This is a genomic window from Acidiplasma sp., assembly GCF_038728925.1.
In the GTDB taxonomy this organism is placed as follows: Archaea; Thermoplasmatota; Thermoplasmata; order Thermoplasmatales; family Thermoplasmataceae; genus Acidiplasma; species Acidiplasma aeolicum.
Map to the genome: position 1 here is coordinate 57,672 of NZ_JAVYSZ010000002.1, position 57,522 is coordinate 115,193.

The following is a 57,522-nucleotide window of genomic DNA, read 5'->3' on the forward strand; positions in this document are numbered from 1 at the left end:
CTCAGGGGCCACCATAACAATATTAACACGCTGGAACAGTGAGGCCGCAATACAGGCAATAGAAAAATATAGGGTTACACATTTTGTTTCAGTGGCGCCAATGATAGTTGACCTTTTAAACCAAAAAGATCTAAATAAAAGGGATTTTTCATCGATTAGATTTATCGGTGGAGGCGGAGCCGCAATGCCAAAGGTGCTTGCTGAGAAAATGGAGGAATTATTTAACATACCATTTGTTGAAGGCTACGGCATGACCGAGGCCATGGGGCAGACGCATATAAACCCGCCGGAGCACAGAAAACTTCAATGCATAGGTATTCCACAGTTCGGGTACGACGCAAAAATAATATCGCCAGAAACAGGGAAAGTGGTTGAAAATGAAATAGGTGAGATTGTTGTTAACGGTCCCAGCATATTTAAGGGATATCTTAACAAACCTGAGGATACGGAAAATGCATTTATTTCAATAAATGGAAAAAAATTCTTGAGAACAGGAGATATTGGATACATGGACGATGAGGGATCATTTTTTGTTGTTGACCGTTTAAAAAGAATGATTAATCGTGCAGGATTCAAGGTTTGGCCGGCAGAAATTGACAACCTAATGCTCCGCCATCCTGACATACTTGAGGTATGCACAGTAGGAACACCAGATCCAAGGGTTGGAGAAGAGGTAAAGGCATTCGTGGTTTTAAAAGAATCTGGAAAAAATAAAAACATAAGTGAGGAGGAAATTGTGGCATGGGCAAGGGAAAATATAGGCGGCTATAAATATCCACATATGGTAGAGTTTACTGACAGCCTTCCAAAAACAGCATCTGGAAAGGTGGACTGGAAAAAACTGCAGGATAAAGAGAGAAATAATTTATGATTATATTAATTTTAAAGTAAAAATGATTAATTTTATATTTAACTTCATTGTTTATTTATGGCCTTTTCAGTTAAATATTTAATTTGATATAGAATTGAAAAATTATTTATCCAGATATTTTTATTTCTTACACATCAATTTCAATAAATATGAGGATCTTATGAAAATATATCCAATCATAAGCATTATAATATCTTTAAAAAAATTAAAAAAATATTAATTTTATGCCTTTAATAATATAGATATTTTTGAACTTAATTCAAATTTATATACAATAAAGAGAATTTCATTTCCTTTAGTTTTTATATTCACCCTCTGTCAATATTTTATCACTCCCTTCGAATCGTGTGTATAGTTTTCCAAGAAGATAGCCAAATACTAAAAGACTTATTATGCCAAGGCCTACGGATGTTATATAATATGATAATCCAAATGTTCCTATATCCAAAGCATCAATTATAACATCAAATATTATCCATATTACAAGGCCAAAAATTTCCCCCTTTATTATCATACTTTTACCCGGTAATCTTCCATTTACATAGGCAAAAATTATACCAAGGATTATTCCTATTATAAGCCCACCGATTATAGCCAAAACTATTGAACTCTGAATCTCTGTGGAATATAACTGTGATGCTGAAATATGAACTCCCAATGATGCCTCTGAAGATGCCTCCTTGGATAAAAATTTCATAATATTATTTTTATAAATAATCAATGTAATATAGCTAAAAATGCCCGCTATTACTCCATACACAAGACCAGATAATGTTCCCGCCTTACCTCCTGTACCTACTTTCCCCATAAAAATTAAATACAAGGTTGTATTTAAATTTTGTTATATATAATAAATACAACAATGAATTTTTAATTATTATAACCAAAAATGAATAAAAGTATTAATTCTAAATCCTGTAATTGCAATAAAATATGTATACTTGTATTAATCCCGTATTAAAGAGTTAAGTTTTAAAATGCCTATTAAAAATATTGCAATGGAAATAACCATTGTAAATGCCCAGAATAACTCAGTTGAAATTATATACTGCTTTATATGTGTTAGTATGTATATATCTGTATATACAAGACTGCCATCTATGGCTGTGTGAAGAAAAGATGAAATTGTATATGTTGTTATTCCATGCCCGGATAATTTTCCCCATTTCATAAATGTTGCCGTTCCAGGATGAAACAATAATGATAAAATAATATTTAATATTATTAATATAAGCAAAAATCCGGATAAATTATTAAAATCCTCGATGAAAATTACAGCTATGTCAACTGCTGAAAAACCAATGCCTATAAAAAATGCCATTTTTTCAGGTTTTATGCTTATGGCAAAATATGTAAATCCCTCCTGAATGAATCCTGCAGCCATGCCGAGATATATGGAATAAATAATGGCATTGTTTATTTCTATCGTTTTTATATTTTTTATTAAATATGAGATATTATAATGGTGATCAACAAGAATGATAATTTCAGGAATCTGGTCAATGATCAGCTGAATAAGAAGTGCTCCAAGCATAAATATTATTCCGATGCCTACTGAAATTAACACATCCCTAAACTTCAAATTAACAAACAAACGCATATTTTAACACCCATATTTTCATTTATTTATTTTTTCTATTTGTTATAGGTGTTATATATCTATTATATATAATATCTTTAGTTGAGGAAATTATCATTAGTTTCAAGCAATTATTAAAAAGGAAAATATTTATATAACTGTTATAGATAATATATATCAGGAGGTATAATAATGGCATCTGATGATGATGCATATGGGGAAAAAAGGAAATATTCTGCAAAATCTGTTGATATTGATGAAAACGAGGCTTTTAAAATTTCTGTAGACCTGTCCTCACCGGAACCAATATATAAGCAGATATATAACTGCATTGTCAAAAATATAGCAATTGGAATGCTTAAAAAGGGTGATAAACTTCCATCATCAAGAGAATTATCATCAATACTTGGAATAAATTATCATACTGTTAACAAGGCTTACAGTGAGCTTGAAAATGATGAATACATATATCAGGATAGGCGCAAGCATGTTATTGTCTCCGGTATAAGGAAGGAACATAAAGCCATGAACCCATTATGGGAAAAACAGATAAAAAATTTAATTCTGGAGGCCATATCAAGCGGTTTTTCTGTGGATGAAATAAAGGCAAAGATAAATGATTTAATTGAGGAGGCATTGAATCAGGAGGGAAATTAATATGATTCCGCTTTTATTTATATTAATAAATGTGCCTGTGATAATTTTTATAGGTCTTGCCTATGGTTTAATTCCATATTTAACAAGGCCGGAGCTTGTATTTGGTATTAGAATAAAAGGCGATGTTTATAATCAAAAAATAAAAAGCATGAAATTTAAAAATTTGTTAATTGACCTTTTGATTTCAATAGTATTTACATTGTTAACATTAATATTATACGTTTATATTAATATAATTGTTTTATTAATACTGCCTTTGACCGAGATAATTTTGGTATTGCTTGTTTACTTTTACTTTAGGTCACATGTTAGGCTTTTGAAAATTAATTTAGAAGATAACCAAAAGGTGATATCTTCCTATATTCCAAAATCCAATATAAAGGTAAGTTTGTTATGGTATGTATTTCCCTGGATTGAGCTTATGTTTTTTATTATTATTGGTATTATTTACTACCCGCATATCCCATCAAGATTCCCCACACATTTTGGTTTATCCGGAAAACCAAATGAATATGCATCAAAATCGCCATACTCTGCTTTTTTTCTTATATTATTCGTGGGAGTTCCTGTATCTGTTGTATTTGATGTACTGTCATATGCAATTCAAAGGTCTGCTACGGGCAATTCCCCAACAAAAAAATCCTTAATACAATTTAGAAGCTTTAATACAGGCATGGTTAAACTGCTTATGGGTATAAATTTGATTATTATTCTGGATATATTCCTTGCAGCCGCCATTACCTGGGAATTAATTCCAAAATCATATATATTTATTATTGCGCTCCCCGTTCTGTTAATATTTCCCTTAATTTTATGGTATTCTGTTACCACAGGCCAGACAGGATGGAAGAAATATCCATATCTTAAGGATAATGAACATGATAATAACATTGAGGACGATAAGGAATGGGCAGGGGGTTTAATCTACCACAATAAGGAGGATAATAGAATACTTGTACCCAAAAGGTACGGTATTGGCTATACTTTGAATTTCTCAAATAGGTGGAGCTATATAATACTCATAATAATATTTGCAGTAATAATAATTTCACTTTTAATTGCATTATTACACCCTTAATAATTTTTTTCAGTTACCATTTAAAAATATTGAAGTTTTGTCCATTATATTAGAATATTTATAAACTTTAAATTCACAGTTAAAATAAGGGTTGAAAAATATAACCTACATAAAAAACTCATTTTTAATAGCGTTTATTGCATCATCTATTTCATTAAAAGTATTGTAAAAGTGTGGTGAGATCCTCAGTGATTCAGCACGTGCAGAGGTTATAATATTATATTTCTTTTTTAAAATATATTCTGCCTCTGCAGGATTTTTCAATGGTATTGCTATTATATTTGCCGATTCTATTGGTGTTGCCAGTTTAATATTGTATTTTTCTAGCCTTTCCTTTGCATAATTAAATAATTTTCTATCCTCATTTTCAACATCATTATAATTCTTTAATATACATCTCATGCCTTCTATTGATGCATATATGGCTGGCATTCCCCATGTGCCATTTTCAAACCTTCTTGCACCTGAGGCATAATTAATATCTTCAGCTCCAAATTGTGCAGGATCCCTTTGAGAAAACCAGCCTATATTGGTGGGAGTTAGCTCATCACTAATTTTTGGATTTACATACAAAAATGCAACCCCAGAAACACCAAGTAGCCATTTCAGGTTTCCAGAGGCGAGAAAGTCTATTTTTTCATTTTGAACATTAATATTCAACGCCCCGAGGGATTGATAATCATCAACGTATATGTACGAGTTATTTTCATGAGCTATTTTGGCAATTTCACTTACATTTTGCATAAATCCATTAAGAGACGATACATGTATTGCAGTGACAAGGGTGGTGCTGTCATTTACTGCTTTTTCATATTCATTAATTTTAATAATTCCATTCTTATTTTTTATTGTTTTTATTTCAAGTCCATATTTTTTGTATGCCTGAAGAATAAAATTTGTGGTTGGGAATTCTAAATCGCTGGTTACTATATTGTTATTTCTTTTAAATGTAAATGAGCTCATCACTGCATCCAATGCAGAAGAGACTGAATATAGTACTGCAACATCATTAGCATTGGCGTGTATTATATCTGCAAAGAGTTTTCTGGCCTCATTTACCTTTTCCACCCACATATTCCAGGGATTTCCAAATGTTATAACATCGTCTGTATATTTTTCTAATGCATATTTTACACTTTTAAGCATGGGTGATTTGGAACATGCTGCAAGATGGTCAATTTTATCAAGGCCATAAAATAAATTTCTTATATTTTCTTTATTCATTGTTATTCCTCCTTAAAATCTAATTTTAGTTTATATTTTTTCCCAGCGTATATGTATAAAATGGCACATATGGCATAGGCAAGAATCACAAATGGACCCAGATCTATGGGAAATGTGAGTGATGAGATGGAATAATAAATTGCAAGGGCAACTATTACTGTTGATATTGATGGCATAATAATATGGGTTGATATCTTTTTTATTGTTTTTTCTCCCTCATTTTTAAATTTGGAATACAGAGAAAAATTAAGCATTACATGAATTATTAATGTTGTTACAGTACTTACTGTTGCAAAAAATAGGAAATCGTCAAAAAATCCATTAAAAAAGCCACCCTCAACATAATAAAAAATCATTGAAGATAAGCCCGATAGAACAAAGAATATAATAATTATGTATATCAATGCAACATGGGGCGATTTATTTTTATTATGGACTGTGGATAAACGTGATGATATTAGTCCATCTCTTGCCATAGCATATATATTTCTAGAAAGTGCTGTTGCCATTGTAACAAATAGTGGATAGACAACAAAGAAATTTAATAAAAAGAATATGCCATTTGGCACAGATCCAAATTTTGATATTATTATGAATCCTGGGAAGATACTATTGCTGAAAGATGCCATATTATTTAATTCCCACCCAGCAACCATTGCATAGGAGCCGAGAAGATATACTGAACCCATAATTAGGATTATTGCCAAAACAGCCATTCCTATTGATTTTCTTGGTGCTTTTGCCTCCTCACCTAAAGGAACTATTGACCCAAATCCTGCAAAAGAAAGGTAGCTCCCCGTTATAAATCCAAGGAATACTCCTTTTATACCAATATTATACGTCGTAAATGGTATTGCACCGATTTTTGGTGAAGATATTATTATGATAATTGATATTGTAACCACAAAAATAATCTGAATCATATTTACAACAATTTGAGATTTATAAGATGGTTTTATACCTCTATAAACTACATAAAACGCAGGTATAGAAATCAAAACAATGTAAATATAGCTAATGTAATCTGGTATGCTTATGCTTGTTATATACCCAAGTGTAGGAGAAAACGTTAGTATGTAATAACCTAGAATAAAAAGTAAGTTCGCAAATTCATAAAGTATGTAAAGAAATGCAGCAAACGATCCAGCAATATAACCAAGGCCATCACCTATATATCCGTAATATCCTCTGGCACTGGCCATCTTTTTAGAATACTGGTATATTGAATTTCCTGCAAGCAATGATGCCAAAAGGCCTATTATAAAGGATAATGGAGTTGCACCAAGTGCAAAAGCAGCAGCACCTAAAATAGAACCCCCAAATATACCTATTGGTGAAAGTTGACCCATTCCCTGAAAAATAAGGCCACTTGTACTGACTGAGTTCTTATTTAATATATTCATTTTTTCCATAATAAAAATAAAAATTAGTTTATATTTAAATGTTAAGAAAATAATTGAATAAATAATTTAATAAAATAAAAATATTACTTAATAATTTTATAAAAAATTTAAAAAAAAAAGATATTTTTTTAAATAATATTGAATTAATTGTTTATGCAACACGAAATTTCCTCCATAGATAGAATGGTCATAAAAATATTGATACGAAACAGTAGAATATCTGTAAAGGATATATCAAGGCAACTTGGCATTTCCCAGCCAACAGTAAAAAAAAGAATAACTCAAATGCTGGATTCTGGTATTATACAAAACTTTGCCTGCAATATAGATATGGCTAAATTTGGATACAATCTTACATTTATAACCATGGTACGTATTGTAAATGCAAATAATTCAGAAAAAATAGCATACAAGCTTATGAAAATAAGTTCAATTTCATCGGTAGATATGATAACAGGAGAATATGATTTGATTCTAAGAGGATATGCAAAGAACCAGGATGATCTTTATTACATACTTTCTAAAATTCAATCCATTGAAGGTATAGATCATCTTTTCACTAATATAGTTATAAAATCACTTGGTAATAAAACAGTTATACCTGAATGATAAAAATTAGGCTCATTAATATTACCTTAATAAGATATATAATTATAAATTATCTATTTTATTTTAACATTAAACATTTTATATGCTTTTCAGGTGTAACTATATTTTGATTAAACAACTATGAGTTAAGGATTCAAACATGATCATTATTAAGTAATTGTTGTTACTGCTACACCTTAAAAATCAATTTTTAAATATTTTTTTTAAATCCTCCTTTGTATCGATATCTAAAAGTGCATTATTATCAATCTCCACCCTGATTATGTCTTCTGGATGGTTTCTTAGAATAAATCGGCCTCCAACATCACCTTTAAGATTTAATAGGTCATTAAAATATTTAGATGAAAATATTGCAGGATTTACAGGAATTCCAGAATTATATGCACTTACAATGCCCGCATCATTCTGGCTGTATATATTAATCATCCTGTTAATTATGTTTTGATCTATTAATGGGGAATCCCCCAGAAGTATCATAACACCATCGATGTTATTTTCTACTTTTCTTAATCCGGCTCCTATTGATGTTGACATTCCGTTTTTATAATCATAATTGATGGCAATCTTGAACCCATTTAGATTAAGAACACTGTAATTTACAGCAGGATTAAAAACAATAATTTTTTCATATAACAATGAATTCCTGGCATTCTCAATTGTATATTCTATAAGCATTTTACCATTGATTTTGTAAAATAATTTGTTTTCACCAAATCTTCTTGATTCCCCTGAGGCAAGTATTATACCAGATACCTTTTTCATAAATCATAATGAATAAATATAATAATAATGTTTATTTTATTAATTTAATCATGAAATCAGAAAAATCGATTACATTTTCGTCATATGAAAGATTATTGTAGCATAGCGGGCATATTGTAATAATTTTGCCAGCTGTTTGCTTCAAGTTATTATACCTTTTATATGAAACTTCAGATGCTATTTCTGGGAATAATAGTTCATCTGGACCACCACAGCAGGATGTAAGGTTTTCTGGCTCATTTAGTTTAACATTCGCAGATTTTTTAAGTATATCAAGGGCCCTGTAATTATTTTTATGAAGTACAATATGGCATGGCTGCTGCACAGTTATTTCCTCACTGGTTTTTTCAAAGTTCATGTTAATTAAATCTGTATAATAATAAATTTCAAGGCCATAATTTTTTATGTATTCCGGATAAATATTTTTCATCAAATCATATGTATGCGGGTCTATGCATATTATTTTTTTAACATTCAATTTTTTAAGTTTATTATAAACATTATTTGCATATTTTTTAAATTCATTTATATAGCCAAGGTCATAAAGAAACATTCCTGGATAATCCTCATCTTCACGAAGGTAATTAAATTTTACACCGGACATTTTTAACAACCTTACAATATTCCTTAAATTATTTTCCATTTTATTCTTCATATTAATGTCATAGAAATGCCTTGAGAGTTTTATTAAATCAGGATGCCTTGATATTAACCTTGAAAATGCATTAAATAGATTTCTATCAAAATATTTTCTTACATAATTTATGAATTTCGTATATGCCATAAGCTGGTACATATCCCCTGTGAAAAGAATTGTATCTGACTCATCAAAATTTATTGATGATGCCCATTCTGCGGATTCTTTATTTAATCCCAGGGGATTTCTGAATCTAAGTATTGTTTCCTTAATCATGTCCGCTATGTCCACCCTGTTACCATTAATATGCTTCTCTGCAATTTCCTCCTTCATTAAATGGCTTAATTCTCCAGCGTTAACGCCTGCAGGGCACACCTGAAGGCAGGCAAAGCAGTCAAGGCATGAATAAAAGGAATCTGAAATTTGGAGCTCTTCCCCTGTATTTATTGCAAACTGTGCAAGAATGATCCTTCCCCTGGCACCCTTTATTGAATTGTAACCTGCTGCAGGAAGTGTTGGGCATACAGATTCACAGAAACCACATTTTATGCATTCATCAGTAATTTTTAGAATCTGATTTTTAGTCATAAAATATCTTACCCCTGTTCATTATATTCTCCGGGTCAAATACTGCCTTAATCCTCTTCATTAATTCTAGTGAATAAAGGGAATTTCTTTCCTTATACTCCTCGTATAGAAGTTTATTTTTTTCAGTACCTATCCCATGTTCTGCTGATACACATCCCTTATGCCTTATGGCTGCCATGGCAATTTCCATCTGTAATTTTTCAACCTTTTCAAGTCCGGTTTTTGTGTTATCTGCAAATATATTTGCATGTATATTGCCATCCCCAATATGACCAAAAAGGCTTACATTTATCTTCATTTTGTCCACAGCATTTTTAATCTCCTTCAGTGTGGCAGGCAGTTCTGAGGCGGGAACTATGACATCGCCTATTATTACTATTTCATTTTTCTTTTCACGCTGGTTGAGCAGTGCTGAATAGGCACCCTTTCTGGCCTTATATATTTCATCCATTGTTTTTTGATCCATTATTGTTAAAACATCCTTTGTGTAATTTTTGATAATTTTTTCCACATTTTCAATTTTTCCTTTAAGGGAGGCCTCAGTTGAATCGATATCAACCATTAGCATGAACTGTGTGTAGTCTGGTATTTTTATGTTTAACTTATCCCTTATGGAATTAATGGTTTTTAAATCCATAAATTCGGCAATTAATGGCGTAATACCCGCATTCTTTACAGCGCTAAGGGCGGAACCAACATCATAAATATCATTGTAAAATGACAGTATTCTGCCATATTTTTCAGGAAGTGGCTCAATTTTTAATATAGCCTCTGTTAGAACGCCGAGAGTGCCCTCGCTGCCTATAATAAGTGCAGTAAGATCATATCCAGCACTCCTTTTTAATGTATATTCTCCAGTTCTTATAATTTCACCCGTGGCCGTCACAAATTCAGTGCCAAGAACCCATTCCTTTGTTGCACCGTATCTTACTGCCCTGAGCCCACCGGCATTGGTTGAAATGGTGCCACCAACAGTTGATGCCTTTGAACTGGCGGGATCAGGTGGATAGAAAAATCCGTATTTGTTTAAATATTCATTTAGGTTATCAAGCCTTACCCCTGGCTGGCATACAACATATCTGCTTGCTATGTTTAATTCCAGTATTTTATCCATCTTCATGGTATTTATTATAATGCCGTTATAATTGGTGACACTTGATCCTGTTAGTGATGTTCCACCACTTCTAACCGTTACATCAATTTTATATTTAGTACATAATTTTAATACTCTAGAAATCTGATCTGAATTCTCAGGTATAATTACAAGCTCTGGTATCCTTCCGGGCATATAAGAGGCGTCATTTTTATAGGGTATTTTTTCCTCAAGGTTCTGGAGAACATTATTTTCTCCTGCCGCCTGCCTAATTTCATTTAAAATGTCATTATTTATATTCATTACAATGATAATATTTTTATATTTATAAACTTGCTTTATCTGATAAATATATAATTAAATTTTATTAATATGTTATCTAATGATTAATAGAGTTTAAGGCCCTTGCTATCTGTATAATTATAAAAAATCTAAGCATAAGGTAAAAAAAATAAAATTATCCACCATAATTTCTATTTGGGAATTATTTTATTTTGCTTTAATTAATTATTTCAAATACATTATATTTTTATATTCATATATATTAAAATATCATGGTAGATGTTGGTGAGAAAGCACCGGATTTTGAAGCGCCTGACACTGGATTAAAAATGAGGAAATTGTCTGATTTTAAGGGAAATACAGTGGTTCTTGCATTTTTCCCTGGGGCATTTACATCTGTATGCACAAAGGAAATGTGCACATTCAGGGATTCAATGGCAAATTTTAACAGATTTAAGGCAAAGGTAATAGGCATAAGCGTTGACTCTCCATTTTCATTGAAGGAATTTGCAGAAAAAAACAAACTTCAGTTTGATCTTTTAAGTGATTCAGGAAGGGAAATATCCAAAAAGTATGAGGCCCTTTATGATAGCTTTTTGAACATAAAAAATCTGTCGGCGTCAAAAAGATCTGTATTTATTATAGACAAGGATGGGATTATAAGGTATAAATGGGTTAGTGAGGATGCCTCAAAGGAGCCTGATTATAAAAAAATAGAGGAGGAAATATCAAAATTAAATTAAATTTTTAAACCTCCTGGTATTTAAGATACCACACCTTTTCTCCGCTGTTTATCCTCTTATATGCATCCTCAAGTGTGGACGGCTGTGGTACTATACCCCTATCCCCTGGATTCCAGTTCACTGGAGTGGCTAGTTTTTTATCCCAGTTCAGCTGCAGGGCCCTAAGGCTTCTTAGGATTTCGTTTATATTCCTTCCAGTTTCAGCCGGATAATATATCATCCAGCGGACTATGCCGTTGGGGTCTATTATAAATACGCCCCTAACCGTGTTGCCTGCCTTTTCATCTATGAGATTATATGACCTAGCCACCTCCTTATTTATGTCTGCTATCACCGGGAATGGAATATCTACACCAAATTTTTCCTTTATGTCTTTCAGCCATTCTATGTGACTCTGCAGGCTATCAACGCTTAGACCTATTAGAACTGCATTTAACTTTTTAAACTCGTCATATCTTTCCGCAAATCCCATAAATTCTGTGGTGCACACCGGCGTGAAATCAGCAGGGTGTGAAAACAGAACAATCCATTTACCATGGAAGTCAGATAGAGCCAGCGGTCCCTTGGTTGTATTAACAACAAACTCTGGTGCCTTATCACCAAGCTTAACGGCCATATTAATCACCGTATTATATATTATAAATTAAAATAATAATATATTGAAACATGCAAAAATTGCATTAACAAAAATTATTATATATTGAATTCGTTATTTTAATAACATTTATGATAATTTTGTAATAATATTTGTAACATATTTTTTTTATTTCCTGTGGCTTTATTCATTTATGATCATAGAGGATTACAGAAGAATAACATGTGGTGGTGATCCTTTCAATTATCTTATCGGCTCACTTAAGGGTTTATATTTGGATACAGATTCAAATGTCGAGGTTAAGTTAATTCTGGATTCGAATAGGTTCAATTATGACATTGAAAAATTTATAAAAATACTGGATTATACTGGTTTTAATCTTCTTGAATATAAAAAGAATGAGGATATTGAACTCCGAATCAGGAAAATCTAGATTTTTATTATGCCAAGTGAGGCTAATTTTTTTATCTCATCCTGACTGTACCCAAGTTTATAAAGTATTTCATATGTATTTTCTCCATTACTTGGGGATGGTCTTTCTATTTTAAAATATTTATTATTTAGTTTAAACGGCACTGGTTGGATTTTCAATTTACGACCACTTTCATTTATGACCTGAAATGGATTTATTGCACTCGTTTGCCCATCTTTTAATACCTCACTTACATCTTTTATCCTTGCACACGGAACCTTGTATCTTTTTAATAAATCCATCCAGTATCTACTTGTATTTTTAATAAACACTGATCCAAGCAGGCGATTTAATTTTTTTCTATGTCTTACCCTTTCACTGTTTGTTATGTAGTCTGGATTATTTTTAAGTTCCGGCATTCCAATTGCCTCGGAAAGCCTTGAAAAAAGATTATCGTTAGAAATTCCTATGACAATATATCCATCTCTAGCCAAAAAGGCACCATAAGGTGCAAAAGACATATGCTCACTTCCAGCCCTTTTGGGTATTTTTTTTGTTATTTGATATGATTCTATATAGTAATTCATCCAGTAAAGTCCAGTCTCATAAAGTGATGTAGTTACCTCCATTCCCTTGCCTGTTCTTTCACGATAAATAACTGCACCAAGTATCCCCATGGCAAGCCACATGGCAGAACCCACATCAAGAACTGAAACGGCCACCCTTGCCGGCTTTCCAGCTCTGGCACCATTCACACTCATTATACCAGTTTCAGCCTGTATGATTGCATCGTATCCTGGATTGTTCATTAATGGACCTGTGTTTCCATATGACCTTATTGATGCATATATAATTTTATCATTAATTTTTTTAATATTTTCATATCCAAGACCCAAAGAATTAACAGTATCCGTGCGAAAATTTTCCACAATAATATCAGAATTTATTATAATTTTATTCAGTATATTACGTCCCTCTCTGGTTTTTATGTTTACCGCCAGGGATTTTTTACCCCTGTTAATTGCAATAAAATATGCAGATTTATCTCCAATCGAGGGTTCCATGGATCTTGAATCATCACCGCCTGGAAGTTTCTCAATCTTTATTACGTTTGCACCAAGGTCGCTTAAAATTGCTGTTGCACTGGGACCAGATATATTGGTTGTAAAATCCAGTACATTATATCCATTCAATATCTTTTCTGCATATTCATTATCAAAATTTGAAGGCATGAATTATAAATTTTTAAGCACAATAAATATTTAATGTTAATTTATTATTTTATTATGTATTTTTTTATTACTTAATATTATACAGTAAGAATAAATAACGAATAAATTAAATAAATATAGTAAATTTTAATTATAATAATTTATTCCTTTTAAATATGTTTAAATATATCATAAAATTAATATTTTATGGCAGCAAATAATAAAGAGTTTGAAGCCAAATCTATAATAGCAAGAATGCAGAGAATAGATAAATGGCCACTACCACCATCTTTTCTGGCAATAATAGCCATTGGTTATTTTTTCACCTTTTATGATGTTACCGATATAGGATTTGCCATGCCAGCAATAGCCCCACAGTTTCATTTAACAGGTTCCGAAAGCCTGTTTCTTGCACTATCCATAGGTCTTATAGGATATGTTATAGGGTCCTTTATAATTGGATATCTTTCAGACAGGTATGGAAGGTATCCCATGTTAATACTAACCATGGCTTTAATGGCACTTGGTTCCTTTGGAGATGCCGCATCCCTAAATCTTGACATGCTTATAATCTTCAGGTTTATTACAGGTCTTGGCCTCGGTGCAGATTTAAATCTAATTCCTGCATATATTGGCGAATTTGCACCTGCAGACAGGCGCGGTCATCTTGCACAGATAACATTTTTCCTTGGTATTCTTGGTCAGGCGGTCACACCTTTTGTGGCACTTGCAATTGTGCCGCCATTCTATTTTGGATGGAGGCTTTTATTCTTTATTGGTGGTTTAATAGCAGTCATTGCTGTAATTTTAAGGGCCCAGCTTCCAAGATCTCCCAGATGGCTTGTAAGCCATGGTGAGCTGAATAAGGCTGATGACGTTGTATCCCATTTTGAGCAGTACTTAAAACAAAAGGGTGAGGAGCTTCCTGCTCTTACTGATGATGAAATAAATAAAATAAACGTTAAAACAGAAACGACAAGGCTATCATTTTATTATTTATGGCAAAAGCCATACAGATTAAGAATGCTTGTTTTTGGGCTATGGTGGGGTCTGTGGTACATTGGAAACTATGCATTTCTTGGAGATGCTGCAACAATACTTTCAGATTCAGGCATTTCACTGGCAAGCTCAATCCTTTATCTGGCCATAGGTGCAATTGGATACCCTGTTGGTGCATTATCGTCTTGGGTTATATCTGATAAAATAGAGAGGAAATACATAGTCTTTATAGGATCAATTTTATGGCTGATTGGCATGGTTATATTTGGTAGCAGAATAAATTCAATAGCACTTATTTCTGGAAGCTTCATAGCATCCTATTCACTGGCCTTTTTAATCGGCATAGCATACATGTACACATCCGAAAGCTACCCTACGAGGGCACGTACATCAGGTTTCGCCATGGGAGATGGGCTTGGGCACATAGGTGGGGCAATTGGTGCTCTTTATCTTCCACTATGGGTTGCCCAGATAGGTTTCTTTGGTGGTTTCACATTTATAGGCATAACAACATTTATAGCTGGAATAATACTTGTTGTTGGTGGTTCCATAGCCACAAGGCAGCATCTCGAGACAATATCAGCCTGATATATTTATTTTCTTATAGTAATACTTAAATTTATTTTTTTATTAATATTACATGGTTTTAAATTATCCAAGGGATCTTACAGAAGAACAGAATCTTCTCCTGAATTCCATCAGGGGTATGCTTGAAGAATACGGTGAAAACTACTGGGCGAAACTGGATGAGTCACATCTTTATCCAGAGGAGTTTGTGAAAAAATTCACTGAACTGGGCCTTTTTAATGTTCCAATACCAGTTGAATATGGTGGTGCCGGTCTTGGAATAAGGGAGGCATCACTTATTCTTGAGGAGATTAATGCATCAGGTGGGAATTCACAGCCCTTTCATGGCCAGTATTACATGTCATGGCTACTGTCAAAATTCGCAAGTGTGGAAATGAAAAAGAAACTTTTTCCAGCACTGGGAAGCGGGAAAATTAGAATGCAGAGCATGGGGCTTACTGAACCAGATGCAGGATCAAATACGCCTGAAATCAAAACCTTTGCAAAAAAGGATGGGAATAATTATATAATAAATGGCCAGAAAATTTTTACATCCAGAATTGAGGAATCTGATTGGATATTAATCGTTGCAAGAACCAAAAGGTATGATGATGTCCAGAAAAAAACAGATGGCATAAGCCTATTTTTGCTGGGTCCTGAACAAAAGAAAGAAATAGAATACACCAGAATTAAAACAATGTTTAATAGCCAGACATATCAGGTATTTATAAATAATATAACGGTGCCAGAAGAAAATTTAATTGGAGAGGAAAACAGGGGTTTTGGATACTTAATGCACGTGCTTAATCCCGAAAGGATCCTAATCGCATCGGAAAGCATAGGAGATATGCGATGGTTTATTGAAAAATCTGCAGGTTATGCATCATCAAGGGTGGTATTTGACAGGCCCATTGGTGAAAATCAGGGTGTGCAGTTCCCAATAGCTGATATATATGCAAAGATGCTCTCCGTATCTGCATTAAGATGGCAGGCTGCATCACTCTATGATTCCGGTGGGGATATTAAAATTGTTGGCGAGCTTGCAAATTCTGCAAAATATCTGGCATCAGAATATGCATGGCAGGCTGCCAATGTTGCCATGGATACTTATGGTGGATATGGGGTTGCTGTTGATACAGGCATAGAAAGAAAATTCAGGGAGGCAAGGTTATATAAGGTCGCGCCCATAACAAATAATCTGGTTCTATCATATCTGGGCCATAATGTGTTAAACATGCCAAAATCATATTAATTTTTATTCCATTTTATAATTTCATTTATATTATATGGTAAATGTCCGGCATTTAAGTAATTCATATACCTTAGTAATGAATCTTTAAAATTTGGGTGTACACAATTTTTTATAATCTCCACTGCTCTTTCCCTTGGGTCCTTCCAGCGAAGATCTGCAATTCCTATCTCAGTTACAACAAAATCGACAAGCATTCTCGGAATGTCAACACATGATAGCATCGGCACTATTCTGGATATTTTTCCATTCATGGCAGTGGATGGCATTACAATGGCAACGTACTTACCTGAACTGCAAAAATCTATTGAACCACCCACACCATTGTATATATTTTCTCTTATGTGGGAAACATTGGCCGATCCAAAAATATCAATTTCTATTGCCTGCTGTAATACTATTACACCCGGACCTGAAATTATATCGGGACTGTTTGTAATGTAATTTGGTCTGAGAACAATATTCCCTGAATAATCAAGATAATTTTCCATAAGTTTTTTTGTGTAAACTTCCTCTCCCTGTAGTGTATAAATTGCGGATGTGCTTATGTATTTGATTTTATGTCCAATGTATTCAGTCCATCTTGCAGGTGCTATTTCGCACCATATTTTAAGGTCATTAAATGGTGATTTATCAATAAGTGAGGAGGCTATGGACCCGGCCCCAACCTGAACTGGCATGGTGTTTTTAAACTTAATCTTTTCATCAAGCATGCACCAAATATTCTCTGCTATTGAATTGATTTCCTCTGGAGGTTTTCCGTACGAGGCTGCACTTTCTTCACTGCCATCAGAATAAATTATTGCTGCTATTTTATTTTGATTTATTCTTAATTCTCTTTTTCCTATACGGGAAATAATTTTTTTGAACTGATGCTCCCTTACCGAATTAATATCAGTTATATCATGGAGCCCCGTTAAAACAGGCTTGCTTCTATTAATCTCTATAATTATCTTTTTTGATGCATTGCATAGGGCTGGCGTTGCATCCACTGAAAGCGAAAGTATTATACCTTTACTGTTTACTTCTGTTGCCTCAAGGACCGCAACATCTATTTTATCCATTGAATTAAGACTCAAAAGTTTTGAATACTTGTATACACTATAATCCATCATCATGGTTTTCCCGTTATTGACATCATCCCTGCTTTTTTTATCACTTAAATAATAAAAACGCCGGGATATTTCAATATTTCTCATGGCATCATCAAACGATTTTGTCATACCTCCACCAGAATAAACCTGAATTCCTTTAAAATACTGTGGATGTTTTTTAAAAATTAGCGGTATAATTTTTGGAACAGACTGCCCTCCCATGCCCCCGAATGCTATCGATTTTTTATTTTTTAATATTTTTTTAAATACATCCTCAGGGTCCATAACCTTACTCTCAAGTTTCGGCGGAATTCTCATTAATTTCACCCCTATTAAAATTTTTAATTATTTTAATGGTCCATATCTGCCTGATCCAGTATATTTCTTGCCATCCTTATATGCACCGAATCTATTAACCTTCCATCGATCCTCAGTGCACCCCGGCCCTGGGAGGCTGATTTATTATATTCTTCTATTACCATTTTTGCCCAGTTTATTTCCTCTTCTGACGGGGCATAAACACTGTTTGCAATATCTATCTGTGTTGGATGTATAACCTGCTTTCCTGCAAAACCCAGATTTTTTGACCTTACAGCCTCATCCCTAAAGCCGTTTATATTGTTTAGATCAAAGTAAACCTTATCTATTGGTAATATGCCTGCTGATCTGGCAGCGACTGCAACGGCAGTTGCAATATATGTGTTCTGTGCATAGCCATCAATATTTCCAGAAACTGACAATGAAAAATCAGCGGCTGCCCATGAAATCATTGAAACTCCATCCTCATGTGCTATGTCATTAATTTTTGTAAAACCTTCAGCTGTTTCTATTAAGGGGATTAAAGGTATGCCAAGAAGCCTGTAAATATGCTTTATACCAGTACATGCCTTCGGGATCATAATATAATCTATTTTGGCATCAGTTTTTAGTAATGAAGTTATATCATTATAAAAATAGGGTGTTTCCATTGAGTTAATTCTTATTGCAACAGCTTTTTTAATAATATTTGTTTTAAGAAATTCCAGAATATATGACCTTGCAGAATCTTTTTTATCATCCGGTACTGCGTCCTCCAGATCATATATAATTATATCTGCATTTAACCTTAGGGAATTAATAACCATTTTTTCATTATTGGCCGGAACATATAGCTGGGACCTTGTTTTCATTATATCACCATTTACTCTCTTTCTTTGGTATCATAAATGTCCTGGTGAATTCAATCACCTCCTCTGAGTTCTGGTTATATCCTGTTGTTTTAATCTTTATAATTCCGAATCCCTTTTTTGATCTTGATTCACGCTTCTCTATGACCTCAGCACTTGCATATAATGTATCACCAGCGAAAACCGGATGCATGTATTTAACGCCGTCAATTCCAAGCATAAAACCATTTTTGCTTGTGTATTCCACAACAAGGCCAACCACAACTGCTATGGTTAGCATTCCGTTTACAACAAGCCTTCCATTAAAAGGTTCTCCTGGATAATACTTTTTGGTATAATCTGCATTAAAATGGATCTGGTTATTATTATTTGTTAATAATGTAAACCATATATTATCCATATCTGTAATGGTCCGTCCAACACTGCTGGAATACCTATCTCCAACATTTATATCATCATAGTATACATCAGCCATATTTTTATAATAATAATGGATATATAATATTAATTTATGAGCATAAATTAATTTATGGTGCTTAAATCATTTATTATTTGGGCTTAAAATACTTAATATTTAGGGCTAATTTAAATTTTATAAGAAAACAACAATATACGCCATTAATGATATTATAACAACCTGTATAACCAGCTGTACTGATGCTGTTATATTTATAACCCTAAGGAATCCTGAAATTTTTGTAATACAATTTTTACTTTTATTTTCAACGTAAATTTTCATCGAGTATCTAAAAATTAGGATAAAGCTCATTAAAAACAGGATAATTGCCAGTGCAATTATGGGTATAAATAAATAATTTAATTTAAATATACCCTCTTTTAATGAAAGTATGAAGCCCAGCACCGGGGTAATAACAGATGCTGCAGGGATAAAATAAAGAGTCATTGGCAGAATCCTTACCGCGACCATGGACCTTATATTATCATCAAGCCCGTTTAAAACTATATAAAAAATCAGACCCAGGAAAACATCTGTGCCTGTCCATATTGCACCAATTAGGACATGTATATAGTCTATTAAAAGAATATTGCCAATAAATGCCGGTATAGTAATTAATAGAAATGAAAAAATTATTGTTATGGTAAAATTTTTTAAAAGTTCCGAATTTCTCAATTAAACACCCCTGTGGCAAGGCCTGCCATGATAAAAATTATGGCTATCTGAAGAATGACCTGGCTTAATGAAAGTCTCAGGTTAAACATTGTAAGCCTTACAATTTTTTCCACATTTTTACCACCATGCAGTATCTCACTGTAAACCCTTAATTCATTGGGCAGAAATATTCCAATTCCCTGAATTAATAAGATAAAGGCGATGATTAATGCTATTATAATATATAATGACGAAAATGAAAATTTCAAAAAAATAACCAGCTCTATGCCGGCGGTGATCGTTACAGATGAAATAGCCGGCATGAAAAATAGCATTGTTGGTGTGATTCTTGTTGACAGTCTTGCCCTCTCAATATTATTAAGGCCTTTCATTACGTATGAGAAAAAAATACCCATTACCAGATCCATACCGGTCCACATGGACCCTGCAACCACATGGAAGTATTCAAGATAATAAAAATTATGAAGGTATAATATGATAACAAGCAAAACAGGTGGAATAACCAGCATTGGAAATCCTCTTAAAAAGGAATTTTTCAATGTGAATTTTTGATCCAGGGCAACCCTTTCAGCATTACTATTTATCACAGAGGTTTAAAATTTGTGATTATTTATTTTTTAATTTATATTCATAACTACATAAATAAAATATATAAAATATTAAACACCATTATCATTCCTTATTATTATTGCGTCTATTTTTAATCTGTTATTTGTGTATTCTGTTAATCTTTGAATAATTAAATTTTTTAGATAATTAATAAATTCATTATTATAATTGATTATCTGCATAACCTCCGAAACGGTATTTGAATTGCCTATTTTTTCAATTAATTTTTTATCCATTTTTATTTTTTTCGCAATATCAGACAGAAAATTGAAATCAACGCTGCTGGAATGTGCATGAAGGTCCATGCAGCCCATGGCCAGCTTGGACATTTTCCCCGGCATTCCAACTATGGTGACACTATTTGCACCCGCCTCCATGGCACGCCTGACAGAAAATCCGGCAAAATCACCTATTTCAATAAAGCTTTCCTCTGGATACCCATTTAAAATTTTTTTTGCCTCAGAATCACTTCTCCCACCGGTTGTAAATACAAAGTCTTTTATACTGTTTTTTATGGCCACACGTAGGGCCAAAACAATTGATGCCTTCCAGGATGATGTTGAGAAAGGTGTCACTATACCGGTAGTACCAAGTATTGATATTCCACCTATTATACCAAGCTTTGGGTTGCAGGTTCTTCTGGCCACCTCATTTCCACCTGGAGCGTATATCAGTATGCTTAACCCATTATTTATGCCATGGCCATTAAGAACCTTCATTGCAGTACCCCTTATCATCCTCATTGGAACCGGATTAATGGCGGAATTCCCGGGCCTTACCGGAAGACCCTCCCGCGTGACAACCCCGATACCCTTTCCACCAAGGATCTTTATATCTTTCCCGGGAGACATATAAACCCTTGAATATATAAAAAGTCCGGTGGTTACATCTGGATCATCACCGCCATCCTTTAGCACTGAGGCCTCTGCATAATCATTTTCCAGCCTTTTATGGCTGATTTTAAAAACAGCGTTCTTTTTGACAGGAAGTTCTATGGTAACCTCATCAGGTATGTTTCCGGTAATAAGGCCTATCAATGCCGCCTTTGTTGCAGCTGTTGCACATGCACCTGTGGTGTACCCGTATCTTAGATTTCCCTCAGGTATGTCCTCTATGTACATTTTTATCACTTAAAATGGCATTTGCAATGGCAGCACCCATTGCCGATCCTCCCTTTATGCTTAAATTAGTAATAAATGGTATTTTAACTTTTAATAGTAACTGCTTGCTTTCCAGGGCAGATACAAAGCCAACTGGAACCCCTATTACCATATGGGGATTGCATTTTTTATTATTAATTTCCTCAATTATTGATATTAATGCAGTTGGGGCATCACCTATGACATAGACCGCTTCCGGCATTTCCCTGCAGGCCTTTTTAATGGCAATATATGACCTTGATATATGCATGGATTTTGATGACTCAATGACATCATCATCATTTATATGGCAGTATGTTTTATTACTGCCTATCCCGTATTTTACCATATTTATGTCTGTCACTATATTATAATTCTGGTCAAACAGGCCATCTTCAAAATTTTCGGAAAATACTATTGATCTGGCGGCATCAATATCGCCCGTGGCATGTGCTGCCCTCATTATTATTTTTGATTTTAATGAATCATCGAGCCCCATAATATTCTTTATAATCCCAAAACTTTTTGAATATATCTCTTCAGGATTCAGGATATATACCACCCTCTTTTAATATTTTTACCACATCTTTATATGTGTATGCCATATTTTTATATTTGTAATCTGGTCTTTTAATTATTATTGTTTTTATTCCAAGGTCAAGTGCAGCATTTATCTTTGGTTCCGATAAAAAGCCACTGTCCTTTGTAACCATTGTATCTATATTAAAATACTGCATAATTGAATAATTAACCATATAATTCAATTTCCCCTCAATGGCAATAATGTTTGACTGTGGTACCCCATGGTCTATAAGAGCCCTTATATTTTCAGGATCAGGTATAATCCTGAAATAATAGTTTTTACTGGCATCAATTTCATAAAATTTAACAGTTTTTATCCCTGTCGTTACAAAAATATTCCTTGAATCGTTAAGCAGATCATTAATTTCATTAAAACCGGCATAAAGCACATTTTTTGAATTAATTTTAACCGGCTTTCTCTCAAACCTTATGTGAAGCATGTTTAATTCATTTGAGACATCCAGTGCTGTTTTATGGATGCTTTCAGCAAATGGATGTGTGGCGTCTATTACCGCATTTATGTTATTATTTTTTATAAAATCAATCATATTCTGCCTGTCTAGCCTTCCATTTATATGCCTGATATTTAACGATTCAAGCTTTTTTGCCGCCTCCCCGGTTACAACAGAGCATATTAAATCATATCCTTCTGATATTAACTGCATGCAGAGCTCCCTTGAATCAGATGTGCCGTCAAAGACAAGAATCATTTAAATATCCTCCCTATAATTCAGACTTCCATTCCTCTGTTCCATCGTCATATATGTCCTTCTTCCATATTGGTGGCAGTTCCTTTATTTTATCTATAATGTATTCACAGGCCATGAATGCATCCTTTCTATGAAATGATGATACACCAATGCCTATTGAAATCTCATTGAGCCTAACATAACCCTTTCTCTGTATAACACACACCTTATTTATATCATACATTTTTTTCGCATCGTCAATGATTTTATTGATGCTTTTTTCGGCCATGGCATCATATGATTCATAGTAAAGTGCCTTAATATTTTTTTTAGATTCGTCTGTCTTTCTCACCGTGCCAAGGAAAATTACATCGGCACCGGAATAATCGTCTTTTATTTCCCTCTGGATATCCTCAATGTTTATTGGGTCATTCTGGATTTTTATCATATGTTTACATATTGTTTTATAATATTAAAATTTAGCAAAATATTATGTTTTATTCCTTTTAAATTCTTTTGAAAACCTCATTATCCTTCCAAATGCCCTCACCTCACTGTGCCCCGGCACTGGTTTTCCTTTATAGAATCTCGATTTCACAGCATAATAAACAACTGATACTGTTAATATTATTGACGTGATCATCAGGCTGTACAGATCTATAAAGAGTATTATTAATATTATTGTTGAAATGCCAAGAATGGGTATTATTAAAAAATAATGGCTTTTTATCATCCCATTTCCTGATGAAGTTTTTTTCAACTCATAATATAGAACAATTGCAGAAAAATTAATTATAATATATGAAATTAAAACCGAGGAATTTGATGCCTCAACTATTGTTCCAAATGAAACGAAAATAAGGAATATTATGCCAAGCAATGAAGATAATACTATTGCAATATCAGGTGTAGAAAATTTATCTATATACCCGATCTTTTCAGGAAGCTCTTTGTCACGGCCCATAGCAAATAGAACCCTTGAGGTTCCAAGTATCCCCGTGAGGGTGACGCCTGCAGTTGCAGTTACGCCACCAATAGATATAATGATATCCAGATATCTGCTTTTCAATGATGATATTGCAAGTGTTAATGGTGATGACGATGTTGAATAGGCATAATAGGGCTTAAGGCCTAATAGCACAAGGGCAACAGTAATATAGAGTATAGATGATATTATAATTGATGTTATTATGGCAAACGGAATTGTTTTTTCTGGATTGATTACCTCATCACTTATTGTTGTAACCCTTGAAAATCCAGTAAATGCAAAAAATATAAGCGCAGTGCCTGTTATTATTCCAGAATAACCATGGGGAATAAAATCATTAAAATTGGATGCACTGAACCTTGTTATTCCTGAAAAAATGAAGATTATAAGCACGGCAACATTTATAATAACAAGAACAGTTATGGTTTTTGCTGAATTTTTTATGCCTATTATATTTAATACCATAAAGGTAATAATACACAGTATTGCAAGAATTACAGGATTATAATTCAATCCAAACAATTCATCGAAATAGCTACCAAAGCTTAAAGAAACTGCAGAAATACCTATTATATTGCCAAATGTCCACATCCAGCCACCAACAAAGCCCACCGTTGGCGATACAACACTTTTTGCATATTCATAAACACCACCCTCCTTGGCAACGTGCCTGGCAATTTCTGAAAAGCTTAGCCCGGTGAACATTGCAATAATGCCTGAAAATAATATGGATATGATCACTGCCGGCCCCGCCTTATAGGATGCCAGACCAATTATTACAAAGATGCCTGCACCTATGATTGCACCAAGATTAATCATTACAGCATCCTTTTTTGTTACGGTCTTTTTTAGTTGCATGTAATCACCTGATTATTTTCCTGAAACTGCCACCAGCCGATATTTAACATTATTATTTGTATAAAAATCATGAATTTTATATTTAATATCTTTAAATCCAGTATTTTTATATATATTCATTATCTCCTCAAAAGAGTAAAATTTTGCATATCTGTAAAAGCCAGCAGGATTTTTAATTATATTATTTACGTACTCACAATTTTTATCAAGTATTACTGTAATGCAATCTTTTGATACTCTTTTTGCCTCCATAATTGCCTTTTCAGGGAAATCCAGGAAACAAATTGTAACCATATTTAATGAAAAATCAAAATATTTATCAGGATATGGAATTGAATATGCTGATGCAACAAGAGCATTTATTCCACGCATTTTTGCAAGTGATACCATGGATTCTGAAATATCTATACCATATTTTATATTCAGGGCATATGCAAAGCGGCCGGTGCCAACCCCTATTTCAATCCCATTGCCTTCAGGAATTACCGATCTTATAAAATTTATTTGATCATTATACTCCTTTAAATGCAGGTCATACCATTTATCATAATCCATGTAGTGTCTGTTGAAATAATCTATTTTTTCTTCCATTATTGTTAAAAATATTATATACATTATAAACCTTATTATATTTTTTCATAGTTTTCTACCAGAGTTTTCAGATAAATTTCTTCCTCTATTTCCGATGGATTTATAATGTAGCATAACAGGGCTCCAAGAAACTGCCTCACCTTAATCTCACATTTTATGCTATTATCATTGCACGTTTTTTGGGCTATTTCCCTTACAATTTTTGTACAGATATCCTTTATATTATCTGAAATTATAGGATAAACTGAACCCGAGGAAAGGGTATATAGAAATAGACTTCTCATATCGTTGCTGGCATATTTTTTAAAATAATTTTTTCCAATATTTTCCAGTAATTCAATACCTGAATATTTCATTAGCGCATCATTAATAACATCCAGGGGTAGACTCATTTTTGCAATCTCTATAATTAAATCCTCCTTTTTCTTAAAGTACCAGAATATTAATCCCTTTGAAATTCCTGCTTTTTCTGTAATTTTCTCCATTGATGCACCGGAATATCCATATTTAGAGAATATGCTTATTGCAGACTCAATAATCTTTTTTCTTGTTTCTGAAGAACCTCTAATATCATTGTTATACATGAATATAATATAATGTTTTAATAAATAAATGTTGATAATTGTGTTTTAAAATATTAAATATATTCTGAAATTATTTGTATCATGAATAATGTTATTATAATTATTTACAATTAGCTGTAATGATTTCCATTAATTCTACAATTCACAACAGGCAGGTTATTGTTGTGAGTTTATCATCGATGATGCGGTCAATTGGAATGGGCGCATCCTGGCCATTCATGGCCATATTTTTAAGTCTTTATCTTCATCTGGCTATTTATATTGTCGGCATAGTATTTACACTTCTATCCTTAATGTCAATGGTATTTAGTCTCATTGGCGGGTATCTTGCAGATTTAATGGGCAGGAAATTTACATTAATGCTGGGAAGCATTTCTGGAATTTTTATTTATCTTTTTATAGCGCTATCATTCCAGTTTAATGCATATTTAATAACAATAATATTGTTTATATTTTCCTCATTTTCAGGTTCACTGGTGTATCCATCTGCAAGTGCATTAATATCTGATGTAACCCTAAGTGATGAGCGAGAGGGTGCATATTCTGTTTACAGAATTCTATCCAACGTCGGCTGGGCCATTGGTCCATTTATTGGGTCATTAATATATAACACAGGAATTGTATATATTTTCTATTCTCTTGTCCTTGCAAGTATATTGCAGTCGGTAATTATTATATTTGTCAAAAACCCAAACACTCTCCGCAAAACAGTTAGTGGTGGCAATCCCTTCATTGTCTATGACAAATACCTTTTTATTTTCAGCATAGCCACATTTTTTGTAATACTTTTATCATCACAGTTTTCAGTATCCCTGCCATTATACAGTGAAATAGTCATAAAAATTAATGTCTCATACCTTGGTTATATATATGCTGTAAACGGTCTTGTGGTGGTTATTGGCCAGTATCCATTAATAAAACTATTTTCACGCTTTGGCGATATAATTACCTTTATGGCCGGGGCATTATTCTATGCCCTTGGATATTTTATTGTGGCATTTTCAACAAATGTAATTGATTTAATGCTTGACATGGTTATTATAACCATAGGTGAAAATTTAACAACCCCAACAATAAATACTGTCATATCAAAAATGGTTTCTCATGAAAAAACCGGAAGATATATGGGATTTAATTCAATGTTCAATTCAATCGGCCGTGCCTTTGGCCCATCCATAGGGACATATATTATGTACACATTTCATTATAATGGAATAATAACATGGTCATTAATTGCAACATTTGGGATTTTTTCAGTACTTGCAATAATAATTTTTTCAGGAATGTATAAAAAATCTGGCAATACATATATAAACAGATATACAAAAACATAAATTTTATGGTAAAAATTTTTTCATATAATTAAAGAATAAATAATATATTTTAATTACACAGTAATGAAGTTCAATTACAAATTAATAATAATATTATTATTTTTCCTGCTTTCCGCATATGCAATGTATTCAATTACATTTGTTTTGGTACCTGTATCACTGTACTTCCATGTTCCTGTTTCAGTTGTGACACTTGCAATTACGCTTTCATGGATAGGTGGTGCCATAGGTGGTTTCATATTTGGTATGGTTGCCGATAAAATAGGCAGAAAAAGGGCAATAATTATATCGGTCATTATTTATTCACTGGGTACCATTTTTGCAGGTCTTATTAACAGTGTTTATGAACTTTATTTTTTATGGTTTCTCGTTGGAATGGGGGTTAACGGTGAGAATGGAATAAGCTACGCACTTGTCTCAGAGTTCGAAAATACCATGCACAGGGGAATGACAGGGGGGTTCATGCAGGGCTTATACGCCATAGGGTCCCTTCTCGGTGCCTTTTCTGCATATATAATTATAGAGGTGCTTTCATTGAATTTCAGGATATTTTTCATCGTCATAGGTGTAATAAGCATTATATCATTAATATTATACAATAAAATACCTGAATCGTCAATATGGTTAAAATATAAAAATTCAAGCAATGGGAATTACAAAATAGAAATAGGTAAAATATTTACTGGCCGGGTCCGTAATATAACAATTTTTGGTTCATTGATTTCCCTGGGGTCATTTCTTTTCATAATACCATTGTTCAGCCTTGCCCCAACAGAACTTGAAAACCTTAATGTATACAATTATTATTTTATTATAATAATAGGAACATTTGCAGCAACCATATTTTACACATTTTCAGGTTACATGTATGAGCGCAAAAATGCAAAGGATGTAATGTATCCATTTGCAGCCGCATCATTAATATTTTCATTAATTTTTATACTAATAAACGCACACGGTGGATTAAGGTTTCTAAATGAGTTGTTTTTAATACTTTTATTTATGTCATCGGCCTTTTTTTCCTTTTTTGGAATATGGATAAGCAGCCTTTACCCACCCAATATAAGAGCATCCGGTGCCAATTTTACACTTCTGGTGGGCAGGTTTTTTGGCGGGGGCTTTGGACCAATAATTACAGTAATCCTTGGGAAAAATCTCGGAGTAAATATGGGAATTGTGTTATTTATTTCATCCATTATTGTCCTGGTTGGACTTGTCTTTATCAGACCGGGTTCAATGGAAAAAATTAACAATACATAAATTTAATAACATTTTTAGGCATATATATTTATGGAAATGGATGAAATAGATATAGATATACCGGAAAATACCAATATAATACTGGGCTACTCACACTTTATAAAAACTGTTGAGGATCTTAATGAGATTATAAAAACAACGGTGCCACAGAGTTCTTATGCAATAGTTTTTTCGGAGGCATCAGGTGAGAGATTAATAAGATATGAGGGTAATGATGAGTTTCTAATAAATCTGGGCATTGAGAATATAAGGAAGATTTCTGCAGGGCATACATTCCTAATATATCTGAAAAATGCATACCCCATAAATGTTTTAAACGCCATCAAATTATGCCAGGAGGTAGGCACCATATATGCCGCAACTGCCAATCCATTAAAGGTTATAATTGCCAGAACAGATAATGGCAACGCTGTACTTGGTGTTTCTGATGGGTACTCTCCACTGGGTGTCGAGGATGAGGCTGCAAAAAAGAAGAGGCATAAATTATTAAGGGATATAGGTTATAAATCTTAATTTTTTTATCTTATAAAGCAATTATGCAACTGGGCCCGTGGTGTAATGGATTATCATATAGGCCTCCGGAGCCTATAATCCGGGTTCGAATCCCGGCGGGCTCAATACACATTGTTTTTGAAATTATTTAAACCAAACAATATGTAAACCCAATTTAAAATTTTATTATGCGTAATCCAATAAGCACTGCTATGGTTATTGAAAGTATGGCAGTAATTAAGGATAGATACCCATAAATTCTCTGCTCCTCATTTATTTTTATTCCTATAATATTCAGCCTCTCTTCCAGATTTAAATATAAATCCCTAACACCATTGGAAATCTCAAGCAAATTCAACTCATTTCCAATATGTATCATAGTCTTAACAACATTGTAAACATTATATTCATCCAGTACCTCTGGGGCATGTTTTAAAACTTCCCTGTATCTACGGCCATAAATGAATTTTGAATAGCTGTCTATTACAAGTTTAAGATATTCCACAATATGGCTTATAATCAGTCCACCACCGGGCAGATACTGATTTAGTGATTGTCCAGCTGAAAGCCTGACAACGATGTTATGGAAAAAATATACCGTAGAATTTCCCTCATAATATGTATACATGCTGGCGGTGATTTTTTTAACGAAAAATCTATCAAAACCCTGCCTACTTATTTTAAACCTTATATTATCCTTTTCATCGCCATCAATTGATAAAAAACCGGTATTTATATAAAAAAACTCAAGTAAAAATCTTACCATTGTACACGTTTTATTTCTTTCATCCTCAGTGGTATAATCATGACTGCTGTAACTAATGAACCTGTTTATTGGATCTGGTGAGATAATATTAAAAAGTACCGGATTTATTGAAATATCTGCCACGGTGTGATATCCAAGGGTATAAACATCGCCAAATGGATTATCATTTATAGCTCTGTTAAATCTGTCCAAAAACTGATGCTGTATTAAATAAATTCCAAGGTTTTTTATATTTGCCTCGTTTTTATATTCCTTAGAAAAATTATACAATAAACCAAAATTTTTCCCCAAGGCCACAATGTCATTTTCTGGAGATGCAACACGGCGGAATTTGAATTTCAATAAGCTGTAATCTCCAGTTGGAATTAATATTGAATGGATTGTAACCACAGGATCAAATTTTATTTTAGAACCTTTTATGTTATAAATTTTTAAAAAAAAATATACTTCTATGTTATATGTCCCAACATCATTCATTTCATCCTTTTCTAATAAATGCACGTTTTCAAAATATCCGGCCTTAAATGTGTAAAGTTTCCCCGCCTCCAAACTGGAAAGAAGCTGGTTTTTTCTTTTTAAAATGTCCATTAGAATTTTTGAATCATTATCATTGGATGTAAAGTCAAATACTGTATTATTATTTTTATAATCATGTAAATTTATAATTTTTTTATTTATAATATTTTTAAATATTTCATAATCTGCTGTTATTTTTTCTGATGGATTAATATTATCAGAATTTTTTAAAAATTTCAGTTGGTTATCCCTGTATGTCAATCGTGCAGCAAAGTGGTGAAAAATTTTTATCTCATTGATTTGGTCCAGGGTATTATTATCATCCATTATATTATATAAATATCATAATTATAAATTTTTGTTAATATTATCTCTTTTAGGGACTTTTGTTAGATACATCTATTTTTCTTCATTTATTTTGTAAATAAATGTTTAAATATCAACAAGGCAATTATTATGCAATGATAAACGGACTTATTTCCAAAAATACTGTCTTTGATAATTATGGCAGGCCTGTTACAAGCCTGAGAATACAGCTAAATGCCATATGCAATTTTAACTGCTTTTTCTGCCACATGGAGGGCACGGAAAGGAATATGTCGTTTTTAACGCCGGAGAATATAGAAAAAATAGTTGAGGTGGCTGCCTCACATGGTGTTAATAAGGTAAAATTCACAGGCGGTGAGCCCACACTCAGAAACGATATACTTGAAATAATAAGAAGGACAAGGAAGCATATTAATGGAAGTATATCAATGACCACAAATGGAGTTTTGCTCCCAATACTGGCGGTGAAATTAAAAGATGCCGGCCTCGATAGGGTAAATATATCAATGCATTCCAATGATGATTACACCTTTGAAAAAATTACAAACGTTAGGAGGGATTATCTTGACACTGTTAAAAGAGGCATACAGGCGGCAAACAATGCAGGCTTAACACCAGTCAAGGTTAATTTTGTTGTTCTCAAGGGCATCAATGAGGACCAGATAGATTCCATGATAAACTTCTGTGCAAAAAATCACGCAATACTCCAGTTAATAGAGTTTGAAACGTCCCGTGGCAGGGAAAATTCAGGTGATTATTTAAAATATCATGTCAGCCTTGAGCCAATTGAGGAAAAAATAAAAAAACGCTCGATTTATATGGAAAGAAATGAACTGCATAACCGTGAAAGGTATATATTGAATACATTGGACGGCGAGGTTAAGGTGGAATTTGTAAAACCAATGCATAATAAGGATTTCTGCAAACACTGCACCAGATTGAGGGTAACAGCAGATGGCAATTTTAAAACATGTTTGCTTAGAGAAAATGATTATTTTAATATAAAGGATAAGCTTAACAATCAAAGGTCACTTGATGAAGAGTTTATCAAGGCTGTGAAAAACAGAATACCCTACTGGAGGTGATTATTATGAAAATAAATGTTAGGTATTTTGCAAGCATAAGGGACATTACAGGCCGTGATGAGGAGTGTATAGAAATAAATTCAGATGATATAAATGAATTAAAAACCATACTATTTAAAAAATATCCAGAATTATTGGACAGAAGGCAGATATTCTTTGCTGTTAATGAGGAATATTATAATGGCCAGAGGTTAAAAGATTCCGATAATATAGCTGTTTTTCCGCAGGTAAGTGGTGGATAATAAAATCCAAATGTTGCACAAATAAATAGTATAAATTTTTAAAGTTTGTAACTATATGGGTAAAATGGGATTTCTTGAAAATTACAGGATCTGCAAGCATGCATATAAAAATGCCTTTGCTGTTGCAAGGGAAATTACAGCAAAAAAGGACAGAATAATAGTTAATGCCATTCCAAACAGGCGGGCAATATGGAACCATGAAAAGGCAATGCTTTATGCAATATGCAAATACTATGGCCAGTGCGGGAAGAATTTAGATTTTTTTACATTTGAGGATACAAAGCTTCCAGACTGCATTAATTTTAAGTATAAATATGGCCAGCTAATGATGTGTAACCTTGATTCAGACCCTGACTTTTCTGACGTATTCATATTTGACCGTCTTTCATTTTTAACAGGAAACAACCCTGATGTATTAATAATCTCAGAGGATAATGGGGATTCCCTTCTTTATGCAGCACTTAATACCTCTGGAAAAATTTATGGAATAAATCATAATAAAAACGCCGTGAAAAATTTAAACATAAATGAGGTTGATAGGAGAATAAAATTCATTAACTGTGAATACTCCGATGGTAAAAATATTAAACTCTCAGAAATATTTGAAAAGTACTGCAATGATGCAGATTATGTTTATATAGATGCAAAAACATGTGAAAACAAATTTTTATCAGAGGAAAACGATTCATTTGAAAAGATTAAAAGAATAGCTGTTAAATCATATGCAGATCCGGAGGTTGTAAAGGCCAAACTGGAAAAATATGGATTTACGGCCAGCATAACAAAAAATGCGCATAATAAATTCTCATATATTTACGGGGAAAAATAAAAAAATTATTCTATAATTTTTTCAACCTGTTTGCCGGTTGATTTTGGCCCTAATAATGCAAGGTCGATTACAACTATGGCAATGAAGACCCATATTATTCCAAAGCTGGCGAGCACCCCATGAGGAAGTATAACTGCCGCTATGAATAAAACCAGTATTGATGTGGATACCCTGCTTACGGAATAAACTGTGCCTGCCGCGGTTGGCCTTACCCTTGTTGGAAATATTTCTGCCTGGTATGCATGGAAAAAGTTTGAAAAGTTCCAGAGAATAAACGTTGTTATGAAACCAAATATAATCACCATGTAAACATTTGTGGCAATTCCAAATAAAGTTCCAAAGATCCCTGCAAGAATAGCTGTTAATATAATTCCCCATTTCCTTTCGATCTTATCCACTATAAATAAATTAAACACCGATCCAAAGAAAAAGCCTGCAAATATCAGAAATGTAAACTCAAGGGTTGATGCTATTGTGTAACCTTTTGCTATCAAAAACGTTGGTGCAAGTGCGGTAAATCCATAAAATATTCCAGACTGAAAGAACTGGAATATAAGCATCATTGTTGTTCTCTCTCTTAAATCAGGTGCAAATATATCCTTAAACCTGCTTTTAGCCTCATTTACCTCTGTTTCTGTTTCCACAGGCGGTAGCTTGCTTAACTTTAGGTCCTTTTTGGTCTTGTCCTCCCATTCAGTGGTTATTTCATCCGCCTCCTTATATTTGCCCTGAGTTTCAAGCCATCTTGGCGATTCCTTAAGCCTGGTTCTTACTGCCCATATTGCAATTCCAACAGCACCCATGAACCAGAATATAATTCTCCATGAGTAAAATGGTGGTGCATATTTTTGCATTGCAAATGTCAGAAATGCTATAAATGGACCGGCGGTAACAGCAATTGTGTAAACAAGTGCAAGTCTGTTTCCCCTGACCTTGCCCGGCATCATTTCTGTTGTAAATGAATCAACAAGAGGGAATTCCCCACCGACACCAATGCCACCTATAAAAATAAATATTGCCATGGCAAGATAATTACTCATTAGGCCTGCAATAAACATTCCTGTTGAAAATACAAGCAGATTGTATAAAAACACAAATTTTCTGCCCCTTCTATCGGCAAGCCATCCAAAGAAAATGCTTCCAGTAAATTCTCCAAGGAAAAATGCAGTTGGGATTATGAGTGTACCAACAGTTGTACTGAAATGAAGCACGCTTACCATGAGTGCCAGTATGGCACCATTTCCCAGAAGCATGAGTGTCTCTGCCCATTCACCACCGGCGACCATAAGCAGAAAATTCCTGTGAACACCTGACCATGGGAGTCTTTCCAGTCTATCAGACACGCTACCAGCGTATGGTTTCCCATCCATGTAATTACAAATATATAATAGTATTAAAATACATATTCTAACATATTAAATAAAACTTTTAACGCATTTTAATATTTAATGAGATAATAAATGTTATTTAATTACACCGGAATCTATAAAATTTTTAATTTCCTCAGCTGTATAGCCAAGTTCTCTTAGAATTTTTAATGACGAGCATCCAAGGTTTTCTATATTTTTTTTATTATTTCTTGTACCGGGAACATATGGCATAATAAAATCAGTGCCATTATATTCTGCATTAACCATGTGCATAAGTGCGTGTTCATTTTTTAATAAATCCCACGGCCTGTTTAAAATTCCGTAGCTTATATTAAATTTATTCAGTCTTAAAATTATGTCATTTAAATTATATGAAATTAAAATTTTCTGGATTTCCGGAATTAATTTATCACGCTGGTTATATCTTTGAATGTTGGATTTGTATTCATCCCTTGGAGGTATATTAAATGCCCTGCAGAAATCACCCCATTGAGTATCCGTTGATATTGCTATAAAGATTTTTTTGTTATCAGAAGACATAAAAAAATCATATATTCCCCATGCAAAATTTTCCTCATTTAATGGCATTAAATCCCTTTTCTCCTTCTGGTATGTTACAATGTGCTGACCCACAAGAAACATGGCGGTTTCAAACAAACCTATTTTTATGAACCCTGATTCATGCCTTCTGAGTTTATCAAGGACTAGCATTACACCCATCATGGCAGTGGCCATATCTATGGCTGATGAACCTATCCTCATTGGTTTATTTTTAAGTCCGGTCATATATGCAATGCCAGATTCTATTTCTATTGGGAAATCAAGCGATTTTCTATTTTCATACGGCCCGCACATATAGCCCTTTATTGATAAATATATTATTTTTGGGTTTAACTGTTTTATGCGGTCCTGATTAATTATTTTATCCATAGATCCAGGACCTAGATTTTCAACAATTATATCTGCATTTTTTATTAGGCCTTCCAGTATTTTTTTGCCAGTATCTGTCCTGAAATCCAGTGCAATGCTCTCCTTGCCCCGATTATAATATTCAAAGGTACCAGAGCTTGAACCTGTCAATTTTCTTGATATATCGCCACCATTGGGATTCTCAATCTTAATTACCCTGAACCCAAGATCTGAAAATATTAAACCTGCAGTTGGGCCTGCAACCACCTGGCCAATTTCAAGCACGGTAATCAATTTAAATCACCGGCCAGCTTAATTATTTCCTCCGCACTTAACACCATTCCAGTATCTGATGATAGGTCTTTTATCTTTTTTATTAATAAATTAAGATTTTCATCGCTAAGGTTTAAATTATTAATTGCCAAAATATTCCTTATCATGGCCTTCCCTGTATAAACATTTACTGAATAATCAGTACCGGTAAAAATATTGCCATAAGAGGCATGTGTCCCTGCAGTATTGTAATTTATATTTTTGCCAAAAACTGGTATATTATCATAAAAAAATTGCTGGCCTGCCTTTTCTGTTATTAGGTCATGCATGAAACTGTATAAAGTCTTCATTTTCTCCATATTTATACTGGTTTTACCCAGGTTATTCAGGTAATTTGATATGACTGCAATATCTGTGATGCCATTCCTCTCACCGAGGCCAAATACACTTGCATCAACATAATCTGCACCGTTTTTTAATCCCTCAATTGCATTGGCTATTGAATATCCATAATCATTATGGCAGTGTATTTCCAGTGATGTTTTTACCTCATTTTTAATCCTTTTAATTATCGTTCCATATTTATTTGGTTCCGTAATTCCCTTTGTATCTGGAATCTGGATAATATCAGCACCTGAGTCATGTATTAACCTTGATATTTTTATTAAATCATTTATGGTGTACTGGTCAATATCAACCAGGGCGACCTCAAGTTTTCTGCAAAGCCTTGATGCATACCTTATATTTTCCAAAATTGTGTTAATATCTTTTATTATGAAGGGTAAATGCAGGGATATATTTGCTCCAGTGGAGTATATTTCGTCTATATCAGATTTTAATGTTCTTCCAAGACCATAAACATCCTTAAAAATTCCCCTTTTAACTATTTCCTGAGTTACATACTTTTCAGACTCGTGGGCAGATGGATATGAAACCAGGGCTTTTTTAATTCCAGCATCAGATATCATTGTGGCAAGTTTTATTTTTTCATTTACAGTGAATGCAATGCCTGGTGCCTGCATTCCCTCCCTCAAAGTATCATCAGAAATCATGGGTTAAATATAATATTTGATTATATTAAATTATAATATAACAGATTAGATAATATAATGGTTTTTATAAAATTTATGTTAAAGCATGCTTTTATTAACCCCGAAGATTTTATCGTCCTTCCAGAATTTCTTAATAATTACTGCCACTGAAATAATAACAGGGATAATTAGAATCGCAAAGGTTTTTTCAAAGCCTATGTAAGGTATTATGGCCGCAAAGATTAATGGTATAATCATGAAAAGGCTCATGTTATAGGAATAGAAATAAGAATTTATCGCATTCCTTTCATATATGGATGATCCACGTGATATTTCAATGGTGGATAGTGGAAATATGGAACCGTGCGGTATACCCAGAAGCATCATAACAAGTATAAATGTATCATAATTTGGAAGAAACGGGAACAGTATTAGGGCTATAACTGTTATTGCCGGGGCAATAATTATTGCGTACCTGATATTTTTTATTGGCCTTATGCTAAGGTAAATCCTAACAAAAAACGATACTGTAAAGAAGAATACAAATGGAAGGTATGCCATGTATCTGCTTACCTGGAATCTTGTTTCTGCAAATATGGCAAGAAAAACGGTCAGGGCGGCAAATGGAACATTATAGGTGGTTATTGTTAGTATTGATGTCCATAGGCCACTATTATGTCTAATGGATTTCCCATGTGTTTCCCTTTTATTTTCCGGGAATTCCATGAAAAATGATGATATAAATCCTATGATGCCAATTGGTGCAAAGAAAAGAAATATAGTTCTATAACTTATAATTTTGAGCAAATAGGATTCCAGGGTTGGGCCAAAGACAAGGCTAAAACTTAGACCAACGGAATAGATGCTTAAAAGCCTTTCCCTGCCTGTTTGATCAGGATAGAGGCTTGCAGATGTAACTATATTTGGCAGAATTATACCGTATGCCAGCCCAATTAAAAATGAAATAATAAAAACGCTTATGCTATTTGATAAATAGTAAAGTATTAAAAACAATGTTAATAAAAAATTTGAGAAGACAAATACCTTTTTCCTTAACCGGGCGTTCATTAATGGATTCAAAAATGATGTGGCTATTACAGTGCCAAGATATATTACTGCAGTAACAAGTGCGGTTAATATATAGGAAAAGTGAAGAATGTATTTGGAGAATAAAGGCACGGTTGTCACAACCATATTGTTAGTTGATCTCATTGAGATTGCCATTAAAATTAATATTATGGAATATAAGAGAAAAACATGTTTGCTGTTGTTTAGTTTATTCATAAACCATTATTTAATGGTATTATTTATATGGTTCGTTATTTTTTTGATTATTAACTTATGCCATATAAAAGCTTAAAATAAGATATTATAAAAGTTTGGATTAACATAGCATATAATTATTTTATTTTAAAATTTTAATATTAATTATGGGTAAATACCATACCGGTAAAATTTTAATTTTGATGTTATCAATAATTTCTTCCCTGAATTCATCCTTGCTTATAATTACACCATAATTTAAATTTAGTTTTTTAAAACTTTTATAAAATTTTTTATCTCTACATTATTTCTATATTTAACCTCCACAGGTATAATATTACCATTTTTTAAAATAAAGTCTATTTCATAATTTTTATCCCTGAAATAATATTTCGAATCAAGTTCCTGCATGACAAAATTTTCTATTAATTTTTCATAATAACTATTTTTCATAATAACTATAATCCATAATGTTTTTATAATTGCATACAAAGGCTGAATTATAAAAATATACCTTTTTCATTTTCCGTGATGCTGATGTAAATGATCTTCTAAAATTTAATATCAATTTAATAATCAATGAATATTCTAAATAACCAAAATAATTTATTAATGTCTCCTTAGAAATATTAAGCTCTTTTGATAATGAGTGGTTGTGTACCGTATTTTGTGTATTTATAAACCCCATGTTAATAATGATATGATCATTAAAAAGGATGATAGTGTAATTCTTTTGCTGTAAATTTAAAATGACTATTTGCAATATTATAATGAGGTAAACAAAATGACAAATGAAAAGAGTCAATTAATAAGTATAGAGGAATTAATAAAGGTTTTCATAAATGACAGAAAAGATGGAAAGAAGGAACTGATTACATGGTTCTTAAACAATGTAATGGATCAGTCCATTTGAAAGTTAAATGCTGTAAGATCTTAAAGGAATAATAAAAGGACAGGCTACAGGAATGGAACCAAAAAAGGAAATTAAAGACTTTGGATGGTGAATTAACATTAGACAAGCCTGATATAAGGTCAGGATCTTTTACAACTAAGGTATTCGACAAATACTCCACTGTTGAAAGGGCATTAAACTCTGTAATAGCAGAATCATACATTAATGGTGTATCAACAAGATCTGTTAACAGTATAATAAATAATCTTGGTGTCAGTGTATCTACTGAGTATGTATCATCACTGAATAAGGAACTGGATGCCAAGGTTAAGGAAGTCTTAGAAACAAGGATAGATGATAAAATAATATACCTATATAGATGCATCATACTTTAGGGTAAGGGAAAATAATAAATATAAATCAATGGCATTATACACATCAATAGGTGTAAACAGCAATAGAATAAGACAGATTCTTTCCATTAATATTTATAATTCAGAGGATGGGATGGACTGGAATAATTTCTTCTTTAAACTCAAGGAAAGGGATTGACAGGAGCAAAGCTGGTAATATCAGATGGCCATAGGGGAATAATCAATGCAGTGAAGGAATCATTTCCGGGATCCTGGGGCATTTTTTTATTATGGGTCTTTATACTAATAAATATGATTATATATCCAACATCAAGATGATTAATATAAAATTTATAATGTTATTTTAAAGTATTCTTTCATCATGAGTATATATATTAAATTTATTATCGCGTGCAAAAGAAATTAATGTAATATTAAATGTATCTGCAAGTTCCACCGCAAGCGATGAGGGTGCAGAGACTGAACTAATAATTGATATGCCAAACATAGCCGCTTTCTGTACTATTTCAAAACTTGCCCGACCACTCACCTGCATTATTGTGTCCTCCATCCTTGATATACCATTGAGAAGAAGTTTTCCTATGGATTTATCAACGGCATTATGCCTTCCTATATCCTCAGATATGGATATCAAATTTCCATTATAATCAAATATGGCAGCGGCATGTATACCACCTGTATATCTGAATATCTCCTGATTTTCCCTCATTTTTTTTGGTAACAAAGAAATCAGATTATGTTCTACCCTATCTTTTATTTTCACAAATTTGGAATTTTTTATAAAAACATTCTCTATATTTGTTTTACCGCATACACCGCAGCTTGAATTAACGTAAAAATTTCTCTGATTTGTTAAATCATAATCAATTTTATTTACACTTACTATAACTATATTATTTTTTTCGTTTATTTTAGCTCCATAATCATAATTTACGCCTTGAAAATCTTTTATTTTTAACATTCCTTCATCAAATAAAAATCCAACGGCAAGTGGGAAATCATCAACCGGTGTTCTCATTATAACCGACACCGGCTCTGTGTTTTTGCCATCTGATAATCTTATTTCCAGGGGTTCTTCTGATGTTATGTAATCATTTGTAAAATATTTATTTCCATCGATACATTTTATAATTTTTTTATTAATATATGGATTCATTTTTTACCAAATGTATCTGATAGTATCTTCAACAGTAATATAATAGTCCTGGCAGTATCATTATTATTTATAGTCCTCGCTATATCCATAAGCCCATATCTTCTATCAGGAATTTTAGCATTACTTATTGCATTTCCAAGTTCTGACATGTAATTTACAGTTTTATCTGTGTCCAGTTTTGATAAAAGCTGGAATATACTAAAAATATTTGTCATGGATCTTTTTGTATCCTCTGATTCTAGCTGGTCTGATAATGTGTCTATGATATATTTATAATTTGATGTTAATGCATTAATAAGTGAAAAAAACCCGGAATCGTTAAGATTTTTAACTGTTTTAAGAAGGTTGCTGAAACTTTCCTTATATTCCTCAGGCAGCATGTCTGTTATATCCATTTCGTTTTTTTCATTTTCCTCAATATATTCTATTGGTTTTGCCATTTTAATCATCCGTTAATTTTACATAATCTGTTCTCTTCCACTTCATTTCTATGTTTATTCCTTTTTGTGGAACACGTTTTCCAAATCTTGGATTTGTTTTTGGAAGTGGAGATGGACCCTTATCTTTTAATTTAATTATTTTAACAGGCAATTCCTTATATGACGGTGTATCTGAATCAGGATCGCGGTTATATGACGTAAGCATGTTTATGCCCTCCTCGTCATATGCAGCATTCATAGGCATATACAGCTCATTTCCACTCACTCTATCGGTTACAAGGGCACGTACCTTTACACTGCCCCACTTTGAGACTATTTTTACATAATCACCGGATTCTATGCCATAATCCTTTGCCAGGTCATTTGATATCTCAACAAAGGTGTCAGGCACTTTTTCCCTTATACCGGGGGTTTTAAATGTTTCATTTCCCTCATGGAAATGCTCAAGCATTCTTCCATTGTTTAGGTGAAGCGGGTATTCTTCATCCTCCATTAATGGAGGCCTGTATTTAAGTATGTATAGTCTTGCCTTGCCATCAGGGAAATTGAATCTATCCTCATATAAATATTCAGAATCCTCACCATTTTCCTTCATGGGCCACTGAAGGCTCTTAAATCCTTCGAGCCTGGAATAATTAACGCCCTTAAATATGGGGCACAATTCAGATGCCTCATCCATTATATCAGATGGATTTTTATAATTCCATCCCGCTCCAAGCTCATTTGCAATATCCTGAATTATTTCCCAGTCAGGTCTGGTTTCAGCATATGGTTCCATGACTCTGTACAATCTCTGTATCCTTCTTTCAGTATTCACAAATGTACCTTCCTTTTCAAGGCTTACGCTTGCCGGCAAAACAACATCTGCAAATTTTGCAGTTTCTGAGAAAAATACATCCTCAACTATTAAGAATTCAAGATTTTCAAGTGATTTTCTTACCATTTCAGAATCTGGACCAGTACTGGCAAATTCCTGTCCAACAATATACATTGCTTTTATTTTATCGTTATCTATGTTTTCTATGCATGATACATTATCTATTCCTGGCTTAACCGAAAGCTTTGTATTCCACGCCTTCTCAAATTTTTGTATAACATTTTTATCATTTATTGGCTGATATCCAGGCAGATAAGTTGGCATTGCACCGAAATCACTTGCACCCTGTACATTGTTATGTCCCCTTAAAGGATACGCTCCTGTGCCTGGTCTTCCGTAATTGCCGGTTATCAGTAATAAATTAGATATTGCAGTTGATTCATCAGACCCTGCAGAATGCTGTGTAACACCCATGGCCCATAGTATGCACATATTTTTAACACTATGAATCATCTCTGCAGTTTTTATAATCTGATTCCTTGGTATTCCTGTTATTTTTTCAGCATTTTCCAGTGTAAATGATGATAGACTTTTATAATAATCATCAAAATTATTTACTCTTTCATCTATGAATTTTTTATCATGCCATTTTTTATCTATAATATATTTTGTTATGGCGGAAAGCAGTACAATGTCAGTTCCAGGTGCAGGATGCAAATATATATCTGCACGTTCTGCCATCTCATTTTTTCTTAAATCAGAAACTATTAATTTCTGCCCATTTAATTTATGCGCCCTTTTTATTCTTGTTGCAATAACTGGATGGGATTCTGCTGTATTTGCCCCTATTATAAACACAAGATCAGATTTGTAAATATCCATTATTGATCCTGCATCACCACCATAACCTACAGTTCTCCACAGTCCTGTTGTTGCAGGAGCCTGACAAAACCTTGAGGAATTATCAATGTTATTGTTGTGAAATATCTGTCTTGCAAGTTTCTGCATTAAATATGCTTCTTCATTAGTTCCCTTTGATGATGCTATAAACATTATTGATTCATTGCCGTATTTTTCAGAAACCTTTTTTAATCCATTGGCAGCGAACCTTATTGCATCTGACCATGATGTCTCAATAAATTTGCCATTTTTCCTTATAAGTGGCTTTTTTAATCTTTCCTTGCTGTTTACAAAATCCCATCCAAATTTACCCTTTATGCATGTGGATATACCATTCGCCGGTGATTCAATCTCCGGCTGTACCTTCAAAATTTTTCTTCCCTTGGTCCACATAGTGAATGAACATCCAACACCACAGTATGTACATACAGTTTTTGTCTTTTTTATCTGTTCATTTCTCATCTGTGCCTCAATGTTGCTTATTTTCATTATCATGCCAATACCTATTGGTTTCTCCAATCCTTTTCCAAAATCCACCAAATTATCTTTGGCTTTTTTTGTTAGCGATGTAAAATAGCCCGCCTCTTCCAGCATTGATTTTTCCATCAAGGCATTTACAGGGCAAACGGTAACACAGTGGCCACATGAAACACATGAAGACTCATTTATTGGTTTATTATCATCCCATATAACACGTGGTTTCTCAAGTGACCAGTCTATGCTTAAAGTCTCATTTACCTCAACATCCTGGCATGCCTCAACACACCGCCCACATAATATACATTCATCTGGATCATACCTGTAAAATGGATTTGAATAATCCGGTTCATACCCCTTTTTTTCAAACGGATATTTTTGCCTTTCCAAATTTAACTTATCAACTGCATTATGCAATGCACAGTCACCGTTATTATTTTCACATACAGTGCAGTGTAAATTGTGTCTCGTAAGTAATCTATTCACTGCTTCTAACTGCCTTGATTTTACATCTTCTATCTCATAACATATATTCATATTATCCTCAATTTCTGTGGAGCATGCCCTTACAAATTTGCCATTTGCTTTAACAATGCATGTATCACATGATTCTATTGGTCCAAGAGCTGGGTTAAAGCATACATGCGGTATATCTATATTATTTTCCATCATGGTTTCTAGAATAGTTTTACCTTTTTCGACATTATATTCATTTTTATCTATAAAAACTCTTAATTCTGGCATTAAATCATCTAATTAATTATAAATTACTATTATTTATACATTTATACTCAGAATATTGTATAAATTTTTAAATAATCAATTATAATTTATTTTAGATAAAACATGTATGCAGCTTTGCCTCCATTGGCGGTTGGATTTTTTGGTCTAGGAATAGGCTATTTTGTTTATGGCGGTGCAGGCCTTTTTAAATACCCTAAAGAGGCTAATGAGAGGGTAAATCATTCCATGGGTTTATGGGGAATAATGATGCCTGGTTTTATGCAATTTCTCACAGGAACATACCTTTGGTTGGGGTTAACAATTTTTCATGCCTTCAGATCTTCACCAATACTTTATATGGCTGCCCTTGCCTTTACGGCATATGGTGTTCATTGGTTTGCACTTGGATATAATAAATACAAGGATGCAGATACAACTGTGGATGGCTTCATGGCCATCGGTTTCCTCTGGATATCCATAGTGGGTGCTTTAATATTCTTTTTGGGAAAGGATGTACCTGTTGGTATACTCTTTGTACTTCTGGCGTTAATATATATAAATGATATACCTGCAAGTCTTGCTCATTCAAAGACATGGGGAAGAACAAAAGCATTCTTTCAGTTTATAACCGGCATATGGCTAATGTATCTCATGTTTGCAGCAGCAATGAATTTTGCACTTGGATATCATTTATTTCTTTGATAAATATTTTATATCTAATTTTTATGTATTATGGATGGCAATTTTTTCCTTTTTTGGGTCCTCAAAATCTGGAAAAACAACAGTAATATATGATTTAATAAAACGCTTGCATAAGGATTTTAAAATAATGTATATAAAGGATATACCACATGATAATATATCTCTGGATACAGAAAACAAGGATACATGGAAAATGGAAAATGCAGGTGCTTATATTACATATGGATTAACGCCGTCAAAGTCATATAAGATGATTAATTCTCATTTAAATATTGATGATATAATAGCTGAAAATAATGCGGATATAATATTTATTGAGGGTTTTAAATCATATAAAAAAGCCATAAAATTCCTTGTGCTTGGTAATGAAGATTTTTTAAAATATGAACATAATTATATAATAAAAGCAAACAATAATGAATACAATAAAAAATGCATTATTTACCCAGATGATTTTGATAAATTATTAAGCATTATTTTAAATACAGTTTAAGTATTTGTTTACAAAAATTAAGTCATCATAATAATTAACACTTTTTAATTTTATTGTATCTTTTTTAATATAACTTATGTTATTTAGTTCCATAAATTTTTTAACACTGCTGCCTCCAGAGTTTATGTAATTTTCCATTTTATCATATATTTTATAATTGTATATAGAAAATAATGGTTCATAATAATTATGATTTAAAACCGATACTGTATTTTTATTATAATTATCAATCAATTCCTTTATTATATCATGATCTATAAGCGGCATATCCCCGCCGACGGCAAAAAATTCTTTGAAATTTTTAATGCAGTAAAGTATTGAATTTATTAAAACGCCATTTGTATGATCATATAATACATCACAGTATTTGCACTGCAAAGAAAAATTTTTTGTAAAGAGTGTAATTTTATCAAATAGACCTGTTTCATATAATATTCTAGAAATTCTATTTATCATCGTTTCATTGCATATTATTTTATTATGCTTGTCTTTTAATCTTTCACTTTTTTTAGCAAATATTATTGCCATCATAGATTATCATTAATAAATGCTTTTAATTCATTATAATAAATACTGTTCTTATTTATATAAAAATAAAAATAAATATTATCAATGAAATCAAAATTCAAATTATAATATTCAGCATAATTCTTATATGTTATCCCGACATCGCAACGCTTATTTTTGACGTAATCGGCTATTATATTGGGATTATCAAGATAAATAATATTTTTGGTATTCAATTTATCATACGAGTAATCATACAGGCCTGATCCCTTATATAAAATCGCAGCTGTGTCATAATTTCTTTTGCTGTAAACAAAACCGTATGGTGTACCAATTTTAATTATATCATAGTTTTTATTTTCAGGGTTATTTTTATAATTTAAAATATATAGATCAGCCTCATTATTCTCCATGGATCTTATAATGTCATTGTATCCTGATTCTATGAATATTGATTTTAATCTTATATTATACGGCATATCCTCAATTAATGGTGAATACTGACCGTATATAAGAATATCAGGTATGTTATTATTAAAAATATTAACTTTAATTTCTGTATTTTTCTTTAAATATTCTGACGTTGAATTTATGATAGAAAAACCGTTGGCCCTCATTATTCGGGATATTGACCCTGAATTGCCATGAACCTGATATGCATAATATTTTTTATCCTTTTTTAATAATTTTATTAAAAGCAAATCAGTGTTGCCAACATGCAGCTCAAAATTTTCTTTTGTATATGCATTTATTTTATTATAATTATAATTATAATTAAAAATGCTGAATATATTCGGTATAATAAGTGAATACAAAATCATCATGGAAGAAACCGGGAAACCAGGAAGACCAAAGATTATTTTTTTGCCTGATTTTGCAAAAATAAATGGTTTCCCTGGTTTTACCCTAACGCCATGGAATAATATCCCTGGAGTATATTCACCCAATATTTTATAAACCATGTCCTTATCGCCTGCAGATGTACTCCCAATTGTAATTGTTATATCGTTATTATTTACCGATTTATCAATTGCATTTTTTATTAATTCATAATCATCTGATAGTATTCCATAATTTTTTACATTAAAATTATTAAGGCTGTTAAGTTCTGATTCTATTGCCATAGCGTTGGAATCATATATTTTCCCATCTATATAATTATCACCGGGATAAATTAATTCATTTCCGGTGCTTATTATTCCTATGTTAATTTTCCTTAGAACCTTTATTTTATCAAGACCTGTGGCTGCCAGCACTGCTATATGCCTTGAATCCAGCATTGTGTATTTGTTTAATATTTTTTCACCCTTTATAACATCAATACCTGCATTTGAAATTTCATTAAATTTTGGAACAGATTTATAAAATATTACAGTATTTCCATTTATATTTGTATCCTCAAATGGAACCATGGCATCTGACCCTATTGGTATTGCACCGCCTGTTGGAACCTTTATGCATTTCCCGCTTCCGGGATGATTCACAGGTGTTTCACCAATAAATGTTTCGCCTGAAAGCAAAAGTTTAACAGGATTATTATAACTTGCATCCTTAATATCAGATGATATAACGGCATAGCCATCAACCTGTGATCTTGAATATAAAGGTAAATTATTTTTGCTGTAAATGTCCTCTGCGCTTATTCTATTGTATGCTTCACTTAAATTAATAATCTCAGAATCTGATAATTTTTCCATATTTTCATTTATTATTTTATAAGCATCATCAAATTTTATTAAATCATGGAATATTAGTCCCATTCTATATCACCTATTTTATATGCATTTATTATATTACCGGCCTCTATTCCTTCTTTATAATCTGGAACCATAACAATGGAATTTCCATATATTATTGATGATAATATGCCGGAACCTGTTGTTCTTAATGGTTTGATATGAATTCTATTATTTACTGTATATGCTCTGCATATTTGAAATGTTGTAAATCCTATTTTATTATGTATATTTTCATCAAGAATTCCATTTATTTTATCATAAATATCAAAATTAGATATTTTTTTTATATACATATTTACAAATACCAATGATGAGATGAGTGCTGCAACAGGCAATCCAGATACCGAAATAACTGGCTTATTTTTTATATTAAATAATGCAACTGTTCTGCCAGGTTTTATTGCCACACCAGAAAAGAGAATACTCCCAATTCTGGACACTGCATCTGTTGTTTTATCCCTTCTTCCAAGACTCGTACCTCCAGTAATTATAATTATATTGCACTTATCAATTATTTTATTTATATGGTTAATTATGCATTCCTCATCATCACCGCATATGCCACCGTCCACTACTTCAGTATATGGCCTTGAATAATAATTTTTAAGGAGAATACCTGTGGAATTTACTATTTTTTTGTTTATAATTTCATTTCCTGTGTTAATTATGCCTATTACTATTTTTTTATATACATTAACATTATTTATTTTAACTGATGCCATTGCAGCTAAATGCTGGGGCAGTATTTTATCGCCCTTTTTAAGTATTCTGTAATTTTTGGATAAATCCTCACCCTTTTTGAATATATTTTTATTTTCACCAGAATAGGAATAAACATATATATAATTACCAGACCTTTCTGTTTCCTCTACCTTTATTACTGAATCCGCACCCTGTGGAATCTCTGAACCGGTGTAAACCTCTATGCATTCATTTATATTTAAATTCTGATCAAATTTTTCCTCTGCGGATTCTGACCCAATTATAGTTAACTTTGAAGGGTTATTCACAGAGGCATTTAATGTATCCACCGATCTAACAGCATAGCCATCAACAGCACTTTTATCAAATTCAGGTACATCCATATTTGATAAAATATCATTATATATAATTCTATTAATAGAATTGTTTATACCTACATTCTCATATGCTGGATATTCCCATTTAATAGAATTAAAAATATTAACAGCTTCTTTATATGAAATAAATTTATCAAAGCCCTCCATAATATGCTTCATATTAACCACCATTTACCTCCCGGAGGAATATAACAACACAATTTTCTTAATTTTTTACCCTTGTAATCTTCATTATATATTGATATTAATAAATTCCTATCATTTTTTATTTCAAGATATTTATTGAATATAATTTTTTAATTTGTCCATTGAATTTAAATTTATATTTATAATTTCATGATTCTCTCCTCTTATGTCTTTTATATGTTGAAAATAATAATTGCATACCACTGAGTTGTAATGAAAAATAAAATGAGTGGGGTCCAAGGTAGGAAAATAATGCATATAGTGAGCTGACGTATGTTTAAACAACCTAATGTAATTTCCTAAAAATTATAAAAAATTAATTTTTTCCTGTGAGAAGGTTCAGTATAGTTTTGGCTATTTTATTTTCTGATTCATTAATATTGTTTTGTTCCATTGATTTCCCGGTTACTGCATTGGAGTAAATTAAATGCACTGATAGTGCCCTTACATTTTTAAGCCTTGAAATAAAGTAAAGTCCGGCACCCTCAAGCTCAACTGCAATGTGACCAGTTTCTGACAATTTTTTAATAAACTCTTGTGTATGGGCAAATAATGCATCACTTGTAAATACATTTCCTATTTCAGTTTTAATATTAGCGTTATTCAATTTTTCCCTTTCAGATGCCAGGAGATCAAAGTCTGGTGTAAGGGCCATTGAAAAGTCAGAATTCAGATACTGTTTAAATGTGCCTCCAGGGTTATAAGAATATCCAATGGGAAGAACCACAGTGCCCGGTTCCATGCTGTCTGATACTGCTGTGGCTGATCCGAATCTTACTATCTCCCTGGCACCAAGAGATATTAAATCGTCTGTTACCAGTGTTAATGATGGAATTCCTATTCCATGAAAGACTGTGGTAATGTCCTCATTGCCATATTTGCCTGTGTATGCAGTGTAACCCGCAAATTCTGATATTTTTACTGGGTTCTCAAGGAGGGAATTAACTATCTTTTGTCTGTTCAGGTTTCCAACTATAACTACCTTTTTGCTTACCTTTTCTGCCTTTATTATTGCCATAATTCCAAATTGCATAAATAAATAAAATTATAATGTTAGGCGAATGTTCACATATAAACTTTAAATAATTTTGTGATATTATCATATAAGACAGTTATCTATTTAATCAGAAATAACTTTTTTATAAAATTATTTTTATTAAAATATTATATATAGATAATGCATAAATTAATTTTTAATTTTGTTTTTCAAACTTTTAATATAAAACATGATGTTATTATTTTCATATAATAAACACTTTTAAATGAATACGAATATACAAAAACATGGATGTTTTTAGCACCGGAACCATAGGTAATTTGGAAATTAAAAACAGGCTTGTCATGGCGCCAATGATCTCCAATCTGGCCTCTCCAGATGGCAATACAAATGAGGATCACATAGCATATCTGGAAGAACGTGCACGTGGTGGTTATGGATTAATAATTACTGAATATACATATGTGGATGAACTAAATGGTAAGGGATCGCCAAACCAGCTAGGGATGTTTTCTTACTCACAGACTCCAAAATTTTTCAGGTTAACCGAGAGAATGCATAAATACGATTCCAGAATTTTTGTTCAGCTTGTTCATTCAGGTGCCAAGGCCTTACAGGGCCTTAATACCAAAAAAATATTTGCACCGACAGCCATGGATTATATGGGGAATGTGCCTCAGACCATGAGTATTGAGGATATAATTAATGTTCAGGAAAAATTCTACAGGGCAGCAGACATAGCATACAAATCAGGATTTGATGGGATAGAGCTTCATGGGGCCCATGGTTATTTGCTTGAGGAATTCATATCCCCTGCCCTTAATAAAAGGGATGATAAATACGGTGGTTCATTGGAAAACCGGCTTAGGATAATTAACGAAATGACTGAAAATATAAAGAATTATTATGATATACCATTAGGAATAAGACTGAGCCTGTATGAAAATGACCCTGATGGCTACGGTCCCGATTACGGTTTAAAGGTGGGTGAATCAATAAGGAAAATTGATTATATTCATTACTCTGCTGGCAGATTCGCACCCCCAGCATCGTCTGCACCATTCTATTATGAACATAATCATATTTATGCAAGGCTTCCAAGGAGACCGGATAAAACAACCATTCTGGTTGGTTCTGTAATAAATGCTGCCGATGCGAACGAAATATTGAAGAAGGCAGATTTTGTAGCAACCGGCCGTGAGGCCCTGGCTGATCCATACTTTCCGTATAAATTATTGCACGGTCACAATCCAAGGCCATGCATCAGGTGCAATCAGGACTGCAGGAGGTTAGGTGTTAACGAGGTACGCTGCACTGTCAACATTGATACAGGCCTTGAGCTGTACAGCACCATAAGAAGGAACAAAAAATTAATTGGAGAAATAGAAATAGATGGTGCGGGTATAAAAGGTTTGGAGGCCGCACTTTATGCACTTTCACTTGGATTAAAACCAGTGATTTATGAGGAAAATGTCCCCGGTGGGCAGATTAACGATATTTTAGAACCACATAAAAGAACTGAATTTAAGGCACTTGTGGATTATTATTTAAATGAACTTGATAGGCGCGGGATAACAGTAGAAAAATCAAGGGGAACATCAGGAATAGACTGTTCCCCTGATAAGGTTTATCCTGATATTAAAAATATGGGAGATGTTTCAATTAACACGAATATATACAGATACTTTGATGATGCACTGGAAATTTCGAAAAAAAATACAGTAATTATCAATCCAGAATCACTGGAAATCCTCGAAAGGTCAAGAAGGGAATTTTACATCAAACTTGCAGAAAGGCATGGAATTAAATTCATTAAACAGGATTCATACAATATAAATATATTTGATAAAAACCAGTATGATATAAGATCTGCAATGATCAGTGGAAGAAGGGCCGTGGATTCATATATTATGGAGAATTATGATCAATTAAATTAATGTATTTTGATTATAATACTTAATAGAATTATTAAATTTTTTAAAACCCTCATAAAACTCGGCAATGGAACGATGCAATTTTTATTATAAAATGATATTATTAAACGCATAAAAGGTTGTAAAGAAATAATTTTTACATCTTAAAATTTAAAAATAAAAAAATAAATCTATGCATATCTTAATGCAATACCCCTGCCAAATCTGGGATATTCCCAGTTAATATTATCGTATGGGCAGGCTATTCTGCAGGCACCGCATTCCACACAGTTTTCATAACCAACAACTATTTTTTTATCCTCCCATGTATACACACCTGCGGGGCATATTAATATACATGGCTGTGGATTTCCATTTTCCTTTTCACATTCAAGGCACAGTCCGGAATCCCTTATGGAAAGGTGTGGCTTTTCATCCTTCTTATACCTTAATGTGTACAGTTTTTCCTCCGTTCTCATTTTATCACCTCATTTTCGTCATAAATTCTATAAGGTCCGGCATAACGTTTCTGAAATTTGAGGATATTATTTTTCCTATGCCAAGAAGATCCCCGGAAGCCCAGCTGTTTAATGCCGAAGACAGCATATTAATGTATCCTGATGCAGCATCAGTTCCAAGCATGCGCCCTTCCAGTGGCCTTTCCTTTACTATTTTTGATATCTCCGGGTCCTTAACCAGATTATAATGGTATATGTCCTGGGATAATCCAGACGCTGCAGCATCCCCTGCAAGTGCTCCTGAGGCTATTGCAGGGCTTATGCCATCGAATGTAAGTGGGTCCACAAGTCCAAGGGCATCACCACATAAATACACATTTCCCTTTCCTGGATTCATTGATGGAAAACCGCCCTCAGGTATGACTTTCGCAGAATATTCTCTTAATGAATAGCCCTCAAATTTTTTTGCAAGTCCGGTTTTATCCAGAAAATCATCAAGTACTTTTTCTGGCCTCATTTTTCTTGAAACAAGCTCTTTTATTGGTGATCCAATTCCAACCGCAACACTGTCCTTATAGGTATATAGGAATCCTGCTATAAGCGGGTCTGTCATGACAAATCTCCATGCAAGTCCCTTAGATTCATCAGGAAGATTGAACATTGAATTTATATCCTCCTTTTTCACTGCATAAACCTCCTTTACGGCCTGTACCGCAGTATCAGGGGTAAAATCCTTTTTTATGCCTGATTTCATTGAAAGCAATGAATTTACGCCCTCAGCAAGCACAAAGGCATCTGCTGTAACCTCACCGCGGTCTGTAACAAGTGATTTTGCAGTTCCATTCTCCCATTTTAATTCAAGCCCGGTTGTTTTGCTTATAACCATGGCCCCGGCATTTTCAGCAACAGATGAAAGCCATTTATCAAATTTTAGCCTCCCCGTTGTAACCAAATTTTCCGGAGAAAACTCAATATCCACAGGACTATCACCATTATATAATGATAGTTTTATTCTCTGAACCTCCCTTTCAAATGGAAGGCCATCACCAAATACAGAAGAAACATAGTCCTTCCTTATCATTGCACCGGATACATTTTTTGAACCTGGTTCCGGGCCCCTCTCAATTGCCAGCACCTTTTTACCTGCCTTTGCAGCCCTTAATGCAGCAGCTGACCCAGCAGGGCCGCAGCCAACAACAACAACATCATAATTAAGCATTTATATCACCAATTTTTTTAATCAGTTCTGGCACTATCTGGAATATATCTCCAACCACGCCGTAATCACAGTTATCAAATATAGGAGCAGTTTCATCTGTGTTAATTGCAAGTATTTTTTTTGATCCCTGAATTCCAACAAGATGCTGTATTGCCCCTGATATTCCCAGGGCTATGTAGAGATCAGGCCTTATTGTTGTACCTGTCTGGCCAACCTGATGATCCTTTGGATACCAGCCAGCATCTGCCAGGGGCTTGCTAACACCAACAACTGCGTGGAGTTTGTCTGCCAGATCCTCGGCCATTTTAATGTTTTCCTTATTAACAATTCCCCTGCCAACGCCAACAACTATTTTTGAACCAAGCAGTGGATTATTATACTCTATGCTCTTAAAATCCTTTATTTTGAATCTTGTTGATGTATCCGTTAATGTTTCCGTTTGAACTTTTCCCCTGTAATCGCGCTCCTTTAATGCAGAAAAAACTCCGGATCTTGTTGTTACCATTACAGGTTTGTTATTGGGGCAGATAATTGTGGAGGTTTCCTTTCCACCAAAGTCTGGCCTTGTTGATAGCAGCTGGCCCTTTTCGTCAACATCAAATATAATGCAGTCGGCTATTAAACCGGTATCAACCTTTATTGCGGTGGTGGATGCCAGCTCCCTTGCATTTGATGTACCCGGAAAGAATATGGCATCTGGCATGTATTTTTTTATCAGTGTTTCAAGAGCCCTTGTGTAAACATCATTATCGTAATATTCAACACCAGGGGTTTCACAGTAAAAGGCCTCATCAGCACCATACTTAAATGCCATGTCCACGATATTCTCTGCATGGTCACCTATTACCGCCGCCCCAAGCTGTGTGTCCATTAGATCAGCCACCCTTCTGGCTGCTCCAAGAATCTCAAGTGAGGTTTTATTAATGTCACCATTTGTATGATCCATGTAAACCCAGATTTTACCGGTAGCCTTTGCAACAGGCTTGGGCTTAACATAATCCTCACCTGATGATTTCATCCCGGTGGCTGCTATTTTAATTTTTGAAATAATCCAGTCAACGGTTTTATTAATATCCTCATTTTTAATAATTTCTGGATTTCTCATCTTTGGTGGGGGCCTTACCCTGATAACCTTTGTTGGTGATGCTGCCAGCCCAATGTGCTTGGGATCCGCGTTTATATCTGTTTTGGACAGCCTTGATACATTGTAATTTTTGGCCTTTATTAAACCCTCAAGTGTCGGCTCCCTTGGCGTATTTGAAATCTCAGATATGGTGGCAACAAACGGTATGGGAACCTCAAGTATTTCTGTGTTGAATTCCGTGGTTCTCTGTAATACTGCCTTTTTATTTTTCTGGTCTATTTCAATAATTTTATCTGTATAAGCCACAGCCGGAACATTAAGCCAGACGGCGGTCTGCGGGCCAACCTGCTGGGTTTCACCATCAACTGCCCTTCTGCCAAAAAGAATTACATCTGCACCACCAAGCTTTTTTATGGCCTGTGCAACTGTATAGGATGTTGCCCATGTATCAGACCCTGCCATGGCAGCATCTGTTACAAGATAGGCATCATCTGCACCCATGGCTATTGCCTCCTTAATTGAAATGTCTCCTCTGGGCGGCCCCATTGAAACTATTGTTACCGTACCACCATATTTTTCCTTTAACCTTATAGCCTCCTCTATTGCATGGAGGTCAGGGGGATTAATAATGGCTGGAACACCCTCCCTTATCAGGTTGTTTGTCACCGGATCAATTCTTAAATCATCTGCATCCGGGACCTGCTTTATGGAAACAATTATTTTAAGCCCCATAAACCGTTATCCCGCGGAATATTAAAAATATTGCTTTTAGGAAATAAGAATTATATGCATAAAATCATGATTTTTTTGTTGATTTTTATTAATGAAAATGCAAAAAAAATTTAATTAATCATTTTATTCAAATCTTATTACGATTAAAATAATATTTAATTAAATATCGTAAATTTTCCTTTAACTCAAAATTATTCATTGTATAAAATTAAATAAGGTCTAAAATTATTTATAATAAACCGCACAGAAACTTAACATCCTAATGTTGGAATCAGTATGCTTTTTTTATTTAATTATAATAAACAATACTATTATACTTAAAAAATATTAACCTGCATGAACGAAACCTTATATTCAGCAATAAAAGAATTAAAAAATCTTGCAGGTAGCAAAAATATTGCATATATTTCATCATCAGAGCTGGCAAGGAAGATGGGCGTTAGCCAGCAAACGGCATCAAGAATAATTCTTGAATTAATAAAGGAGAAATATATAGACAGAACAATGGAAAATAGAAGGCAAAAGATAATAATACAGGAAAAGGCACTTGATTTACTTTACAGAGAATTAAATGAACTTTATTCAATATTAAAGATCAATCAATCATTTGAAATGGAGGGTACGGTACAAAATGGTCTTGGAGAGGGAAAATACTATATATCCAAGAAAGGTTACATGGATCAGTTTAAGGAAAAATTAAAAATGGAGCCATTTCCCGGCACATTAAACATAAAAATAAATCCGGAATATGAAAATATTTTGAGGCAGGTGCGTGGTGCCGATGGAATTATTATATCAGGATTTAAGGATCGTGAGAGGACCTTTGGTGGTGTAAAATGCTTTAATGCACATATTGATGGGATAAAATGCTATCTCATATTTCCTGAAAGGAGCGTTTACACAGATATTATTGAGGTAATTTCTGATAAATATTTGAGGCAGGCCCTGTCACTAAAAGATGGTGATATTATAAAGGTTAATGTTGATTTTGAATTTTGAATAAATTTTAATTTTAAGGTGTGAAGTCCCCTCCATAAGGGGGATGAAAACATAAAGTTTATGATATATTAATTTACAAATGAATCTACCAGAAAGAAAGCCACTGAGTTTACAATGTGGATGAATTTCTGGAGCCAGAAAATATAAATTCAATAAATAATTAATTTTTAAAATGTTAATAAATTAAATATTTCATAATGAATATGCAATTCATGCATTTATATAATAAATTTTATATAATGTTGATAAATACTTTATTTAATATATGGAAATAACTCAGTATAAGAAAGAATACAAATCATACGATCATTTAGTGTTTTCATGCCAGTACCATGTAATATTCACACCTAAGTACAGAAGAAAGGTGTTAGTAAACGGCATAGATGAAAGACTCAAGGAGCTTATTATTGAAAAGGAAAATGACTACGGCTATAAAATAATAGAAATGGAGGTTATGCCAGACCATGTGCATTTATTAATAGACTTAAAGCCAAGAATAGATGTTATTAGATGTGTTAACCTTATAAAAGGATACACATCACATGTATTAAGGGATGAATTTCCGGTATTGAGAAGAAAGATACCAACATTATGGACAAGGTCAAAATTTATAGCAAGCGTTGGTGCAGTAACGCTTGAAGTGGTTGAAAAGTACATAGAGGATCAGAAGAAGGTATGATGAATACAAAGAAGAATAAAATAAAAGATTCATTGAATAAAACCAAAATTAAAAGAAAATCTCAATCAGCAGTAATTATAAAAACAAAGATAGACAGTGATAAACTAAATACCAACACATCAAGGATATTAAGGAGAATATTTTTGGAGGCTAAATGGCTGTATAATTATGTAATAAATAAGGAATTTAACAGTGATATTTTTAATATGGATTATAAGGTAAATAAAGTACCAGTGTATGTAAAGGACCATTATGAAATAAGGGATTTAAAATATTTATCATCACAGATGAGGGAAGAAATTATTGATAGAACCATGGATAATATTAAAGGATTATCAAAATTAAAGGAAAAGGGATATAAAATAGGGAAATTAAAATTTAAAAAATATATAACATCAATACCATTGAAACAGTATAACAATACATATAAAATAATAAATAATAATTATATTAAAATACAGGGAATAAAGCAGAAACTAAAAGTAAATGGATTATATAATTTAAATATATTGGAACCGGCAAATGCATTGTTAATAAATAAAAACAATAATTATTATATTTACATAACAGCATATAAAAATAATTATATCATGGAGAAGCCCATTAATAATCAAAAAATGGTATCAGTTGATTTGGGAATTAAAAATCAATTAACATTGTCTAATGGTTTAATAATAAATTATGGCATACCAAAATCTAAAAGAGAAAAAAGATTGCAGAGAAGATTATCAAAGAAAATAAAAAACTCTAATAACTATTATAAGCTGAAGAATAGACTCAATATAGAACAAACAAAAAACGCTAATAAAAGAAAGGATACAGTGAATAAAACAGTCCATTATCTATCATCAAACTATGATATAGTAATAACACAGGATGATAATATTAATTCATGGAAGCACCTCTTTGGCAAGAGAATAGAATCCACTAGTATAGGTGGAATTAAGAAAGCACTTAAACATAAGGCCTCAACATTTATATTACTGGATAGATTCCTGCCAACAACCAAAGAATGCTCTAAATGCCATAATAAATACAATATAAATTTAAATGATAGAATATATAAATGCCCTAATTGTGGATTTATAATTAATAGGGATTATAATTCTACATTAAATGATCTATATTATGGAATTATAAAAATAAATGAATTGTTAAAAGATAAATATAATAAATTAAAAAGATATTTTAATAAATATAATATAAATATAAATGTACCTGTGGAGCATAGGGAATTTACGCCTGTGGAGACCTTCACCTCTGTCCCT

The 57,522-nt window shown here is 33.0% G+C and carries 61 protein-coding genes, 1 tRNA gene and 1 pseudogene (1 of these 63 cut by a window edge); 25 read left to right on the forward strand and 38 right to left on the reverse strand.

Annotated elements, in window-relative coordinates:
• On the forward strand, positions 1–871 hold the 3' portion of the coding sequence (locus QXW15_RS01660) for an AMP-binding protein (protein ID WP_342789860.1). 776 nt of this gene lie to the left of the window's left edge; only the last 871 of its 1,647 coding nucleotides appear in the window; the start codon falls outside the window, past its left edge; the stop codon is at positions 869–871.
• A 295-nt stretch (positions 872–1,166) separates the two neighbouring features.
• Here QXW15_RS01660 and QXW15_RS01665 read toward each other — a convergent pair whose 3' ends face one another.
• The gene (locus QXW15_RS01665) at positions 1,167–1,679 is read right to left on the reverse strand and encodes a DUF6789 family protein (protein WP_287954712.1); all 513 of its coding nucleotides are present in this window, start codon (positions 1,677–1,679) and stop codon (positions 1,167–1,169) included.
• 138 nt (positions 1,680–1,817) lie between these two features.
• Positions 1,818–2,471, reverse strand: a complete 654-nt coding sequence (locus QXW15_RS01670) for a hypothetical protein (protein WP_342789861.1) — start codon at positions 2,469–2,471, stop codon at positions 1,818–1,820.
• A gap of 171 nt (positions 2,472–2,642) precedes the next feature.
• Here QXW15_RS01670 and QXW15_RS01675 point away from each other — a divergent pair, with 171 nt between their 5' ends.
• Positions 2,643–3,107: a GntR family transcriptional regulator gene (locus QXW15_RS01675; protein ID WP_342789863.1), complete on the forward strand. Its 465-nt coding sequence runs from the start codon at positions 2,643–2,645 to the stop codon at positions 3,105–3,107.
• 1 nt (position 3,108) lies between these two features.
• Entirely contained in the window at positions 3,109–4,185 is a 1,077-nt protein-coding gene (locus tag QXW15_RS01680; RefSeq protein WP_342789865.1) for a DUF1648 domain-containing protein, read from the forward strand.
• Between the two features lie 105 nt (positions 4,186–4,290).
• Here the strand turns inward: QXW15_RS01680 and QXW15_RS01685 are convergent, their stop codons facing one another.
• Complete coding sequence (locus QXW15_RS01685) at positions 4,291–5,409, reverse strand: aminotransferase class V-fold PLP-dependent enzyme (protein ID WP_048101213.1); 1,119 nt, start codon at positions 5,407–5,409, stop codon at positions 4,291–4,293.
• Between the two features lie 2 nt (positions 5,410–5,411).
• Positions 5,412–6,821 carry an APC family permease gene (locus QXW15_RS01690; RefSeq protein ID WP_342789867.1) on the reverse strand — a complete coding sequence of 470 codons (1,410 nt, stop codon included), beginning with the start codon at positions 6,819–6,821 and terminating at the stop codon, positions 5,412–5,414.
• Between the two features lie 144 nt (positions 6,822–6,965).
• Here QXW15_RS01690 and QXW15_RS01695 point away from each other — a divergent pair, with 144 nt between their 5' ends.
• Entirely contained in the window at positions 6,966–7,421 is a 456-nt protein-coding gene (locus QXW15_RS01695; protein ID WP_082180426.1) for an Lrp/AsnC family transcriptional regulator, read from the forward strand.
• 183 nt (positions 7,422–7,604) lie between these two features.
• Here the strand turns inward: QXW15_RS01695 and QXW15_RS01700 are convergent, their stop codons facing one another.
• Genes QXW15_RS01700 through QXW15_RS01710 form a run of 3 tightly spaced genes read right to left on the reverse strand, consistent with a single transcriptional unit; the run spans position 7,605 to position 10,804 of the window.
• Positions 7,605–8,183, reverse strand: coding sequence for a nucleotidyltransferase family protein (locus tag QXW15_RS01700; protein WP_342789870.1), 579 nt, complete (start codon positions 8,181–8,183; stop codon positions 7,605–7,607).
• A 31-nt stretch (positions 8,184–8,214) separates the two neighbouring features.
• Complete coding sequence (locus QXW15_RS01705; RefSeq protein WP_342789871.1) at positions 8,215–9,408, reverse strand: (Fe-S)-binding protein; 1,194 nt, start codon at positions 9,406–9,408, stop codon at positions 8,215–8,217.
• Positions 9,401–10,804 (reverse strand): FAD-binding oxidoreductase, encoded by a 1,404-nt coding sequence (locus QXW15_RS01710; protein ID WP_048101218.1) that lies wholly within the window; start codon positions 10,802–10,804, stop codon positions 9,401–9,403. The genes QXW15_RS01705 and QXW15_RS01710 overlap by 8 nt, the downstream gene beginning before the upstream one ends.
• A 251-nt stretch (positions 10,805–11,055) precedes the next feature.
• On the opposite strand from QXW15_RS01710, the gene QXW15_RS01715 reads away from it, so the two are divergent.
• Positions 11,056–11,526, forward strand: a complete 471-nt coding sequence (locus QXW15_RS01715; protein ID WP_342789872.1) for a peroxiredoxin — start codon at positions 11,056–11,058, stop codon at positions 11,524–11,526.
• Between the two features lie 4 nt (positions 11,527–11,530).
• Here QXW15_RS01715 and QXW15_RS01720 read toward each other — a convergent pair whose 3' ends face one another.
• Positions 11,531–12,142, reverse strand: a complete 612-nt coding sequence (locus tag QXW15_RS01720) for a peroxiredoxin (RefSeq protein ID WP_342789873.1) — start codon at positions 12,140–12,142, stop codon at positions 11,531–11,533.
• A 172-nt stretch (positions 12,143–12,314) separates the two neighbouring features.
• Here QXW15_RS01720 and QXW15_RS01725 point away from each other — a divergent pair, with 172 nt between their 5' ends.
• A complete protein-coding gene (locus QXW15_RS01725; RefSeq protein ID WP_287954705.1) occupies positions 12,315–12,554 on the forward strand; it encodes a hypothetical protein in 240 nt (79 codons plus the stop codon).
• Here the strand turns inward: QXW15_RS01725 and QXW15_RS01730 are convergent.
• Positions 12,551–13,765, reverse strand: a complete 1,215-nt coding sequence (locus QXW15_RS01730) for a CaiB/BaiF CoA-transferase family protein (protein WP_287950699.1) — start codon at positions 13,763–13,765, stop codon at positions 12,551–12,553. The two genes, QXW15_RS01725 and QXW15_RS01730, sit on opposite strands and share 4 nt — an antisense overlap.
• A 186-nt stretch (positions 13,766–13,951) precedes the next feature.
• On the opposite strand from QXW15_RS01730, the gene QXW15_RS01735 reads away from it, so the two are divergent.
• Both QXW15_RS01735 and QXW15_RS01740 read left to right on the forward strand, forming a co-directional pair.
• A complete protein-coding gene (locus tag QXW15_RS01735; protein ID WP_287960354.1) occupies positions 13,952–15,331 on the forward strand; it encodes an MFS transporter in 1,380 nt (459 codons plus the stop codon).
• A 52-nt stretch (positions 15,332–15,383) separates the two neighbouring features.
• Positions 15,384–16,562 carry an acyl-CoA dehydrogenase family protein gene (locus tag QXW15_RS01740; protein ID WP_048101224.1) on the forward strand — a complete coding sequence of 393 codons (1,179 nt, stop codon included), beginning with the start codon at positions 15,384–15,386 and terminating at the stop codon, positions 16,560–16,562.
• Here the strand turns inward: QXW15_RS01740 and QXW15_RS01745 are convergent.
• The 12 genes from QXW15_RS01745 to QXW15_RS01800 form a co-directional block, all read right to left on the reverse strand.
• On the reverse strand, positions 16,559–17,971 hold the full coding sequence (locus tag QXW15_RS01745; RefSeq protein WP_342789875.1) for an acetyl-CoA hydrolase/transferase C-terminal domain-containing protein: 1,413 nt from the start codon (positions 17,969–17,971) through the stop codon (positions 16,559–16,561). The genes QXW15_RS01740 and QXW15_RS01745 overlap by 4 nt on opposite strands.
• A 32-nt stretch (positions 17,972–18,003) precedes the next feature.
• Positions 18,004–18,822: a CoA ester lyase gene (locus tag QXW15_RS01750; RefSeq protein ID WP_048101226.1), complete on the reverse strand. Its 819-nt coding sequence runs from the start codon at positions 18,820–18,822 to the stop codon at positions 18,004–18,006.
• Between the two features lie 4 nt (positions 18,823–18,826).
• A complete protein-coding gene (locus tag QXW15_RS01755; RefSeq protein WP_048101227.1) occupies positions 18,827–19,294 on the reverse strand; it encodes a MaoC family dehydratase in 468 nt (155 codons plus the stop codon).
• A 117-nt stretch (positions 19,295–19,411) separates the two neighbouring features.
• Positions 19,412–19,951 carry a hypothetical protein gene (locus QXW15_RS01760; protein WP_342789877.1) on the reverse strand — a complete coding sequence of 180 codons (540 nt, stop codon included), beginning with the start codon at positions 19,949–19,951 and terminating at the stop codon, positions 19,412–19,414.
• The gene (locus QXW15_RS01765) at positions 19,948–20,538 is read right to left on the reverse strand and encodes a hypothetical protein (protein WP_052656701.1); all 591 of its coding nucleotides are present in this window, start codon (positions 20,536–20,538) and stop codon (positions 19,948–19,950) included. Before QXW15_RS01765 ends, QXW15_RS01760 begins: the two co-directional genes overlap by 4 nt.
• A gap of 72 nt (positions 20,539–20,610) precedes the next feature.
• Complete coding sequence (gene cbiD / locus QXW15_RS01770) at positions 20,611–21,681, reverse strand: cobalt-precorrin-5B (C(1))-methyltransferase CbiD (protein ID WP_342789878.1); 1,071 nt, start codon at positions 21,679–21,681, stop codon at positions 20,611–20,613.
• Positions 21,659–22,261: a precorrin-8X methylmutase gene (locus QXW15_RS01775; RefSeq protein ID WP_342789879.1), complete on the reverse strand. Its 603-nt coding sequence runs from the start codon at positions 22,259–22,261 to the stop codon at positions 21,659–21,661. The genes cbiD and QXW15_RS01775 overlap by 23 nt, the downstream gene beginning before the upstream one ends.
• Positions 22,239–22,991: a precorrin-6A reductase gene (cobK, locus tag QXW15_RS01780; protein ID WP_342789880.1), complete on the reverse strand. Its 753-nt coding sequence runs from the start codon at positions 22,989–22,991 to the stop codon at positions 22,239–22,241. Before cobK ends, QXW15_RS01775 begins: the two co-directional genes overlap by 23 nt.
• 13 nt (positions 22,992–23,004) lie before the next feature.
• Positions 23,005–23,418, reverse strand: a complete 414-nt coding sequence (locus QXW15_RS01785) for a molybdenum cofactor biosynthesis protein MoaE (protein WP_048101231.1) — start codon at positions 23,416–23,418, stop codon at positions 23,005–23,007.
• A 42-nt stretch (positions 23,419–23,460) separates the two neighbouring features.
• A complete protein-coding gene (locus QXW15_RS01790) occupies positions 23,461–24,816 on the reverse strand; it encodes an amino acid permease (protein ID WP_342789881.1) in 1,356 nt (451 codons plus the stop codon).
• A gap of 12 nt (positions 24,817–24,828) precedes the next feature.
• Complete coding sequence (locus QXW15_RS01795) at positions 24,829–25,407, reverse strand: class I SAM-dependent methyltransferase (RefSeq protein WP_342789882.1); 579 nt, start codon at positions 25,405–25,407, stop codon at positions 24,829–24,831.
• A 35-nt stretch (positions 25,408–25,442) separates the two neighbouring features.
• The gene (locus tag QXW15_RS01800; protein ID WP_287950706.1) at positions 25,443–25,991 is read right to left on the reverse strand and encodes a TetR/AcrR family transcriptional regulator; all 549 of its coding nucleotides are present in this window, start codon (positions 25,989–25,991) and stop codon (positions 25,443–25,445) included.
• A gap of 119 nt (positions 25,992–26,110) precedes the next feature.
• Between QXW15_RS01800 and QXW15_RS01805 the strand changes: the two genes are divergently transcribed.
• The 4 genes from QXW15_RS01805 to QXW15_RS01820 all read left to right on the forward strand — a co-directional run bounded on the left by QXW15_RS01805 (position 26,111) and on the right by QXW15_RS01820 (position 29,202).
• A complete protein-coding gene (locus tag QXW15_RS01805; RefSeq protein ID WP_048101234.1) occupies positions 26,111–27,325 on the forward strand; it encodes an MFS transporter in 1,215 nt (404 codons plus the stop codon).
• A 63-nt stretch (positions 27,326–27,388) separates the two neighbouring features.
• Positions 27,389–28,585 carry an MFS transporter gene (locus QXW15_RS01810; RefSeq protein WP_048101235.1) on the forward strand — a complete coding sequence of 399 codons (1,197 nt, stop codon included), beginning with the start codon at positions 27,389–27,391 and terminating at the stop codon, positions 28,583–28,585.
• 30 nt (positions 28,586–28,615) lie between these two features.
• Positions 28,616–29,098, forward strand: coding sequence for an adenosine-specific kinase (locus QXW15_RS01815; RefSeq protein WP_197065848.1), 483 nt, complete (start codon positions 28,616–28,618; stop codon positions 29,096–29,098).
• 31 nt (positions 29,099–29,129) lie between these two features.
• A tRNA-Arg gene (locus QXW15_RS01820) sits at positions 29,130–29,202 on the forward strand.
• Positions 29,203–29,252: 50 nt separating this feature from the next.
• Here QXW15_RS01820 and QXW15_RS01825 read toward each other — a convergent pair.
• Complete coding sequence (locus QXW15_RS01825) at positions 29,253–30,686, reverse strand: hypothetical protein (protein WP_048101237.1); 1,434 nt, start codon at positions 30,684–30,686, stop codon at positions 29,253–29,255.
• 134 nt (positions 30,687–30,820) lie between these two features.
• Between QXW15_RS01825 and moaA the strand changes: the two genes are divergently transcribed.
• From moaA to QXW15_RS01840, 3 genes are all read left to right on the forward strand, one after another.
• The gene (gene moaA / locus QXW15_RS01830) at positions 30,821–31,771 is read left to right on the forward strand and encodes a GTP 3',8-cyclase MoaA (protein ID WP_048101238.1); all 951 of its coding nucleotides are present in this window, start codon (positions 30,821–30,823) and stop codon (positions 31,769–31,771) included.
• 5 nt (positions 31,772–31,776) lie between these two features.
• Positions 31,777–32,013 (forward strand): molybdopterin converting factor subunit 1, encoded by a 237-nt coding sequence (gene moaD, locus QXW15_RS01835; protein WP_048101239.1) that lies wholly within the window; start codon positions 31,777–31,779, stop codon positions 32,011–32,013.
• A 64-nt stretch (positions 32,014–32,077) separates the two neighbouring features.
• Positions 32,078–32,842 carry a hypothetical protein gene (locus QXW15_RS01840; RefSeq protein ID WP_054964017.1) on the forward strand — a complete coding sequence of 255 codons (765 nt, stop codon included), beginning with the start codon at positions 32,078–32,080 and terminating at the stop codon, positions 32,840–32,842.
• A gap of 5 nt (positions 32,843–32,847) precedes the next feature.
• On the opposite strand, the gene QXW15_RS01845 is transcribed toward QXW15_RS01840, so the two are convergent.
• The 6 genes from QXW15_RS01845 to QXW15_RS07770 all read right to left on the reverse strand — a co-directional run bounded on the left by QXW15_RS01845 (position 32,848) and on the right by QXW15_RS07770 (position 38,376).
• Complete coding sequence (locus QXW15_RS01845; RefSeq protein WP_342789884.1) at positions 32,848–34,212, reverse strand: MFS transporter; 1,365 nt, start codon at positions 34,210–34,212, stop codon at positions 32,848–32,850.
• A gap of 93 nt (positions 34,213–34,305) precedes the next feature.
• The gene (locus QXW15_RS01850) at positions 34,306–35,406 is read right to left on the reverse strand and encodes a CaiB/BaiF CoA-transferase family protein (protein ID WP_231563410.1); all 1,101 of its coding nucleotides are present in this window, start codon (positions 35,404–35,406) and stop codon (positions 34,306–34,308) included.
• Positions 35,407–35,411: 5 nt separating this feature from the next.
• A complete protein-coding gene (locus tag QXW15_RS01855; RefSeq protein ID WP_048101242.1) occupies positions 35,412–36,446 on the reverse strand; it encodes a hypothetical protein in 1,035 nt (344 codons plus the stop codon).
• Positions 36,447–36,524: 78 nt separating this feature from the next.
• Positions 36,525–37,709, reverse strand: coding sequence for an MFS transporter (locus QXW15_RS01860; protein ID WP_048101243.1), 1,185 nt, complete (start codon positions 37,707–37,709; stop codon positions 36,525–36,527).
• Positions 37,710–37,952: 243 nt separating this feature from the next.
• Positions 37,953–38,141: a DUF4143 domain-containing protein gene (locus QXW15_RS01865; protein WP_048101244.1), complete on the reverse strand. Its 189-nt coding sequence runs from the start codon at positions 38,139–38,141 to the stop codon at positions 37,953–37,955.
• On the reverse strand, positions 38,131–38,376 hold the full coding sequence (locus QXW15_RS07770) for a DUF4143 domain-containing protein (RefSeq protein WP_048101245.1): 246 nt from the start codon (positions 38,374–38,376) through the stop codon (positions 38,131–38,133). The genes QXW15_RS01865 and QXW15_RS07770 overlap by 11 nt, the downstream gene beginning before the upstream one ends.
• 96 nt (positions 38,377–38,472) lie before the next feature.
• Here QXW15_RS07770 and QXW15_RS01870 point away from each other — a divergent pair, with 96 nt between their 5' ends.
• The 4 genes and pseudogenes from QXW15_RS01870 to QXW15_RS07780 all read left to right on the forward strand — a co-directional run bounded on the left by QXW15_RS01870 (position 38,473) and on the right by QXW15_RS07780 (position 39,272).
• Positions 38,473–38,601, forward strand: a complete 129-nt coding sequence (locus tag QXW15_RS01870; protein ID WP_255350855.1) for a hypothetical protein — start codon at positions 38,473–38,475, stop codon at positions 38,599–38,601.
• Between the two features lie 71 nt (positions 38,602–38,672).
• A pseudogene (locus QXW15_RS01875) lies at positions 38,673–38,975 on the forward strand (transposase); the annotation flags it as partial.
• A 28-nt stretch (positions 38,976–39,003) separates the two neighbouring features.
• Positions 39,004–39,132, forward strand: coding sequence for a transposase (locus tag QXW15_RS07775; RefSeq protein WP_269082533.1), 129 nt, complete (start codon positions 39,004–39,006; stop codon positions 39,130–39,132).
• Entirely contained in the window at positions 39,129–39,272 is a 144-nt protein-coding gene (locus QXW15_RS07780; protein ID WP_156150285.1) for a hypothetical protein, read from the forward strand. Before QXW15_RS07775 ends, QXW15_RS07780 begins: the two co-directional genes overlap by 4 nt.
• A 25-nt stretch (positions 39,273–39,297) precedes the next feature.
• Here QXW15_RS07780 and fdhD read toward each other — a convergent pair whose 3' ends face one another.
• Genes fdhD through fdhF form a run of 3 tightly spaced genes read right to left on the reverse strand, consistent with a single transcriptional unit; the run spans position 39,298 to position 43,488 of the window.
• Positions 39,298–40,110, reverse strand: a complete 813-nt coding sequence (gene fdhD, locus QXW15_RS01885) for a formate dehydrogenase accessory sulfurtransferase FdhD (RefSeq protein ID WP_052656705.1) — start codon at positions 40,108–40,110, stop codon at positions 39,298–39,300.
• Complete coding sequence (locus QXW15_RS01890) at positions 40,107–40,550, reverse strand: DUF1641 domain-containing protein (protein WP_156150286.1); 444 nt, start codon at positions 40,548–40,550, stop codon at positions 40,107–40,109. The genes fdhD and QXW15_RS01890 overlap by 4 nt, the downstream gene beginning before the upstream one ends.
• Before the next feature lies 1 nt (position 40,551).
• Entirely contained in the window at positions 40,552–43,488 is a 2,937-nt protein-coding gene (gene fdhF / locus QXW15_RS01895; protein WP_048101247.1) for a formate dehydrogenase subunit alpha, read from the reverse strand.
• A gap of 102 nt (positions 43,489–43,590) precedes the next feature.
• Here fdhF and QXW15_RS01900 point away from each other — a divergent pair, with 102 nt between their 5' ends.
• Entirely contained in the window at positions 43,591–44,169 is a 579-nt protein-coding gene (locus tag QXW15_RS01900; RefSeq protein WP_048101248.1) for a hypothetical protein, read from the forward strand.
• Positions 44,170–44,203: 34 nt separating this feature from the next.
• Complete coding sequence (locus QXW15_RS01905; RefSeq protein WP_048101249.1) at positions 44,204–44,662, forward strand: molybdopterin-guanine dinucleotide biosynthesis protein B; 459 nt, start codon at positions 44,204–44,206, stop codon at positions 44,660–44,662.
• On the opposite strand, the gene QXW15_RS01910 is transcribed toward QXW15_RS01905, so the two are convergent.
• The 4 genes from QXW15_RS01910 to QXW15_RS01925 all read right to left on the reverse strand — a co-directional run bounded on the left by QXW15_RS01910 (position 44,648) and on the right by QXW15_RS01925 (position 49,191).
• Positions 44,648–45,193 (reverse strand): molybdenum cofactor guanylyltransferase, encoded by a 546-nt coding sequence (locus tag QXW15_RS01910; protein WP_048101250.1) that lies wholly within the window; start codon positions 45,191–45,193, stop codon positions 44,648–44,650. The genes QXW15_RS01905 and QXW15_RS01910 overlap by 15 nt on opposite strands.
• On the reverse strand, positions 45,190–46,929 hold the full coding sequence (locus QXW15_RS01915) for a molybdopterin-binding protein (protein WP_048101251.1): 1,740 nt from the start codon (positions 46,927–46,929) through the stop codon (positions 45,190–45,192). Before QXW15_RS01915 ends, QXW15_RS01910 begins: the two co-directional genes overlap by 4 nt.
• Positions 46,920–48,146, reverse strand: coding sequence for a molybdopterin molybdotransferase MoeA (locus tag QXW15_RS01920; protein WP_055032253.1), 1,227 nt, complete (start codon positions 48,144–48,146; stop codon positions 46,920–46,922). The genes QXW15_RS01915 and QXW15_RS01920 overlap by 10 nt, the downstream gene beginning before the upstream one ends.
• Positions 48,147–48,489: 343 nt before the next feature.
• On the reverse strand, positions 48,490–49,191 hold the full coding sequence (locus tag QXW15_RS01925; RefSeq protein ID WP_342789885.1) for a purine-nucleoside phosphorylase: 702 nt from the start codon (positions 49,189–49,191) through the stop codon (positions 48,490–48,492).
• Between the two features lie 266 nt (positions 49,192–49,457).
• Between QXW15_RS01925 and QXW15_RS01930 the strand changes: the two genes are divergently transcribed.
• On the forward strand, positions 49,458–51,107 hold the full coding sequence (locus tag QXW15_RS01930) for an NADH:flavin oxidoreductase (RefSeq protein WP_342789886.1): 1,650 nt from the start codon (positions 49,458–49,460) through the stop codon (positions 51,105–51,107).
• A 167-nt stretch (positions 51,108–51,274) separates the two neighbouring features.
• Here QXW15_RS01930 and QXW15_RS01935 read toward each other — a convergent pair whose 3' ends face one another.
• From QXW15_RS01935 to QXW15_RS01945, 3 genes are read right to left on the reverse strand one after another with little or no spacing between them, the layout of a single operon-like run.
• On the reverse strand, positions 51,275–51,562 hold the full coding sequence (locus QXW15_RS01935; RefSeq protein WP_048101254.1) for a ferredoxin family protein: 288 nt from the start codon (positions 51,560–51,562) through the stop codon (positions 51,275–51,277).
• Positions 51,563–51,566: 4 nt separating this feature from the next.
• A complete protein-coding gene (locus QXW15_RS01940) occupies positions 51,567–52,760 on the reverse strand; it encodes an NAD(P)/FAD-dependent oxidoreductase (RefSeq protein ID WP_287950319.1) in 1,194 nt (397 codons plus the stop codon).
• Positions 52,753–54,576 carry an FAD-binding protein gene (locus tag QXW15_RS01945; RefSeq protein ID WP_287961396.1) on the reverse strand — a complete coding sequence of 608 codons (1,824 nt, stop codon included), beginning with the start codon at positions 54,574–54,576 and terminating at the stop codon, positions 52,753–52,755. The genes QXW15_RS01940 and QXW15_RS01945 overlap by 8 nt, the downstream gene beginning before the upstream one ends.
• Positions 54,577–54,912: 336 nt before the next feature.
• Here QXW15_RS01945 and QXW15_RS01950 point away from each other — a divergent pair, with 336 nt between their 5' ends.
• From QXW15_RS01950 to QXW15_RS01960, 3 genes are all read left to right on the forward strand, one after another.
• Entirely contained in the window at positions 54,913–55,575 is a 663-nt protein-coding gene (locus QXW15_RS01950; protein WP_048101257.1) for a winged helix-turn-helix domain-containing protein/riboflavin kinase, read from the forward strand.
• Positions 55,576–55,840: 265 nt separating this feature from the next.
• Complete coding sequence (gene tnpA, locus QXW15_RS01955; RefSeq protein ID WP_055032615.1) at positions 55,841–56,254, forward strand: IS200/IS605 family transposase; 414 nt, start codon at positions 55,841–55,843, stop codon at positions 56,252–56,254.
• Positions 56,251–57,522, forward strand: a 1,272-nt coding sequence (locus tag QXW15_RS01960) for a transposase (RefSeq protein ID WP_342789887.1), incomplete at its 3' end; no start/stop codon positions are given. The genes tnpA and QXW15_RS01960, both read left to right, overlap by 4 nt.

Bases quoted from the DNA above. Each gene is read 5' to 3' on its own strand.
- QXW15_RS01665 (WP_287954712.1), bottom strand. From the start codon at position 1,679: ATGGGGAAAGTAGGTACAGGAGGTAAGGCGGGAACATTATCTGGTCTT.
- QXW15_RS01670 (WP_342789861.1), bottom strand. From the start codon at position 2,471: ATGCGTTTGTTTGTTAATTTGAAGTTTAGGGATGTGTTAATTTCAGTA.
- QXW15_RS01675 (WP_342789863.1), top strand. From the start codon at position 2,643: ATGGCATCTGATGATGATGCATATGGGGAAAAAAGGAAATATTCTGCA.
- QXW15_RS01680 (WP_342789865.1), top strand. From the start codon at position 3,109: ATGATTCCGCTTTTATTTATATTAATAAATGTGCCTGTGATAATTTTT.
- QXW15_RS01685 (WP_048101213.1), bottom strand. From the start codon at position 5,409: ATGAATAAAGAAAATATAAGAAATTTATTTTATGGCCTTGATAAAATT.
- QXW15_RS01690 (WP_342789867.1), bottom strand. From the start codon at position 6,821: ATGGAAAAAATGAATATATTAAATAAGAACTCAGTCAGTACAAGTGGC.
- QXW15_RS01695 (WP_082180426.1), top strand. From the start codon at position 6,966: ATGCAACACGAAATTTCCTCCATAGATAGAATGGTCATAAAAATATTG.
- QXW15_RS01700 (WP_342789870.1), bottom strand. From the start codon at position 8,183: ATGAAAAAGGTATCTGGTATAATACTTGCCTCAGGGGAATCAAGAAGA.
- QXW15_RS01705 (WP_342789871.1), bottom strand. From the start codon at position 9,408: ATGACTAAAAATCAGATTCTAAAAATTACTGATGAATGCATAAAATGT.
- QXW15_RS01710 (WP_048101218.1), bottom strand. From the start codon at position 10,804: ATGAATATAAATAATGACATTTTAAATGAAATTAGGCAGGCGGCAGGA.
- QXW15_RS01715 (WP_342789872.1), top strand. From the start codon at position 11,056: ATGGTAGATGTTGGTGAGAAAGCACCGGATTTTGAAGCGCCTGACACT.
- QXW15_RS01720 (WP_342789873.1), bottom strand. From the start codon at position 12,142: ATGGCCGTTAAGCTTGGTGATAAGGCACCAGAGTTTGTTGTTAATACA.
- QXW15_RS01725 (WP_287954705.1), top strand. From the start codon at position 12,315: ATGATCATAGAGGATTACAGAAGAATAACATGTGGTGGTGATCCTTTC.
- QXW15_RS01730 (WP_287950699.1), bottom strand. From the start codon at position 13,765: ATGCCTTCAAATTTTGATAATGAATATGCAGAAAAGATATTGAATGGA.
- QXW15_RS01735 (WP_287960354.1), top strand. From the start codon at position 13,952: ATGGCAGCAAATAATAAAGAGTTTGAAGCCAAATCTATAATAGCAAGA.
- QXW15_RS01740 (WP_048101224.1), top strand. From the start codon at position 15,384: ATGGTTTTAAATTATCCAAGGGATCTTACAGAAGAACAGAATCTTCTC.
- QXW15_RS01745 (WP_342789875.1), bottom strand. From the start codon at position 17,971: ATGAGAATTCCGCCGAAACTTGAGAGTAAGGTTATGGACCCTGAGGAT.
- QXW15_RS01750 (WP_048101226.1), bottom strand. From the start codon at position 18,822: ATGAAAACAAGGTCCCAGCTATATGTTCCGGCCAATAATGAAAAAATG.
- QXW15_RS01755 (WP_048101227.1), bottom strand. From the start codon at position 19,294: ATGGCTGATGTATACTATGATGATATAAATGTTGGAGATAGGTATTCC.
- cbiD (WP_342789878.1), bottom strand. From the start codon at position 21,681: ATGTACATAGAGGACATACCTGAGGGAAATCTAAGATACGGGTACACC.
- cobK (WP_342789880.1), bottom strand. From the start codon at position 22,991: ATGATTCTTGTCTTTGACGGCACATCTGATTCAAGGGAGCTCTGCATG.
- QXW15_RS01785 (WP_048101231.1), bottom strand. From the start codon at position 23,418: ATGATAAAAATCCAGAATGACCCAATAAACATTGAGGATATCCAGAGG.
- QXW15_RS01790 (WP_342789881.1), bottom strand. From the start codon at position 24,816: ATGCAACTAAAAAAGACCGTAACAAAAAAGGATGCTGTAATGATTAAT.
- QXW15_RS01795 (WP_342789882.1), bottom strand. From the start codon at position 25,407: ATGGAAGAAAAAATAGATTATTTCAACAGACACTACATGGATTATGAT.
- QXW15_RS01800 (WP_287950706.1), bottom strand. From the start codon at position 25,991: ATGTATAACAATGATATTAGAGGTTCTTCAGAAACAAGAAAAAAGATT.
- QXW15_RS01805 (WP_048101234.1), top strand. From the start codon at position 26,111: ATGATTTCCATTAATTCTACAATTCACAACAGGCAGGTTATTGTTGTG.
- QXW15_RS01810 (WP_048101235.1), top strand. From the start codon at position 27,389: ATGAAGTTCAATTACAAATTAATAATAATATTATTATTTTTCCTGCTT.
- QXW15_RS01815 (WP_197065848.1), top strand. From the start codon at position 28,616: ATGGAAATGGATGAAATAGATATAGATATACCGGAAAATACCAATATA.
- QXW15_RS01825 (WP_048101237.1), bottom strand. From the start codon at position 30,686: ATGGATGATAATAATACCCTGGACCAAATCAATGAGATAAAAATTTTT.
- moaA (WP_048101238.1), top strand. From the start codon at position 30,821: ATGATAAACGGACTTATTTCCAAAAATACTGTCTTTGATAATTATGGC.
- moaD (WP_048101239.1), top strand. From the start codon at position 31,777: ATGAAAATAAATGTTAGGTATTTTGCAAGCATAAGGGACATTACAGGC.
- QXW15_RS01840 (WP_054964017.1), top strand. From the start codon at position 32,078: ATGGGATTTCTTGAAAATTACAGGATCTGCAAGCATGCATATAAAAAT.
- QXW15_RS01845 (WP_342789884.1), bottom strand. From the start codon at position 34,212: ATGGATGGGAAACCATACGCTGGTAGCGTGTCTGATAGACTGGAAAGA.
- QXW15_RS01855 (WP_048101242.1), bottom strand. From the start codon at position 36,446: ATGATTTCTGATGATACTTTGAGGGAGGGAATGCAGGCACCAGGCATT.
- QXW15_RS01860 (WP_048101243.1), bottom strand. From the start codon at position 37,709: ATGAATAAACTAAACAACAGCAAACATGTTTTTCTCTTATATTCCATA.
- QXW15_RS01865 (WP_048101244.1), bottom strand. From the start codon at position 38,141: ATGAAAAATAGTTATTATGAAAAATTAATAGAAAATTTTGTCATGCAG.
- QXW15_RS07770 (WP_048101245.1), bottom strand. From the start codon at position 38,376: ATGGGGTTTATAAATACACAAAATACGGTACACAACCACTCATTATCA.
- QXW15_RS01870 (WP_255350855.1), top strand. From the start codon at position 38,473: ATGACAAATGAAAAGAGTCAATTAATAAGTATAGAGGAATTAATAAAG.
- QXW15_RS07775 (WP_269082533.1), top strand. From the start codon at position 39,004: ATGGCATTATACACATCAATAGGTGTAAACAGCAATAGAATAAGACAG.
- fdhD (WP_052656705.1), bottom strand. From the start codon at position 40,110: ATGAATCCATATATTAATAAAAAAATTATAAAATGTATCGATGGAAAT.
- QXW15_RS01890 (WP_156150286.1), bottom strand. From the start codon at position 40,550: ATGGCAAAACCAATAGAATATATTGAGGAAAATGAAAAAAACGAAATG.
- fdhF (WP_048101247.1), bottom strand. From the start codon at position 43,488: ATGCCAGAATTAAGAGTTTTTATAGATAAAAATGAATATAATGTCGAA.
- QXW15_RS01900 (WP_048101248.1), top strand. From the start codon at position 43,591: ATGTATGCAGCTTTGCCTCCATTGGCGGTTGGATTTTTTGGTCTAGGA.
- QXW15_RS01905 (WP_048101249.1), top strand. From the start codon at position 44,204: ATGGCAATTTTTTCCTTTTTTGGGTCCTCAAAATCTGGAAAAACAACA.
- QXW15_RS01910 (WP_048101250.1), bottom strand. From the start codon at position 45,193: ATGATGGCAATAATATTTGCTAAAAAAAGTGAAAGATTAAAAGACAAG.
- QXW15_RS01915 (WP_048101251.1), bottom strand. From the start codon at position 46,929: ATGGGACTAATATTCCATGATTTAATAAAATTTGATGATGCTTATAAA.
- QXW15_RS01920 (WP_055032253.1), bottom strand. From the start codon at position 48,146: ATGAAGCATATTATGGAGGGCTTTGATAAATTTATTTCATATAAAGAA.
- QXW15_RS01925 (WP_342789885.1), bottom strand. From the start codon at position 49,191: ATGGCAATAATAAAGGCAGAAAAGGTAAGCAAAAAGGTAGTTATAGTT.
- QXW15_RS01930 (WP_342789886.1), top strand. From the start codon at position 49,458: ATGGATGTTTTTAGCACCGGAACCATAGGTAATTTGGAAATTAAAAAC.
- QXW15_RS01935 (WP_048101254.1), bottom strand. From the start codon at position 51,562: ATGAGAACGGAGGAAAAACTGTACACATTAAGGTATAAGAAGGATGAA.
- QXW15_RS01940 (WP_287950319.1), bottom strand. From the start codon at position 52,760: ATGCTTAATTATGATGTTGTTGTTGTTGGCTGCGGCCCTGCTGGGTCA.
- QXW15_RS01945 (WP_287961396.1), bottom strand. From the start codon at position 54,576: ATGGGGCTTAAAATAATTGTTTCCATAAAGCAGGTCCCGGATGCAGAT.
- QXW15_RS01950 (WP_048101257.1), top strand. From the start codon at position 54,913: ATGAACGAAACCTTATATTCAGCAATAAAAGAATTAAAAAATCTTGCA.
- tnpA (WP_055032615.1), top strand. From the start codon at position 55,841: ATGGAAATAACTCAGTATAAGAAAGAATACAAATCATACGATCATTTA.